Origin of the sequence: Peribacillus sp. NJ11, from assembly GCF_030348405.1 — a bacterium.
GTDB lineage: Bacteria > Bacillota > Bacilli > Bacillales > DSM-1321 > Peribacillus.
The window spans coordinates 576,716-634,386 of sequence record NZ_JAUCFO010000001.1; the positions used below are offsets into that span (position 1 = coordinate 576,716).

General features: G+C 40.8%; 50 protein-coding genes, 2 riboswitches and 1 other annotated feature (2 of these 53 running past the window's edge). Of the genes, 16 read left to right on the forward strand and 34 right to left on the reverse strand.

Features of this window, described 5'->3' with window-relative positions; all coding sequences use genetic code 11:
* From QUF86_RS02920 to QUF86_RS02940, 5 genes are all read left to right on the forward strand, one after another.
* Positions 1-657: the 3' portion of a M20 family metallopeptidase gene (locus QUF86_RS02920; protein WP_289333580.1), read on the forward strand. 408 nt of this gene lie to the left of the window's left edge; the window shows 657 of its 1,065 coding nt (coding positions 409-1,065); its start codon lies beyond the left edge, outside the window; the stop codon is at positions 655-657.
* A gap of 396 nt (positions 658-1,053) precedes the next feature.
* A complete protein-coding gene (locus tag QUF86_RS02925) occupies positions 1,054-1,608 on the forward strand; it encodes a 3D domain-containing protein (RefSeq protein WP_289333581.1) in 555 nt (184 codons plus the stop codon).
* Positions 1,609-1,771: 163 nt separating this feature from the next.
* The gene (locus QUF86_RS02930; protein ID WP_289333582.1) at positions 1,772-2,683 is read left to right on the forward strand and encodes a ketopantoate reductase family protein; all 912 of its coding nucleotides are present in this window, start codon (positions 1,772-1,774) and stop codon (positions 2,681-2,683) included.
* Between the two features lie 231 nt (positions 2,684-2,914).
* Positions 2,915-4,183: a dicarboxylate/amino acid:cation symporter gene (locus QUF86_RS02935; RefSeq protein ID WP_289318126.1), complete on the forward strand. Its 1,269-nt coding sequence runs from the start codon at positions 2,915-2,917 to the stop codon at positions 4,181-4,183.
* Positions 4,184-4,386: 203 nt separating this feature from the next.
* Positions 4,387-5,805, forward strand: a complete 1,419-nt coding sequence (locus QUF86_RS02940; RefSeq protein WP_289333583.1) for an NAD-dependent succinate-semialdehyde dehydrogenase — start codon at positions 4,387-4,389, stop codon at positions 5,803-5,805.
* A gap of 69 nt (positions 5,806-5,874) precedes the next feature.
* On the opposite strand, the gene QUF86_RS02945 is transcribed toward QUF86_RS02940, so the two are convergent.
* The 7 genes from QUF86_RS02945 to QUF86_RS02975 form a co-directional block, all read right to left on the reverse strand.
* A complete protein-coding gene (locus tag QUF86_RS02945; protein ID WP_289318128.1) occupies positions 5,875-6,981 on the reverse strand; it encodes an AI-2E family transporter in 1,107 nt (368 codons plus the stop codon).
* 409 nt (positions 6,982-7,390) lie between these two features.
* Positions 7,391-8,917, reverse strand: coding sequence for a succinyl-CoA:acetate CoA-transferase ScpC (locus tag QUF86_RS02950; protein ID WP_289318129.1), 1,527 nt, complete (start codon positions 8,915-8,917; stop codon positions 7,391-7,393).
* Between the two features lie 130 nt (positions 8,918-9,047).
* Positions 9,048-9,698 (reverse strand): LytTR family DNA-binding domain-containing protein, encoded by a 651-nt coding sequence (locus QUF86_RS02955; RefSeq protein ID WP_289318130.1) that lies wholly within the window; start codon positions 9,696-9,698, stop codon positions 9,048-9,050.
* Positions 9,699-10,310: 612 nt separating this feature from the next.
* Positions 10,311-10,673 (reverse strand): P-II family nitrogen regulator, encoded by a 363-nt coding sequence (locus QUF86_RS02960; protein WP_289333584.1) that lies wholly within the window; start codon positions 10,671-10,673, stop codon positions 10,311-10,313.
* Between the two features lie 15 nt (positions 10,674-10,688).
* The gene (locus QUF86_RS02965) at positions 10,689-11,903 is read right to left on the reverse strand and encodes an ammonium transporter (protein WP_289333585.1); all 1,215 of its coding nucleotides are present in this window, start codon (positions 11,901-11,903) and stop codon (positions 10,689-10,691) included.
* 295 nt (positions 11,904-12,198) lie between these two features.
* Positions 12,199-12,402, reverse strand: a complete 204-nt coding sequence (locus tag QUF86_RS02970) for a YbdD/YjiX family protein (protein ID WP_289323564.1) — start codon at positions 12,400-12,402, stop codon at positions 12,199-12,201.
* Between the two features lie 13 nt (positions 12,403-12,415).
* Positions 12,416-14,473, reverse strand: coding sequence for a carbon starvation CstA family protein (locus QUF86_RS02975; protein ID WP_289318134.1), 2,058 nt, complete (start codon positions 14,471-14,473; stop codon positions 12,416-12,418).
* 197 nt (positions 14,474-14,670) lie between these two features.
* On the opposite strand from QUF86_RS02975, the gene QUF86_RS28570 reads away from it, so the two are divergent.
* On the forward strand, positions 14,671-14,967 hold the full coding sequence (locus QUF86_RS28570; protein ID WP_353957691.1) for a MerR family transcriptional regulator: 297 nt from the start codon (positions 14,671-14,673) through the stop codon (positions 14,965-14,967).
* Between the two features lie 406 nt (positions 14,968-15,373).
* Here the strand turns inward: QUF86_RS28570 and QUF86_RS02980 are convergent, their stop codons facing one another.
* Both QUF86_RS02980 and QUF86_RS02985 read right to left on the reverse strand, forming a co-directional pair.
* The gene (locus QUF86_RS02980) at positions 15,374-17,164 is read right to left on the reverse strand and encodes an ABC transporter ATP-binding protein (RefSeq protein ID WP_289318136.1); all 1,791 of its coding nucleotides are present in this window, start codon (positions 17,162-17,164) and stop codon (positions 15,374-15,376) included.
* Positions 17,139-18,887: an ABC transporter ATP-binding protein gene (locus QUF86_RS02985; protein ID WP_289318137.1), complete on the reverse strand. Its 1,749-nt coding sequence runs from the start codon at positions 18,885-18,887 to the stop codon at positions 17,139-17,141. The genes QUF86_RS02980 and QUF86_RS02985 overlap by 26 nt, the downstream gene beginning before the upstream one ends.
* 455 nt (positions 18,888-19,342) lie before the next feature.
* Here QUF86_RS02985 and QUF86_RS02990 point away from each other — a divergent pair, with 455 nt between their 5' ends.
* Entirely contained in the window at positions 19,343-19,903 is a 561-nt protein-coding gene (locus QUF86_RS02990; protein WP_289318138.1) for a nitroreductase family protein, read from the forward strand.
* Between the two features lie 445 nt (positions 19,904-20,348).
* On the opposite strand, the gene QUF86_RS02995 is transcribed toward QUF86_RS02990, so the two are convergent.
* Both QUF86_RS02995 and queF read right to left on the reverse strand, forming a co-directional pair.
* Positions 20,349-21,695, reverse strand: a complete 1,347-nt coding sequence (locus tag QUF86_RS02995) for an aspartate kinase (protein WP_289318139.1) — start codon at positions 21,693-21,695, stop codon at positions 20,349-20,351.
* Positions 21,696-21,894: 199 nt separating this feature from the next.
* On the reverse strand, positions 21,895-22,392 hold the full coding sequence (gene queF, locus QUF86_RS03000; RefSeq protein WP_289333586.1) for a preQ(1) synthase: 498 nt from the start codon (positions 22,390-22,392) through the stop codon (positions 21,895-21,897).
* A gap of 106 nt (positions 22,393-22,498) precedes the next feature.
* Positions 22,499-22,544: riboswitch (PreQ1 riboswitch) on the reverse strand.
* A gap of 151 nt (positions 22,545-22,695) precedes the next feature.
* Here queF and QUF86_RS03005 point away from each other — a divergent pair.
* Positions 22,696-23,532: a DMT family transporter gene (locus tag QUF86_RS03005; RefSeq protein ID WP_289318141.1), complete on the forward strand. Its 837-nt coding sequence runs from the start codon at positions 22,696-22,698 to the stop codon at positions 23,530-23,532.
* Between the two features lie 227 nt (positions 23,533-23,759).
* A complete protein-coding gene (locus tag QUF86_RS03010) occupies positions 23,760-23,894 on the forward strand; it encodes a BA3454 family stress response protein (protein ID WP_098176965.1) in 135 nt (44 codons plus the stop codon).
* A 639-nt stretch (positions 23,895-24,533) separates the two neighbouring features.
* Here QUF86_RS03010 and QUF86_RS03015 read toward each other — a convergent pair.
* The 8 genes from QUF86_RS03015 to QUF86_RS03050 all read right to left on the reverse strand — a co-directional run bounded on the left by QUF86_RS03015 (position 24,534) and on the right by QUF86_RS03050 (position 32,942).
* Positions 24,534-24,977 (reverse strand): YfmQ family protein, encoded by a 444-nt coding sequence (locus QUF86_RS03015; RefSeq protein ID WP_289333587.1) that lies wholly within the window; start codon positions 24,975-24,977, stop codon positions 24,534-24,536.
* 329 nt (positions 24,978-25,306) lie between these two features.
* Positions 25,307-25,591, reverse strand: coding sequence for a cytochrome aa3 quinol oxidase subunit IV (gene qoxD / locus QUF86_RS03020; RefSeq protein ID WP_289318144.1), 285 nt, complete (start codon positions 25,589-25,591; stop codon positions 25,307-25,309).
* A gap of 1 nt (position 25,592) precedes the next feature.
* The gene (gene qoxC / locus QUF86_RS03025) at positions 25,593-26,189 is read right to left on the reverse strand and encodes a cytochrome aa3 quinol oxidase subunit III (RefSeq protein ID WP_289318145.1); all 597 of its coding nucleotides are present in this window, start codon (positions 26,187-26,189) and stop codon (positions 25,593-25,595) included.
* Positions 26,189-28,135 (reverse strand): cytochrome aa3 quinol oxidase subunit I, encoded by a 1,947-nt coding sequence (gene qoxB / locus QUF86_RS03030; RefSeq protein WP_289333588.1) that lies wholly within the window; start codon positions 28,133-28,135, stop codon positions 26,189-26,191. The genes qoxC and qoxB overlap by 1 nt, the downstream gene beginning before the upstream one ends.
* 73 nt (positions 28,136-28,208) lie before the next feature.
* The gene (gene qoxA / locus QUF86_RS03035; protein ID WP_289318146.1) at positions 28,209-29,141 is read right to left on the reverse strand and encodes a cytochrome aa3 quinol oxidase subunit II; all 933 of its coding nucleotides are present in this window, start codon (positions 29,139-29,141) and stop codon (positions 28,209-28,211) included.
* A 1,085-nt stretch (positions 29,142-30,226) separates the two neighbouring features.
* Entirely contained in the window at positions 30,227-30,541 is a 315-nt protein-coding gene (locus QUF86_RS03040) for a hypothetical protein (RefSeq protein WP_289318147.1), read from the reverse strand.
* 268 nt (positions 30,542-30,809) lie between these two features.
* Positions 30,810-32,045, reverse strand: coding sequence for a S1C family serine protease (locus QUF86_RS03045; protein WP_289333589.1), 1,236 nt, complete (start codon positions 32,043-32,045; stop codon positions 30,810-30,812).
* Positions 32,046-32,231: 186 nt separating this feature from the next.
* Entirely contained in the window at positions 32,232-32,942 is a 711-nt protein-coding gene (locus QUF86_RS03050; RefSeq protein WP_289333590.1) for a hypothetical protein, read from the reverse strand.
* A gap of 195 nt (positions 32,943-33,137) precedes the next feature.
* Here QUF86_RS03050 and QUF86_RS03055 point away from each other — a divergent pair, with 195 nt between their 5' ends.
* Positions 33,138-33,494, forward strand: coding sequence for a hydrolase (locus QUF86_RS03055; protein WP_289333591.1), 357 nt, complete (start codon positions 33,138-33,140; stop codon positions 33,492-33,494).
* 488 nt (positions 33,495-33,982) lie between these two features.
* On the opposite strand, the gene hmpA is transcribed toward QUF86_RS03055, so the two are convergent.
* From hmpA to QUF86_RS03070, 3 genes are all read right to left on the reverse strand, one after another.
* On the reverse strand, positions 33,983-35,203 hold the full coding sequence (hmpA, locus tag QUF86_RS03060) for an NO-inducible flavohemoprotein (protein WP_289333592.1): 1,221 nt from the start codon (positions 35,201-35,203) through the stop codon (positions 33,983-33,985).
* Positions 35,204-35,491: 288 nt separating this feature from the next.
* Positions 35,492-36,475: a ketoacyl-ACP synthase III gene (locus QUF86_RS03065; protein ID WP_289333593.1), complete on the reverse strand. Its 984-nt coding sequence runs from the start codon at positions 36,473-36,475 to the stop codon at positions 35,492-35,494.
* A 343-nt stretch (positions 36,476-36,818) separates the two neighbouring features.
* Complete coding sequence (locus tag QUF86_RS03070; protein WP_289318153.1) at positions 36,819-37,169, reverse strand: winged helix-turn-helix transcriptional regulator; 351 nt, start codon at positions 37,167-37,169, stop codon at positions 36,819-36,821.
* Between the two features lie 124 nt (positions 37,170-37,293).
* Between QUF86_RS03070 and QUF86_RS03075 the strand changes: the two genes are divergently transcribed.
* Positions 37,294-37,917: a nitroreductase family protein gene (locus tag QUF86_RS03075; RefSeq protein ID WP_251431985.1), complete on the forward strand. Its 624-nt coding sequence runs from the start codon at positions 37,294-37,296 to the stop codon at positions 37,915-37,917.
* Positions 37,918-38,094: 177 nt separating this feature from the next.
* Here QUF86_RS03075 and QUF86_RS03080 read toward each other — a convergent pair whose 3' ends face one another.
* The 5 genes from QUF86_RS03080 to QUF86_RS03100 form a co-directional block, all read right to left on the reverse strand.
* Positions 38,095-39,099: an ABC transporter permease gene (locus tag QUF86_RS03080; RefSeq protein WP_289318154.1), complete on the reverse strand. Its 1,005-nt coding sequence runs from the start codon at positions 39,097-39,099 to the stop codon at positions 38,095-38,097.
* Between the two features lies 1 nt (position 39,100).
* Positions 39,101-40,603: a sugar ABC transporter ATP-binding protein gene (locus QUF86_RS03085; RefSeq protein WP_289333594.1), complete on the reverse strand. Its 1,503-nt coding sequence runs from the start codon at positions 40,601-40,603 to the stop codon at positions 39,101-39,103.
* Positions 40,604-40,659: 56 nt separating this feature from the next.
* Positions 40,660-41,772, reverse strand: a complete 1,113-nt coding sequence (locus QUF86_RS03090; RefSeq protein ID WP_289333595.1) for a sugar ABC transporter substrate-binding protein — start codon at positions 41,770-41,772, stop codon at positions 40,660-40,662.
* A gap of 118 nt (positions 41,773-41,890) precedes the next feature.
* Positions 41,891-41,996, reverse strand: a riboswitch (SAM riboswitch).
* A gap of 97 nt (positions 41,997-42,093) precedes the next feature.
* Positions 42,094-44,835, reverse strand: coding sequence for a GTPase domain-containing protein (locus tag QUF86_RS03095; protein ID WP_289333596.1), 2,742 nt, complete (start codon positions 44,833-44,835; stop codon positions 42,094-42,096).
* Positions 44,836-45,335: 500 nt separating this feature from the next.
* A complete protein-coding gene (locus QUF86_RS03100) occupies positions 45,336-45,509 on the reverse strand; it encodes a hypothetical protein (protein ID WP_164468807.1) in 174 nt (57 codons plus the stop codon).
* Between the two features lie 210 nt (positions 45,510-45,719).
* Positions 45,720-45,968 (forward strand) — a binding site (T-box leader).
* Between the two features lie 98 nt (positions 45,969-46,066).
* Here QUF86_RS03100 and brnQ point away from each other — a divergent pair.
* The 5 genes from brnQ to QUF86_RS03125 all read left to right on the forward strand — a co-directional run bounded on the left by brnQ (position 46,067) and on the right by QUF86_RS03125 (position 50,988).
* Positions 46,067-47,398: a branched-chain amino acid transport system II carrier protein gene (gene brnQ, locus QUF86_RS03105; protein WP_289318158.1), complete on the forward strand. Its 1,332-nt coding sequence runs from the start codon at positions 46,067-46,069 to the stop codon at positions 47,396-47,398.
* A gap of 122 nt (positions 47,399-47,520) precedes the next feature.
* Positions 47,521-48,453, forward strand: a complete 933-nt coding sequence (locus QUF86_RS03110) for an aldo/keto reductase (protein WP_289333597.1) — start codon at positions 47,521-47,523, stop codon at positions 48,451-48,453.
* A 171-nt stretch (positions 48,454-48,624) separates the two neighbouring features.
* Complete coding sequence (locus QUF86_RS03115) at positions 48,625-49,524, forward strand: DMT family transporter (protein ID WP_289333598.1); 900 nt, start codon at positions 48,625-48,627, stop codon at positions 49,522-49,524.
* Between the two features lie 115 nt (positions 49,525-49,639).
* Complete coding sequence (rluF, locus tag QUF86_RS03120; protein WP_289333599.1) at positions 49,640-50,347, forward strand: 23S rRNA pseudouridine(2604) synthase RluF; 708 nt, start codon at positions 49,640-49,642, stop codon at positions 50,345-50,347.
* A gap of 200 nt (positions 50,348-50,547) precedes the next feature.
* Entirely contained in the window at positions 50,548-50,988 is a 441-nt protein-coding gene (locus tag QUF86_RS03125) for a hypothetical protein (protein WP_289333600.1), read from the forward strand.
* On the opposite strand, the gene QUF86_RS03130 is transcribed toward QUF86_RS03125, so the two are convergent.
* From QUF86_RS03130 to QUF86_RS03160, 7 genes are all read right to left on the reverse strand, one after another.
* The gene (locus QUF86_RS03130) at positions 50,919-51,887 is read right to left on the reverse strand and encodes a sugar phosphate isomerase/epimerase family protein (protein ID WP_289323538.1); all 969 of its coding nucleotides are present in this window, start codon (positions 51,885-51,887) and stop codon (positions 50,919-50,921) included. The two genes, QUF86_RS03125 and QUF86_RS03130, sit on opposite strands and share 70 nt — an antisense overlap.
* A 21-nt stretch (positions 51,888-51,908) precedes the next feature.
* Positions 51,909-52,949, reverse strand: a complete 1,041-nt coding sequence (locus QUF86_RS03135; protein WP_061461353.1) for a Gfo/Idh/MocA family protein — start codon at positions 52,947-52,949, stop codon at positions 51,909-51,911.
* Positions 52,950-52,966: 17 nt separating this feature from the next.
* Entirely contained in the window at positions 52,967-53,989 is a 1,023-nt protein-coding gene (locus QUF86_RS03140) for a Gfo/Idh/MocA family protein (protein WP_289333601.1), read from the reverse strand.
* An 18-nt stretch (positions 53,990-54,007) separates the two neighbouring features.
* Complete coding sequence (locus tag QUF86_RS03145) at positions 54,008-54,730, reverse strand: ThuA domain-containing protein (protein ID WP_289318166.1); 723 nt, start codon at positions 54,728-54,730, stop codon at positions 54,008-54,010.
* Positions 54,731-54,965: 235 nt separating this feature from the next.
* Positions 54,966-56,000: a LacI family DNA-binding transcriptional regulator gene (locus QUF86_RS03150; protein ID WP_289323535.1), complete on the reverse strand. Its 1,035-nt coding sequence runs from the start codon at positions 55,998-56,000 to the stop codon at positions 54,966-54,968.
* Between the two features lie 57 nt (positions 56,001-56,057).
* Positions 56,058-56,876, reverse strand: a complete 819-nt coding sequence (locus tag QUF86_RS03155) for a carbohydrate ABC transporter permease (protein ID WP_289318168.1) — start codon at positions 56,874-56,876, stop codon at positions 56,058-56,060.
* Positions 56,876-57,671 carry the 3' portion of a carbohydrate ABC transporter permease gene (locus QUF86_RS03160; RefSeq protein WP_289318169.1) on the reverse strand. 65 nt of this gene lie beyond the right edge of the window, so the window shows 796 of its 861 coding nt (coding positions 66-861); its start codon lies off the right edge, out of view; the stop codon is at positions 56,876-56,878. The genes QUF86_RS03155 and QUF86_RS03160 overlap by 1 nt, the downstream gene beginning before the upstream one ends.

The window sequence follows — 57,671 nt, forward strand, 5'->3', positions numbered from 1 at the left end:
AAACATGGTTATAGAGGGGATTTTGTAATCTGTGCTGAACCGACGCAATTGGGAATCGGACTTCAGGCAAAGGGTGCCCTTCGCCTCGATATTGAAGTATCCGGCAAATCCGCACACGGAAGCCGACCATGGGAAGGGGTGAATGCAATCGAAAAGGCATATGATCTCTATCAAAAAATAAAGGAACTTCCCTTCACCCGGGAACATACTCCCCTTTACTCTTCCCCCTCACTTAACCTAGCAAAAATAAAAGGCGGGGATGTCTATAATAAGGTACCGGATGCCTGTTTGCTCAGTCTTGATATCCGCTATCTCCCTACACAAACAATGGAAGATATCATTGCACAGATTGAAAGTGTGACAGGAAAGAATATCCACCTTAATATGTACAGTAAACCTGTAAAAACAGAAGAGTCAGACCCATTCATAACATTGCTTCGTCCGATTATCGAAAAGAACACCAATCGGGATGCAGTCATTTTTGGACAACATGGCTCCGCAGATACCGTATTTTTTGCTGCATATGATATCCCAGCCATTGAATTCGGACCAAAAGGCGAGAACTGGCATGGAGATAGAGAATGCGTTAATCTTGAATCTGTAGCAGTATATCAAAAAATGCTAGTCGATTTCGCTTCTGAATTTGTATTATCGTAATCCATTTCATGAAAAAAGCCGACATTTATGTAATGTCGGCTTTTTTCCTGTTCTAAATATCCTCTCCTACTAAAATATACACGCTTAATTGTCTATTATTGCGTTTGTTTTTTTACAAAATATACAGGACTATGAAACTAAGTATTACATATCCATATTCTTTCTCAATAAACAGGATATGCCATTATATCAACACTTTTTAACAATAAAACGCTTATACTGACATAATAAATAATATTTTTCATTTAACAGATAAGTACTTTTGTCCTAGTTTATATTACATTTATTTTTCAGAGGAAACCGTTTTGTAACACAATTACTATTCCACCGAAACATTATTGTCACATAGACCTGTTATTCTAAGTCTACGATTTAAAACAAAGGAGACTATTCATTTTGAAAAAAATACTACTTCCACTATTCACTGCTTTCTTCCTGGTATTTAGTTTTTCCGGAGTTTCATCGGCTGCTACTACTACATACAAAGTTAAAAGCGGCGACACACTATGGGGTATCGCCAATAAACATAATATAACAGTCAATCAACTCAAAAGTTGGAACAACCTGAAAAAAGATAACATCCATCCAAAACAAGTATTAAAGGTCAAGAAAACATCGACCTCCGCTAAACCTAAAGCTAAAACGACATCATCAAAAAAATATAAAACGATCACGGTGAAGGCAACAGCTTACACAGCGAACTGTAAAGGTTGCAGCGGTATTACAGCATCGGGGCTTAACTTAAAGAAAAACCCTAACGTAAAAGCCATCTCAGTCGACCCTAAGGTCATTCCACTAGGAACGAAAGTTCATGTAGAAGGATACGGGGATGCCATTGCGGCAGATAAAGGCAGCGCAATCAAAGGGAATAAAATTGACGTCTTTTACTCTTCACACTCAAAAGCTATCAATTGGGGCAGAAAGACCGTTAAAGTTAAAATCTATAAATAATGAATGATAAGCACCAGCCTGAAACCTTTCAGGCTGGTCTTTTGTTTTTCCCCTTCTTACACACTCCTAAACATCAAGTTTACTTAAAACGATAACTATTTACTGAAAATTCCGCCAATGTTATGATTAGTATATCTTCTTAATCAAAAGAGAGGTGTGCACTTTGAATATTGTCATTATAGGGGCCGGAGCACTCGGCTCCTACTTTGGAGGCAGATTGCAACAGGCCGGGCAGCATGTCCAATACCTTGTCCGAAAAAACCGTGCCAAACAATTGAAAGAAAACGGGATCAGCATAACCAGCCCACATGGAAACTACCAATTTAACGACCTGCATATCACAGAAAATGTAAATGATATTGAAAAGGTCGACCTGGTGATTCTCGCCGTAAAAGGCCAGCATCTACAGGGCACTCTCACAGATTTAAAGGTCCTTGTCGAAAAGGGCGCAAAGGTCCTTCCGCTTTTGAATGGATTGGAACATATCTCCATTCTACAGGACGAACTGGGTGATGAAGCCGTCATGGGAGGAAGCGCCTTCATCATTGCCACCCTTGATGAAAAAGGTCATGTCATTCACTCCAATGATAACCATGATTTAATCTACGGCCCGCTTCACCCTTCACAGAAAAAGATTTGTGATGATTTCGAACAGGCGGTCGGATCAGCTATCATGGAGGTAAGCAGAACGGAAAAGATATTAATCAGGATGTGGATCAAATACATGTTCATCACCGCTTTCTCTGGTGTAACAACCGCCACCAACCTCCCTATCGGCACGATACGGAGATTCCAGGAAACCAATGGATTGCTAGAAAAGGTCCTTGTTGAAATGAAAGAACTTGCTAACGCTTATGACGTCAGGATTACTGTACAGAATATTGCTCAGGCGTTGGAAAACATGGCAGGTTTACCGGATGAATCAACCTCTTCCATGCATCAGGACCGCCGGAAGGGCCAAATCCTCGAAGTGGAACATTTACAGGGCGGTGCACTGCGCCTTGCTGACAAGGTCGGTTTGGAACTTCCTGTGATTGGAACCCTTTATGCACTCATAAAACCATTTGAAAATTGATCTTTCCCAATACCGGCCTCCACCGGTATTTTTTTGTTGTAGCTTAGGCATAAATTCATTTTGAATCCTAACATTGCTTTTATTTCCTCCTCTACCCATCATTTATTAGAAGTCCCCAAGACCAAAAAGACCAAAAAGAACAATATCACCAAAAGAATATTCTGACTCTTCATTCTGTTACACTATCAATAAGTTAAGAAAGCGCTATCATATGACAAAGGAGAATGCACCTTGAAAATATTAAAAAATCTTACAGTTCAGGTCATCATCGGTATCATTCTGGGTATAACAGTCGGTTTCTTCTTCCCTGCTTTCGGTGAACAACTGAAGATATTAGCTGATTTATTTATTAAAATGATTAAAATGGTCATCGCACCAATTATCTTCTTAACCGTCGTAATCGGAATTGGCGGTATGGGCGATATGAAAAAGGTTGGCCGCATCGGCGGAAAGGCCCTGCTCTATTTTGAAATCGTTACCACATTCGCACTTGCCATCGGAATCATCGTAGTCAATCTGTTGGGACCTGGTAAAGGTTTTAACATCGATTCAGTCGAAGGCGGAGATGTATCACAATATACAACAGCCGCTTCCGAAACGGAACATGGCGCAGTTGCCTTCATTTCGAATATCATTCCTGATAATGCCGTTGCCGCACTGGCTGGCGGAGACTTACTCCCCATTTTATTCTTTGCCGTATTATTCGGATTATCAATGGCAGCAATAGGACCGAAAGTGCAGCCAGTCGTTTCTTTCTTTCAGCATATTGCCGATATTTTCTTCGGCATCGTCGGCATGATCATGAAAGTATCTCCATTGGCGGCATTTGGAGCAATGGCTTATACAATCGGTAAGTTCGGTCTTGGCTCTTTAAGTTCGTTAGGACAATTGATGGGTAGCGTATATATCACAATGGCTCTATTCATCTTTCTTGTCCTTGGTACGATCGCAAAAATCTACGGCTTTAATATTTTTAAATTCATCGCTTATATAAAAGAAGAAATCCTATTAGTATTAGGTACATCTTCATCGGAATCCGCTCTACCAAGCGTAATGAAAAAACTAGAAAAATACGGTTGCTCAAAATCTGTAGTCGGTTTGGTTGTCCCAACTGGTTATTCTTTCAACCTTGATGGCACATCCATCTACTTATCCATGGCAGCGATTTTCATTGCCCAAGCCTATGGTGTCGATCTAAGCATCTGGCAGGAATTGACCCTTCTGGGGATCTTGATGTTAACATCCAAAGGCGCTGCCGGTGTGACGGGGTCCGGTTTCATTACACTTGCTGCCACATTAGCTGCCTTCCCAATGATTCCAGTTGAAGGAATGGCACTACTGCTGGGAGTCGACCGCTTCATGTCTGAAGCACGTGCAATCACTAATCTAATTGGTAACAGTGTTGCTACAGTGGTCATTTCTAAATCCGAAGGTGAATTCAATCCAAATCAAGCCATCTCGGGTGATATGGGTGAAGTAGCCGTCTCATCGGAAAAATAATCGAACCTTGAATGAAGAGGTGTGCAACTTGCACCTCTTTTTTTATTTTTTCCCTCTCTATCCTTCAATGAATCTCCGGGTTTCAAAAAATAGCCAGTCAAATAAATTTCAGAATCACCGAAAAGTGTTTATACTTTTATGTAACAGGTAAAAGTATAAAGTTTAGTAGTTTGATGGATTTAACCAAATTAGGAGGTTTTATCATGAAGGATTACGGATTATTTATTAACGGTGAGTGGTCGGATTATGGATTGGATAAAATTGAAGTGAAAAACCCGGCAACGGATGAAATAGTTGCCACCGTTCCTAAAGGTGGTGCAACTGAAGCAGCAAAGGCGGCAGATGCTGCTTATGATGCCTTCACGGATTGGGCAGCACTCTCAGTTTACGAACGTGCTGAACTAATTTGGAAATGGCATCGATTGATTGATGATAATCAAGAAGAACTAGCCAAAATCATGACTGAAGAACAAGGCAAGCCCTTTAAAGAGGCTCTTGGTGAAATGACATATGCAAATGGCTTTTTATCTTGGTTTGCCGAAGAAGGAAAACGGGTGTACGGAGAAACGATTCCCGCTTCCGTGTCCAATAAGCGGCTTTTCGTGACTAAACAGCCTGTCGGAGTTGTAGCTGTCATTACGCCTTGGAACTTTCCAGCAGCCATGATTACAAGAAAAGTGGCACCAGCCCTTGCCGTCGGCTGTACAGTCGTCATTAAACCTGCAAACCTAACTCCCATAACAGCGTTAAAAATGGCTGAATTAGCGGAAGAAGCTGGCATTCCGAAAGGAGTCATCAATGTTGTGACAGGAAAATCATCAGAAATCGGTGAAACTTGGCTTCAGGATACAAGGATCCGTAAATTGACGTTCACCGGTTCTACAGAAGTCGGTAAAACCCTAATGAGGGGCTCAGCTGACACGGTTAAGAAAATTTCTCTTGAACTCGGAGGTCACGCACCCGCAATCGTTCTTGAAGATGCCGACCTTAATAAAGCGGTTGATGGCATCATCAGTTCAAAATTCCGTAACGCTGGACAAACATGCGTCTGTTCAAATCGCATATATGTCCACGAAGCCATTCAAGAAGCCTTTATCGAAAAGCTCGTAGCCAAGGTCAAAGAACTAAAAGTAGGAAACGGAATGGAAGATGGCGTCGATATCGGTCCGCTTATAGATCAAGATGCAGTGGATAAAGTTCAAAAACAAATTGATGAAGCAATTAGCAGCGGAGCTAAGCTCGAAGCTGGCGGAAAATCGCTCGGCGGCCTTTTTCTTGAACCAACCGTACTGTCCAACATTGACGACAGCATGCTCTGCATGAAGGAAGAAACATTTGGTCCACTAGCTCCAATTGCCTCATTTAAGACTGATGAAGAGGCAATCAAAAGGGCAAATGACTCCATCTTTGGTTTGGCAGCTTACGTCTTCACTGAAAATATCACCAAAGGCATCAAATTCACCGAGGCACTTGAATTCGGTATTGTAGGCTTGAACGACGGGCTTCCTTCCGTGCCACAAGCTCCATTTGGCGGATTCAAGCAAAGCGGACTTGGCCGTGAAGGCGGACACCAAGGCATCGAAGAATTCCTGGAAGTTAAATATATTTCCTTGGGTTTGTAATCTATTTATTTGCTTTCGTTCCATAACTTAAGAAAACGGGCCCGACTCAAATGAGTCGGGCCCGTTTTTTCATTCCAATATATCTTCTTCCAGCTTTTCCTCTTTCCGGATCCTGATGAATTTTACGATATTCAATACAATCGTTTTAACAACGGAATAAGTTGGAACGGCCAAAATCATACCGATGATACCGGCAATGTTTCCCGCGACGAGCAATAGGATGATGATGGTAAGCGGATGTGTGTTCAATTTTTTCCCGATGACTAACGGTGAAATGAAATTACCATCAAGTTGCTGGATGACCGTTACAACAAGAATGACCAATAGCGCTTCGGTCGGTGAATGAATCAATGCCACAATGACCGCAGGAGCCGCTCCGATAAACGGGCCTACATATGGAATGATATTGGTCACAGCACCAATCAGCGCAAATAAGAACGCGTAAGGCAAACCAATGATTAGATATCCGATGAACGTTCCAATCCCGACAAACATGCAAACAAGCATCTGTCCTTGTATGTATGTAGTAAGCGTCCCACCAGTTTCCTGAAGTACTGTCAAAGCTGGTTTTCTATAGCGAACCGGTACGAATTTCATGATGGCGCTCGGTAGCTTATCCCCATCCTTCAACATATAGAATAGGATGAAAGGAACCGTTACGACCACTAATGTAATATTCGTCACTACGCTGAAAACAGAAGATAAACTGTTCGTTATATTACTAGGTAAATCAGTCAAATATTTCTGAAGCGAGTCTCCCACTTCTTTCAAGGGAACATAATCTTGTTCCATGGTCCACAAAAACCATTTTGACTTAGCTGAATCTTCAATGAACTTCCATGCTTGATTGAAATAATCAGGGAGGTTATTGAGTAAATCCGTAACCTGTTTCGAAAGTGACGGGCCAACTAGACCGACCAACAAACTAATCAATCCCAGGAAAAACACATAAAGCAGTAATATCGCCAATCCCCTTGGCACTCTTCTTTTAACCATGAAATCAACAGTGGGGTTGAACAAAAAGTAGAGAAAACCTGAAATTAAGATGGGAAAGAACAATGTAGATGTAAAAATAACTATTGGTTCAAAAAGAAAAGAAATCTTTGTACCAACATAAAAAAGTAAAGACAATAGTAATAACTCTAACGTCCAAAAATGCAGTTTTGTCTTGAACAAATTATCTCCTCCACTATAACCATTCTATTTAACTCCCCATTTCTAAGGAAACAACATCTTAAATACGAAAAATCCTATGTATAATAATCTTTCATTGTTAGCAGTTTACCATATTTCTATAACTTGAATGAATAATTATATACAAAAACAATAGAAAAAACCCTAATGATACAGTTCCCTAACTTTTTGATGGTTAAGCTTCATTTTACACTTTAAATCAGTTATGTGTTGAAGGAAAAAGAACAAATTGGAAACATCATACAAATTACTTAGAAGAATAATCTACTTCCCTTTCAATATTCCATTCGAGTGACGAAAGTATCATTAGTTTCCACCCAGACATCAAAAGGGGCTTAGTGCAAGGCGAACACAAATAAAAAAACCCCGCTGAAGGGCGGGGTTTTGACTCTTATTTTTGATCTTGAAGCACTGTTTCAAGCATCGTACCGTTTTTAGCCAGGTTTGTATGCCATGAGAATGCTTTTTCAAGAATATGTGGAGTTTGATGTCCTCCAGTTTGCGCGACAGCTTCAGTGAAATATGCACGAAGCTGCGGACGGTAGTCAGGATGTGCACAGTTTTCGATGATTAGCTCTACGCGCTCTTTTGGTGCCAAACCACGTAAATCAGCGATCCCTTGCTCTGTCACTAATACATCCACATCATGTTCAGTATGATCCACATGAGAAACGAAAGGAACGATACTGGAAATGTTGCCGCCTTTTGCATATGATTTCGTAACGAAAATGCCTAGGCGTGAATTACGAGCAAAATCTCCTGATCCACCGATTCCATTCATCATTCTTGTCCCAGAAACATGTGTCGAGTTTACGTTACCGTAGATATCGCACTCTAACGCTGTATTGATTGAAATCAAACCAAGACGACGGATGATTTCAGGATGGTTAGATATTTCTTGTGGACGAAGAACTAGTTTATCACGGTATTTATCAAGCTCACCGTATACTTGTTTTCCTTTTTCTTCAGCTAATGTAATCGAACACCCTGAAGCGAATTTAACTTTTCCAGCATCGATTAAATCGAATACAGCATCTTGCAGTACTTCTGAATACACTTCCAATTCTTTAAATTCAGAATCAAGAAAGCCAGCGAATACTGCATTTGCCACGGAACCTACACCTGACTGAAGCGGAGCAAGGCTTTCAGTTAAACGGCCAGCCTTGATTTCTCCACGAAGGAAGTTTATGAGGTGGTTAGCGATCGTTGCAGTTTCTGCATCCGGCGGCACGATTGTAGAAGGTGCATCAAGATCTGTAGAAACGACGATCCCCATTACTTTTTCAGGGTCAACAGGAATTCCGATCGATCCCAGGCGATCGCTTACGCTAGTCATAGGAATCGGTTCGCGTTCCCCTTGTTTAGCTGGTGTATATATATCATGCATCCCTTCCAATCCTTCTGGATGGGACACGTTCATTTCAATAATTACATGTTTAGCTTCTTGAACGAATATGGCTGAGTTACCTACAGAAGTTGTCGGGATGATTAATCCTTCTTCCGTAATCGCCAATGCTTCGATGATAGCAATATCTATAGGTCCGACAATGCCTTGACGAACTTGTTCAGCTGTATGAGATAAATGCTGATCCACATAAGTGACTTCATCAGCATTGATTTTATTGCGAATGCCTTTATCCGCTTGGAACGGCAAACGTTTGTTTATGATACCGGCTTCCGCCATATGTTGGTCGACTTCCGGTCCTAATGAAGCACCAGTATAAACGTCAACTTTGAATTTTTCAGTTTTAGCCCTTTCAACTAGAGCCATCGGAATGACCTTAGCATCACCAGCACGGGTAAATCCACTCATACCGAGTTTCATCCCATCTTTAATCCAGGAAGCTGCTTCTTCCGCTGTAACTACTTTCCCCTTAAATTGTTCATTGCGAATTTTTTTGAAAACGCTTTCGTTCATACAAAAGACCCCCATTTTCGCTTTTCTTACACTTAATTTTACCAATCCTGTGTAATTGTCACATTCATTTTCGAATGAAAAGCCTTAAATAGAGCATAAACCAGCATTTTGTTCACACTAAGGAGAAACACTAAAATCCCAAAGCTCTTCTAAATTGACTTGCATATGTTTGACTGACTTGAATTTTGGAATTGTCCTTCATTATTAGTAAAAATGTAGAATGAAAATCAGGAAGGATCTCTTGTATATAGTTGATATTGACGATGTACGAACGATGTACACGAATGAATAAATCATTAGGTAAAATGAATTCCAATTCACTTAGGTTCATTTTATGAAATCCACTCACGCGTTCGGACTGAATTTTAGTTTTCCTATTTTGAGCTTCCAAATACATAATTTGATCATATGGAAGCGGTATCCAGTGATCATCTATTTTAATGGTCAAGAATGATGTCGGTAAAATTAATGGCTTTGATGGCAAAATGGCTGTTACCGCGCCTAAAGGATTGCCCTCGTCCATGATAGGAACACTCAACCCATAGTAAGGTACACCAAACACATTACTTTCCACTTGCACCCCAATTTTTTTACGAACACTCAACGCTTTATATGTCGCCGTATTTTCACTAATTCGATCACCCGGTTTTATTCTAAGGTCAACTTGTTTGCTCGGTTGATAATAGATGTATTTTTCGGAATCAGCAACAGAAATTGAAGCATCCTTCGGTACAAACTCCCTGATGATATTTAAAACGGATTCGACCGTAAATTGATCCATTTCCCTTCACCTCTTAAAAGAACATATTAATAATTTCCCCATCATCAAACAGGGCAATAGCAAAATAATTCATAGATTTTTGGAGCACTTACATTTTTTTGAATTTAATTTTTCGCAAAATAAAGAAAAAATGAATTAACTAAGCGAAAAGTGTCAAAAAAAGCAATAAAATTGGATTTAAATTTAAATTTATATCCTTATTCATTATAGTTGGAAACACCCCCGATTTCCATGGGGGATTCAAGAAAAAAGTTTCCTTATATAGCAAAATTCATTTTGAAGCTATAATTTTAAAGACCAATACTGAGAGCTTGGCATCAAAAGCATAAAGAAAGCCGTTCTCCTGCAGATAGGATAACGGCTGAAAGGTTATTTTTTTAAACGGGAATTTTGAAACGCGGATTTCATTCGAAGGGATAAAATTTCTTCTAGATTTTTCAGTGGTAATTCCAATAAAAAGGGTCGGTCATCAGGTTGATATAAATCCTCTGAAATGAGCGTATTAACGATCTTCTGTTTTTTTGCATTAACAATTCGGACCAGTCTCCCCATTTCCAGCTCCCTTTCTTTAATCTATTTGCTCCGGCACATTCGGTCGGAGTTATCACTGCATTAGATTTCATTCTTTAACGCGTCATGACCTTCTTTTCCGGTACGGATATTCACAACATTCGCCAATTCATAAATGAAGATTTTACCGTCACCCGGTTTACCGGTGCTTAAGAATTTTCTTGCTACATCCACAACATCCTGAACTGGCACTTCACACACGACGATTTCGATTTTCATCCGGTCATGCAATGACATTTCCCGGTTTCTGCCTCTATATGTTTCCACATAACTTTTCTGAAGACCCGTTCCTTTTACTTCCGATACAGTCATTCCGCTTACCCCTATTTTTGCAAGTTCCGCTTTGAAGTGTTCAAACTTGATAGGACGTGTAATGATTTCTATTTTCGTTAAAACCTCGGACATATGATCAACCCCCTTTTAAATTGATTCATGATAGGCCTTTTCTCCATGAAGTGTAAGATCAAGCCCCATTGACTCATCTTCCTCACTGACACGTAACGGAACGAACAGGTTAATGACTTTAGCAATGAAATAAGTGACCACGGCAACGAAAATATAAGTCGCAACGATTGCTACAAGCTGCTTCCACAATAAGTTGAAATCTCCATAGAATAAACCATTTGCCCCGTTTTCGTTGACGGAAGTGGTCGCGAATAAGCCTGTAGCGATGCCACCCCATGTACCACCGATCCCATGTAATCCGAAAGCATCCAGAGCATCATCGTAACCCAGTTTATTCTTCAGGAAGAATACACCCCAGAAACATACAGCACCGCCGACGACCCCGATGATGATGGAAGAAGCGGTCGTTACGAATCCACAAGCAGGTGTAATCGCAACCAACCCTGAAATAGCTCCTGATACTGCACCAAGCAACGTTGCCTTCTTATTAGCCATATACTCGACGATCAGCCAGCCTATGATACCAGCTGCTGCTGCAACGGCTGTATTAACGAATACATTCATGGCCACTTCATTGATTGTCAGTGCGCTACCGACGTTGAAGCCATACCAACCGAACCAAATTAGTGATCCGCCAAGGAATGTTAAAGGAAGATTATGTGGCGCACTGTCCCCTGACTCTTTCCTTTTACCTAACATGATCGCTAATACCAGACCGGCAACCCCGGAAGATATATGAACAACGTTGCCGCCTGCAAAGTCAAGTGTACCCATCTCCGCTAACCAGCCCCCACCCCATACCCAGTGAGCAACAGGAGCGTATACGAATAAAGACCAAAGGATCGTAAAAATCAAGAATGCAGAAAACTTCATCCGCTCGGCAATGCCACCTGCAATGATCGAGACAGTTAAAACGGCAAAAGTCATTTGGAATAACATGAATAAACTATGAGGAATTGTTTCGCTGTATGGACCAGGTTCGAAGCCTACATCTTTTAAACCAACCCAGTCAAGGCCGCCCAGGAGTGTATTTCCAGGTGAAAACGATAATGAATACCCAATCAGTACCCAAAGAATCGAAATGACTGCCAGCGGCATGTAACTATGCATCGCCGTATTCAGGACATTTTTACTTTTTACCATCCCTCCATAAAACAGGGCAATCCCTGGTGTCATTAGCCAAACCATCATCGTCGCCAAAAACATGAATACCGAATCTGCCATTTGCATATTGTTTTTCCCCCTTGTTTTTTGTATATGTTATGTTTATTAACACTATTATGTTATGTTTTTTATCATATACTTAATTTTCTAATAATTCAACTGATTTTTTATATTTCATTAAAAAATGTAAGGTTATATAACATCTACCATGAATAAAGAACCATAAAATTTCATTTTTTGGTACTTTTCAAGATTTTTTCAGTCCATCACCGTTACATTTCCCCCTCTACTTATGTCCCGTTTCATAAGATTCAACTAAAAAAGGGCCCTCTTATTTGAGGGCCCTTCAAAATATATTCAGTTAACAGCAACGAGACACCTTGCCACCCTTTGCGTTATACCGTTCATCCTGGGCTTCGCAGAAAAATTCTTTCCTGGTTTTTACAGGATCATCAGGATGGTGCACGCTCATATGTGCCACATAGGTATCATAACTTGGAACGCCGACAAGCAAACTGACGAATTGCTTTCTGTAGCTGAGAATCTTAACTAATCTTTTCAACATGGCCATTCCTCCCTTATGATGTCCTTCTTGATACATAAGGCGATTCATGTAAATCTATTTTCTGGTTCTTCAAGACTTTTATCCATAACCTAATGGCAGAAATCAGGACAGTGATCACAACGATCATGAAGATGGCACAAAGGGCTGCATCCACATAATCATTGACGATAACCCGTTTCATCTCGGCTAGATTTGCTGCCGGAGCAAGAACTTCCCCACTATCATAGGCCGCTTTAAATTTATCCTTATGCGCTAAAAAGCCTATCGCCGGGTTTTCGTGGAACAGCTTTTGCCATCCAGCTGTCATGGTCACTATCAATAAGAATGTAGTAGGAACGAGTGTGACCCATGTGTACGCTTTTTTGCCCATTTTGAAAAGGACTGTCGTCCCAAGCAGCAATGCAATGGCGGAAAGCATCTGATTCGCAATTCCAAACAATGGCCAAAGGGTATTGATCCCGCCAAGAGGATCTATGACCCCTTGATAAAGGAAGTATCCCCAACCGATTACACAAATGGCAGTTGCAATAATATTGGGCAGCCATTTATTCGTTTCGGCAAATGGCTTGTAAAAGGTGCCGATAATATCCTGTATCATAAAACGCCCTACCCTTGTTCCCGCATCAATGGTGGTCAATATGAACAATGCCTCGAACAGGATCGCAAAATGATACCAGAACGCCATCAGGGACGCTCCACCAATCACTTGCGAGAAGATATGGGCCATACCGATTGCAAAGGTTGGAGCCCCTCCAGTTCGGGATAGAATGGTCTCTTCCCCAACATCATCCGCAAGGCCGGTAATCATTTCTGGTGTCAAAATGAAACCCCAATCGGATATCGTAGCAGCCACTTGAGCCGGCTCCGTACCTATAACGGCCCCCGGGCTATTAATGGCAAAATAGATCCCTGGCGTCAGTACACAGGCTGCTATCATCGCCATGATGGCTACAAAAGATTCAGTCAACATCGCCCCGTACCCGATTGGGCGTGAATGGGATTCGCGTTCAATCATTTTAGGAGTTGTACCCGATGAAACGAGTGCATGGAATCCAGATACCGCTCCACAAGCGATCGTAATGAATAGGAACGGGAATAAATTTCCGGAAAATACGGGTCCTGTTCCATCAATGAATTGAGTGACGGCAGGCATTTCAAGGCTCGGCATGACTATAAAGATTCCAAGTGCAAGTCCGATGATCGTACCGATTTTCAAGAATGTGCTTAAGTAATCACGCGGTGCCAATAGCATCCATACCGGCAAAACGGAGGCAACGAATCCGTATACAATCAACATGATGGCGATCGTTTCCCCATTGAAAGTGAACATCGGCGCCAACGTAGCGCTTTCGGATACAAAGCGGCCGAAATATAACGCAAGCATCAATAGTACGATTCCAATAATCGATCCTTCACCAACCCGTCCCGGCCTTATATAGCGCATATAGATGCCCATAAGGACTGCAATCGGTATGGTCGAGGCAATCGTGAACATCCCCCATGGACTGCCCACCAGCGCTTTAACGACAACCAGGGCAAGTACCGCTAATAAAATAATCATGATACCCAGGATACCGATCATTGCTATCAAACCTGTAATCGGACCAATTTCCTCTTTGATCATTTCTCCCAATGACTTGCCGTTACGGCGCATCGAACCAAAGAGAATGATGAAATCCTGAACGGCACCAGCTAATACAACTCCGACTACAAGCCAAAGTGTCCCTGGCAAATATCCCATCTGCGCTGCAAGGATGGGGCCTACAAGAGGGCCAGCTCCTGCAATTGCTGCAAAATGGTGGCCAAACAGCACCCATTTATTTGTAGGCACGTAGTCCTTCCCATCATTATTCGCTTCCGATGGAGTCTGGCGATTATCATCTAGCTCAAACACTTTCTGCGCAATGAATTTACTATAAAAGCGATAGGCAATTGAATAAACACAGAGTGCTGCAGTGACAATCCACATGGCATTGATGCTTTCCCCTCGGTTTAGCGCGACGACACCAAAACTCACCGCACCCACTGCTGATATGATCCCCCAAAGAATAACCGACTTAAGCGCTTTCATTTTTTCCATCTCCTCTCTATTAAACTAGTGATTAACTATAAAAAAATCTTCATTTCAAAGGGTGTTAGGGCTATATACCGCCTCGTGACGTTAAATTTAAAGAATTTTATATATATTCTGAATTATATGTTATCATAAGGTTTTTTAGCAATAGTAATTTAGTCAATTTGTAAAGTATTTTCCATTATTTTGTCGATATTTACCTCTTTCCCCACAATGCAAATGGCCGCAGGTATTATACGGAAAAAGACCTGAAAAGGCTCGAGAAAATCTGTCTGCTCAAAAGCCTTTCGGTTTCTTTGGATGATATAAAAACCGTATTGGATAAAAAGTCCTTCAAAGAATTGCTCCTCCATCAACAACAACAGACGATGGCGAGCATAGAGGAAGCGGAAAACACTCTTAATAACGTCCAAACCTTGTTAAACAGCATAGAAGCCGAAGGTAGATTTCAATTGAGCGCTGCTTCTGGCGCTCATCAAAAGAAAATATAATCGTGATCGATACTTCAGCCAAGAAGAAATGAAAACACTGGACAAACTGCCTAAGATGAAAAAAACGACATTCAAACGAAACAATGGATCAACCTTGCCAAACGCATTGAGTTAACCATGAGAAAAGGGATTCTTGCTAATTCGGAGGAAGGAAGGCTGATCGCAAAAGATTGCCTGCATTTGTCCGAGTTGATTTTCGGAGGAAAAAACGAACTAGAAGAAAAATTCTGGGAGATTCGTTAATCCCCGGTTGATTCATCTTCGGCAGGTTTGTACCCGATAAAGGCATAACTCCTCACATTTTTAGAAGGTGCATCATTCAATGAGACGGAATGCAATCCCCAAGTTTAAGTTCGTGTTTTACAGGACAACACAAAAAATGTGCGCCTGACGGCACACATTTTTTTCATCCGGTCTGATTTTCCTTTAATGAACTGCGATAGAGATCGTAATAAAAACCCCTTTGCTTCAACAATTCATCATGTGATCCCTTTTCAATGACCTTTCCTTCATCAAGCACCAGGATTTGATCACTTTGCTGAATCGTATTCAATCGATGGGCAATGACAAAACTTGTCCTCCCCTCCATCAAACGGTGTAATGCTTCCTGGATTTTAAGCTCGGTAATCGTATCTATGCTACTTGTCGCTTCATCCAAAATCAATAGAACGGGATCGGCTAAAATAGCCCTGGCAATCGATAAAAGCTGGCGCTGTCCCTGACTGATTCCACCGCCATCCTGATTCAAGATGGTATCATATCGTTCTGGCAATTTCATGATAAAGGAATGGGCATTGGCAAGCTTGGCTGCATCCACCACTTCTTCATCTCCCGCCTCCAGTCGACCGTAGCGGATATTTTCACGAATCGTACCCTGAAATAAAAAGGAATCCTGTAAAACAAAACCCATATGCTTGCGGAGACTTGATCTCGTCACCTGCTGGATATTCTGGCCATCAATCAAGATCCGGCCGTTGTTGGGCTCGTAAAAACGGGCAAGAAGATTAATGATCGTTGTCTTACCTGCCCCAGTGGGACCTACAAGCGCGATAGTCTCCCCTTTTTCCGCATGAAAACTAACATCATATATCGTTTGGTCCTCATCATTGTATGAAAATGTAACACCCTCAAAGTCCACCTCACCACAGACATCCCGAAGTTCAGAGGCCTGTTTCTCATCCACTTCTTCTTCTTTTTCATCAAGTATGGTGAAAACCCGCTCAGCACCAGCAACAGCTGAGAGGAGTGTATTGAATTGATTAGCCAGGTCATTGAGCGGACGGGTGAATTGCCTTGAATACTCGGTGAAAATGACAATGACCCCGATGGAAACCGTGCCTATGCCACTCAACGCCAAAAACCCGCCTACTGCGGCAATTACCGTAAAACTTAAGTTGTTGAGTAAATTCATCAGTTTTGGAATCAGCCCGGAGTATGATTGTGATAGAAATCCGGCTTTCTTTAAGTTTTCACTCCGGGTGATAAAATCACGGATCACTTTATCTTCCTGTGAAAAAGCCTTTACGATCCGTTGTCCCGAAATCGTTTCTTCTATAAACCCATTCAGTTCTCCAAGGTTCTTCTGCTGTTCTTTAAAAAGCTTTCCCGTCCGGTTCGTTATCCACCTCAGCCCGAAGAACATAAGAGGAACGATGAATAAGGTTAAAACAGTCAATAGAGGGCTTAAATACAGCATCACTCCAATCGTCCCGACCAGTGTCAGCACACTTGAAAAAATCTGGATCACGGAACTATTCAAAGTGGAACTGACATTTTCTATATCATTCGTGACCCTACTCATCAATTCCCCATGCTGACGCCGGTCAAAAAAGGGAATGGATAACTGGTGAAGCTTCTTGAACAATTGATTGCGCATCGCATAAACCGTATCCTGCGCGATTCCGATCATCCAATAATTCTGAAGCCACATGGATAGGGAATAGAATAGATAGACTCCGAGAAGCCCGATAAGAAGGCTGAACAGCCCCTCGCTATCCTTTGTGACAATATAATCATCTATCGCCATCCCAACAAGAAAGGGGCCGAGCAATCCCAAAACGGAGCTTACCAGTACCATGAAAAGGACACAAAATAGCAGGCTTTTATTCGTTGCTAAGTAGGGGATGATCCTTTTTATCGTATTCCATGAATTGACCGGTTTTGACTTTGCCTTAACGGGAGATATTCTTGGACTCAAGAGAAACTCCCTCCTCCCCAAACTGCGAGTGAACGATTTTTCGATAAAGATCACTTGATTGAATCAAATCCTGATGTTTCCCTAGTGCAAGCACTTGACCATTTTCCAGTAACAAGATTTTGTCCGCCTCCATGGCTGTGCTGATTTTTTGTGTAATGATGAGCGTTGTGCATGTATAGGCCTTTAAAGCGATGAGTAATCTACTTTCCGTTTTCAAATCCAGCGCACTCGTACTATCATCCAGAAGGAGAATCTTCGGTTTGCGCACCAATGCTCTCGCAATCGATAACCGCTGTTTTTGCCCTCCGGACAGATTCACTCCTTTTTGCCCTAACTGCGTTTCATATTGTTTCGGGAGTTTCATTATGGTTTCATGAACCTGGGCATGCATGGCCGCAGCCTTGATTTCCTCCATCGATGCCCCTTCTTTTCCCCAGGCAACATTACTTTTTATGGTTCCTGAAAAAAGAAGGGCTTCCTGCGGTACATAGCCGATCCTTTTCCGCAGCGAATTCAAGGGAATATCTTTCACATCCTGGCCATCTATTTGAATGGAGCCGCTTTCAACTTCGTATAATCTCGGAATCAGCTGGAACAAGGATGTTTTCCCTGATCCCGTCGCTCCTATGATGGCAAGCGATTCTCCCGGATCGATAGAAAAGTTCAAGTTTTTCAATACCGGTGCATCGGTTCCAGGGTAGCGGAAAGATACATCCAGAAACTTTATGCCTCCCCCATTGACGGCCTCACTCTTGCTTTCCATCTTACCCTCATCAATATCTATCGGGGTTTCAAATATTTCCGTCACACGTTCCGCGGAAGCCTTTGCACGGGAAATGACCATGATCAGCCATGAAAAAACGGAAAGTGATGCCGCAATCCTTGTGGCATAGTTTACAATCGCCACAACTTCCCCTACCTGTATATCTCCCGTTGTAATAAATTCGCTTCCAAGCCAGAGAATGATCAGTATCGCCACATTCATGACCAGCATCAGTACAGGCATGGTCGTTTCAATTAAACGAAGGGAAGACACAGTCTTTCTTTTCAACTCGTCATTCGCATCGTCAAACCGTCCAATTTCATGCTCCTTACGAAGAAAGGCTTTGATCAAGCGCATGCCTATCAGGTTTTCCCTCATTACACCGTTGACATTATCGAGCTTTTTCTGTACGAGCTTAAATAGAATAGCCGCTCGTTTCATAACCCAGCCAAGGAAAAAAACAAGAACCGGAATCGAAATGACCAAAACAAGGGAGAGTTTAAAATCTACCGCAATGGCCATTATCGCCCCGCCGATTACGATCAATGGCGCCCTTGCCATGATACGCAGGCCCATAAAAACCGTATTTTGAAGTTGGGTCACATCATTCGTCATCCTTGTGATCAACGAGGAAGTCGGGATATTATTCAAATTCGCAAAAGAAAACGCCTGTATCTTACCAAAAAGGCTTTTCCTGACATCATGTCCAAAACTCTGACTTACATGTGATGCCGTAAAGGAATTAACGATCCCGCCAATAAATGAAAAAATGGAAAGTCCAACCATGACACTTCCCCATTTAATCACCACCGATAAATCTTTCTGTAAAATGCCATCATCAATTATTTTTGCTATAAATAGAGGTTGTAACAGTTCTACACCGAGCTCGACAATCATTAAGATTAAAGCAAGAATGATCAAGAGCCAGTACGGCTTAAGAAATGAGGCCAGTTTTTTCATCTATGACACCCTTCGATTCTTCATATGTAGATAGCATCTTTTCATCCTTTCATTATACATTTTTATACAGATTTTTTAAAAGATTTTAACTGATTCAAAGGATTAGTAAATAACTTGATTTTTTTTTAATAAATACTCTTGACAAATAACAGGAAATAAGCGAAAATTCTAATTGATAATGATTTTCAATTTCATTATTGATCTCTGAAATTTGATAAGCAATTACGATAATCTCTTATCGTACCCTTTTGATATTGTACATAGATACAATGTCGCCCCGGCTTCTCTGTGCCTAGTAAAAATTATATGCTCATTAGCGAATGCAAGTCACTGGAATATTGCCCCCTCTTTATTCAAGTAATTTATTCACGTTGGAAGCATATTAGGCAGCCGGGGATTATTTTTTTTAAAAAAACTAATGAACTTACATATATGATTAAAGGAGCAGGATGATCATGAAACTTGAAGATATCATTAAAGAACGGCGCAGCATTAAGCGATTTAAGGACATTCCTGTTCCTATTGATACCATCCAATCATTATTGGAAACGTCGACATGGGCACCGAACCATAAAATGACCCAGCCTTGGCGCTTCGTCGTGGTACATGGCGAAAGCCGTTTAAAACTCGCAGAAGCAACCCGTGCTTTTATGGCAGGAAAAGAGAAGGACCCTGAAAAGAAAAACGCAGCCGGACAGCGAGGATATAATAAACTTATAGGTGTCCCGATGTTCATCGCAGTGATCATGGAAGAGAATCCGAATCCAATGACACGTGAAGAAGATTATGCAGCTACAAGTGCCTTGATCCAAAATTTCAGCCTGCTTGCCTGGGAACAAGGAATCGGGATGATATGGGAAACATATGGCATGATACACAGCATGGAGTTTCGTGAAGCTTTAGGCGTTAAACCTGGCGAGAAAATCGTAGGCAGCCTTCATGTTGGCTATCCCGACATGATCCCTTCCCCACGCCCCAGGAAAGAGATCGATCAACTCCTGACAATTATGGACTAACATAAAAGGAAAGCCTCCAATCTTGGAGGCTTTCCTTTTATATTTAGGGAATGAGGGCAAACGTTCAATCCATCTATCATAATCACTGAAAGATCCCTCCGGTACATTTAATGAGGCATCCCGGCAACTACCCCTTTTTTCACCTTTAATCAATAAATTCGCTTCTTCTTCAAACCCAGCTATCAATCCATTCATCTATTCCTTTACTCTGCCCCCTCATCATGTTCGATCCGACACGTGCTTGAGGAAATCATGGCGCTGGCCGCGGCCCCTTAAAGGTTTCATTGATTTGCATCCGTTCTTCTTCCATTTGCTCATGCTGATTCTTCAGCATCAAGAAACTTCTCCCTTATTGCGCCCACCATTTCTATCCCAATGAACAAAAGGGAATATCCCCGATAACCAAAAAACCTCCCTTTTCAAGGAGGTCTCTAATCTCTCATTCTCAAAAGAACTCGTGATATAATGCCTGAATTGCCGTCTCTTCGTTGTGCCCTTTCACACCGAACATCATGCTAACCTCCGAAGAGCCCTGATTGATCATTTCAATATTCACCTTTGCTTCGGCCAACGCTTTTGACGCTCTAGCCGTTGTACCTACATTATGACGCATTCCTTCACCTACAACCATGATTAAGGCAAGATCATGCTCCACATTCACTTCATCGGCATGAAGCTCTTTCTTGATTCGTGAAATGATTTTCTTCTCGGCTTCACCCTTCAACTGGTCCTGCCTTAGAATAAGCGTCACATCATCAATGCCTGATGGAATATGCTCATATGAAACTCCGTAATCTTCAAGGATATGCAGCAGTTTCCGGCCAAAACCAACTTCCCGGTTCATCAAATATTTGCTAATGTAAATACTGCAAAACCCTTTATCACTTGCAATCCCAATAACCGGACCATTCGTATTATCCCGCGTGTTCACAATGCGGGTCCCTTGTGCCGTCGGATTGTTCGTATTTTGGATATGGACAGGTATTCCCGCACGGAATGCAGGAATCAGCGCTTCATCATGAAATACCGAAAAACCGGCATAAGAAAGCTCCCTCATTTCACGATAGGTTAACTCCCGGATTCCCTTCGGATTGGAAACTACATTTGGATTCACCGCATAAACGGCATCCACGTCCGTAAAGTTCTCATACAAATCGGCTTTGACCCCATTTGCAAGAATCGAACCCGTAATATCGGAACCGCTTCTTGAGAAGGTTAAAACATCACCATCTAACGTATATCCGAAGAACCCTGGAAATACTACGATTCCAGGCTCTTCACGCAGATCATACAACCGATCATATGACTCTGGCTGAACCTGGGTAAATCCATCTACATCCGTAACGATCAAGCCAGCCTTCTTTGGATTTATATACTTTGCCTCTACCCCACGGCTTTGAAAATAACCTGCGACCAGCTTCGCATTATTATCTTCGCCACTGGCCTTTAAAGCATCCAAATAGCGCTTCTGGTTAGATTGGTCAGCATGCAACAGTGCTTTTAAATTTTCATGAATCCCTGTGATGACCTCCTCGGATATATCCAGCTCTTCAGCAATGCTCGCATAGCGGGATACCACGTCTTCGATCAAATGCTCCCCGTTATCGCCGCGCAGCTGCTGTTCCGCAGCCTCAATCAATAAATCCGTCACCTTTATATCATCGGAATTGCGTTTCCCTGGAGCCGAAACGACTACAAACTTCCTCTCTGGATCAGCAACCACAATTTCGAATACCTTTCTCAACTGTTCACCTGACGCAAGTGAACTTCCGCCAAACTTCGCAACTTTCATCTCGACATCCCCTATTTTAAATAATATTCTGTCAAAATCAACTCTCCCTATTATTACGTTTTTTCTCGAAACAATCAAGTAAAAATTCCACTATAGGAGGACATTTGTATTTTTAAAAAGGACAAAACAATGTGATTATTGAAAGGGAATAATAAAAGGCAAAAAAAGACAACGGCATAAGCCAGTTGTCTCTCCAATCTTAGCGATTATCCACAGTTTCAGGGTATAAATCATGATTCATCAAGCGGTAATCCGCCATTTCCTCATACTTCGTCCCTGGTTTCCCGTAGTTTGTGTATGGATCAATGGAAATCCCGCCCCTAGGCGTGAACTTGCCCCATACTTCAATATATTTCGGATCCATCAACTCGATTAAATCGTTCATGATGATATTCATGCAGTCTTCATGGAAATCACCATGATTACGGAAGCTGAATAAATAAAGTTTCAAAGACTTGCTTTCGACCATCTTCACACTGGGAATATAGCTGATGTAAATGGTTGCAAAGTCTGGCTGGCCGGTTATCGGACATAAGCTAGTGAATTCCGGGCAATTGAATTTGACGAAATAATCACGGTTAGGATGTTTGTTATCGAATGACTCAAGAATTTCAGGCGCATAGTCGAATGTATATTTTGTCCCTTGATTCCCAAGCAGTGTAATTTCATTTAATTCTTCTTCTTTTCTTCCAGACATAAAAAGTCCTCCTCATCCACGTTTGTCAGGGGAGATTCATAAAATGGGCCTCTATATAACAAAAACCATATCTCATCAAAGATATGGTTGATTCGCGAAAAAAATCAAAGCCATAGTTTTTTTAAGAGGGTGATGCTATGAACCTCTCCCGTTTATCGGGAAATATTTTAAAATTGTCATAGTAAATATAGAAAAAAAAATCTAATCTGTCAATCATACTTTTTAATTTTAGTTTGATTCCCACATGTATTCGGCTTAAAATGTAGAAGAAGTTTATCCTACATGAAGGAAGAGATTTAAACAATGTGGATTTTTGCAGCACTCATCACCAGTTTATGTTTCGGAATCAATAACAGCATTTTTAAATGGAGTAGCGGAAAGGGTTACTCAAAGGTACATATTCAATTTTTCTTTTATTTTGTAGCTTTCATTTTGTCCATATTTTATGGAGTACTTATGGATGGTTTGAACCTGAACTTGCTGTCTATCATGCTTGGTGCAGCAATTGGTGTCCTGAACGCTAATGGTAATATCCAGATGGCAAGTGCCTTTGAAAAAGGGCCGGCAAGTTTAACATCACCATTAATCGCAGCGAATGCAATATTTCCCATCCTATGTGCTGCATTAATTTTTCATGAGCATATTTCTTCGCTGCAGTGGAGCGGAATCATCTGCATGCTGCTTGCAACCCTTGTCATTCAGTATACACCTAACGCCAAGGGCAACCACCAATATTTACCTTGGATGATGCACACATTATTTTCCATATTATCTTTTGGTGTACTCGGCATTCTGATGACGACATCAACACGGCTTCATTTAAACTCCCTCGACATCCTTGTATCAATGTATGGGGGCGGAACTCTTTATCTACTTTCAGTTCTATCCTTTAAGAAAGAAAAAATCAAGCTACAGGAAGTCAAAATTGGTTCCATCGTAGGTTTTTTAAGCATCATAGCCTATGGATGTTATTTCTATGCGTTGAATACCGGCATCGCAAGCATCATCTTCCCTGTCGTCAGCCTAAATTGTTTAGTTGTCGTTTTCGCAGGATGTTATTTATTCAAAGAAAAACTAAAATCCTATCAAATTGCCGGCGTTCTTGCAGCATTAATCGGTATTATCTTAACCAAAATATGAATATAGTTAATTTTTAAAAACAACCTGGCTGTAATAATTACACATGCCAGGTCGTCTTTATTTAGCAGTTCAAAAAAAAGTATTGACATCTCTCAATAAATATCAGATAATTTTGAATATTAAATCTCGACTTTTGCTACTTCCACAATGTTTGAAAAATCTCCTCCCACGGGTATAAAAGAAGTAGTACAACCATCCCATTTAATACTAGAAAGGAACGATGCATAATGGTAAAAGTTACAGTAACAGTTGATTTCCAAGGAAAATCTTATCAAACTAACGTCCTTACTAAACCGGGTACTAATCAAGAAGAAATTTTACAACAAGCCCTTCATCAAGTGGAAAAACAATGGAAAGCATAAAAAAGCAGGCATCGATTTAGATACCTGCTTTTTTTATTACCTTTTTAGATATAACTCACCAAAATCACTATGCACTTTGTTTTTATATTAATTAACAATTAAAACCCTTTTCAATCCTGATTTCTGTATTTCATTTGTATTATTCTCTAAAGAACCCTCGATAGCGATTTTCCCATATAATCCACATAATTGTTTTTTCTTGTGACAATAATTTTAAGACGTTTTTAACGTTACAACAATCAACTTGAATAACAAGTAATTTAGAAATTAATATGATCTTTTTAAAGACCGCCTCAGTTTGTCGACAAAATGGGATACGGAATGGCCTAATCCCATATCCCTATCGCGATTACCGAGGGAATCATTACGATATTTTTAAAACAGACAGGGTATACTCCAGGATACTTTTCTCTTTAATATGGGATGAAACCTCACTGGATTAAAGAAATTTCACGACACTCCTGCCGAAAAACCAGCTTACCGAGTCACCAAAGACGCATGCAGCGAGGTGGCTTTGCAGACAGTCGGCGGAAAGGGAGCGTCTGAAAACAAAAAAACTGCAGGCAAACTCGCTTTTCTTTCGAGTTTGCCTACAGTCTGAGATGTTCTTTTTTAAAGATTGCCATTTTTAATGTTCTTTTAATTTAAACTTAATGACATAGAGCGTTCTTGGAGGCTATCGGAAAGCAGACTATACGAAACTAATTTCTTCCTGTACTGCTTAACTACATCCACACGGTCGTTGTACATGTACACAAATAACCTAACATCTTTTTTACCTCTTTTAGTATCAATGACTAATGGAGTCCCACTGTTCTCTGGATGTAAAAACAATTGCTCATTACCAGGGAATATATGATTCTTTTTCAAAAATTTAGCCTTATTAAAATAATTAATAACTTTTATTTTATCTTCACTTTCCAAACGTCTTCCGTCAAAGGTTACGATTGCATTCTCGTCACTAAGTTCTGAATGTATTTTAAATTTGCTGATAATCCAATTCACTGCATCGGTTGGAAGGCAGGTAACTAATAATTTAAGCAAACTTAATAGAATTGTCAAAATCAAAACCGGCAATGTCATATTTCATCATCTCCGCTACGTCATATATTAATTTCTTATATAGATTATTATATCAAAGGATCAGATAGTTTTTCTTAGAAAATGTGTCTGTTATATTAACGTTTCACTTTAGTAAAACATTGCACTTAAACGCAGGGGGGCGCTTCAAAAAGAGTAAATTTTGCTCTTATAAATATAATGTTCCGAAATGGTTATACTAAACAAAATGGTTTCATCCACACCCTACTTAACAAATTTCTATGAACGAAGTGGTTAGAGTGGTATATGAATTTCTACTTATTAAATACAAAAAAACTGGGCGTCATCAAGACGCCCAGCTTTTCAATCGATTATTGATATCCCCAAATCATTGTTAGCATTGTACCGAAAATTGTAACCAATGCAACGAACAATCCGTAATAAACGTTTGTGTAAATCGATGCTTTATCTTCAGACTCACCTGCGTGCATGAACATAACCAATTGCAGTGCAGCTTGCATGAAAGCTGTAACAAGCAGGATGATCACACCCATTTTAAGTGAGAGATCAAACACAATAACTGATAGTGCGACCAAAGTCAGGACTAGTGAAAAGGCAAATCCCATAACTTGGCCCCGTGGGAATAATTCTTTCATATTACATCATTCCTTTCAGGTAGACGAAACTGAAGATGAAGATCCAGACAACGTCCAAGAAATGCCAGTAAAGTGAAAAGATGAAAGCCTTGTTTGTTGTTTCTGGAGTCATACCGCGCTTTTTAATCTGCATGACGATGAAGGTTCCCCAGAATAAACCAAGTGTAACGTGAGCTCCATGCGTACCTAGTAATGTAAACAAACTAGATAAGAAAGCACTTGTTTGAATGGTTGCTCCTTCATGTACATACTCCACGAATTCATAAATTTCGACTCCCAAGAAGCCTAAACCAAGAATAAGGGTGATAATGAAGAAACCAATCGTTGCTTTCTGCCTGCCAAGTCTCATTGCATTGATTCCAAGACCTATGGTAAAACTACTAGTTAAAAGAAAGATTGTTTGAAACATTAAGGTTGGGACTTTAAAAAGATGTTCCCCTGTTGGACCATTTCCAGTTCCATCAACTAATACAAAATAAGTGGCGAACAGTGTAGCGAAAAGAGCTATTTCTGCCCCAAGGAAAATCCAGAATCCAAAAATCTTTAAGCGATTTTCTTCCGTGCTATATTCTAGTGGCAGCGAGTTATCTATTTTCATTACTTAGCACCTCGCAATTTATTTTCAGTTTCTTCGATCTCTTCAACAGAGATATAACGTCCGTGATCTTTTTCGAATGAACGGTGAATCATACAAGCAAAGATACCGATCGTTGCAATGATTGCAATGATCCACATGCTGAATACCATTGCAAAGCCCCAAACGAAGAAGATACAGCTCATGATAAACGGCACGCCACTGTTATTTGGCATATGAATCTTTTCTACTTTACCACCAAATAATTTAAAGCCCTTTTTCTTAGAATCCCAGAATGCTTCTGTAGAATCAACTGTAGGCACAATTGCAAAGTTATATTCTGGAATTGGTGTATGGGTAGCCCACTCTAGAGAACGTGCATCCCATGGATCGTTTGAAATATTTCTTGATGCATAACGAGTGCTCCAATAAATATTGTACACAATAAGTGCAAAACCTATTGCTAAGCCAATTGCTCCAACGAAAGAAAGCATATTCAATGGACCATAGCCTGTTGATTCAGAGTACGTATACATACGACGTGCCTGCCCATCTAAACCAGTGATGAACATCGGGAAGAATGTTACATTAAAGCCGATTGTAATGAACCAGAACGACCATTTCCCAATTTTTTCGCTCAACATGAAGCCAAACATTTTTGGCCACCAGTACGTAAAACCAGCAAGTACGGCAAATACAGTACCAGGGATTAAAACGTAATGGAAGTGAGCTACTAAGAACATTGTATTGTGGTATTGGTAGTCAGCACTCGCCATTGCAAGCATAACCCCAGTTACCCCACCGAGAGTGAAAATCGGAATGAAAGCTAACGAGTATAACATTGGGACGGTAAAAACGATTTTACCTTTCCAAAGTGTGAACAACCAGTTGAAAATCTTAACACCGGTCGGAACGGCAATTGCCATTGTGGTAATCGAGAAGATACCATTAACCATTGCACCGTGACCCATTGTATAGAAATGGTGAGCCCATACAATGAAAGATAGAGTAGAAATAGCTACCATGGAGATAACCATCGAATTATATCCGTACAGGTTACGACGTGCAAATGTCGAAATGATTTCACTGTAAATACCGAAAGCTGGAAGTATTACTATATAAACTTCAGGATGTCCCCAAACCCAGAACAAGTTCGCCCAAAGCATATCGCTACCGCCATTGGCCATCGTAAAGAATTGAGTTCCGAATAGACGATCCATTGTCATCAACGCAAGTGCCACTGTCAATACAGGGAAAGCGAAAACGATAATGAAGTTTGTGATCAAGATAGACCATGTGAACATTGGCATTTTCATTAAGTTCATGCCAGGTGCTCTCATTTTCAAGATTGTTACGATAAAGTTGATACCAGTCAGTAATGTACCGATACCAGCTATTTGAATTGCAATCGCGTAATAGTTCGAACCAACTGATTCACTGAAATCATTACTTGCCAGCGGGAAGTAAGATGTCCAACCTGCATCAGGAGAACCACCAACTACGAAAGAGATGTTAAATAGCATTGCCCCCATGAAGAATAACCAGAAGCTTACTGCGTTTAGACGTGGGAATGCTACGTCACGCGCTCCAATTTGTAATGGTGTGACAATGTTCATTAACCCAATGATAAATGGCATAGCCATGAACAGGATCATGACAACCCCATGTGTTGTAAATACCTCATTATAATGCTGCCCATCCAAAAGACCGTTATCTGGAATAGCCGTTTGAGCACGCATCATGAGGGCATCAACGCCACCACGGAAGAGCATAAGCAGTGCTGCCAAGATGTACATGATACCAATACGTTTATGGTCAACCGTTGTTAACCACTCACGCCATAAGTAACCCCATTTTTTAAAATAGGTAATTCCGGCAATAACCGCAATCATGGTTAAGCCAATGGCAACCATGGATGCATAAATCGCAGGACTTGGATGAGGTACGGCAAATCGATCAAAGTAATCCATACTTTTGTGACTCCTTTCAGGAAAATATTCCTTATCTTGTAAACCTAGATGTTTTATCGAACGAAATTAATTCTTAGTGATCATGATTCATGTTGCTGTGTTCTGAATGTTCCTCGTGTGAATCCTTGGAATCACTTTCTTCAGTATCAGAAGATCCGTGGTTACCATGACCAGCATGTTCCCCTTCAGGAGCTGGAGAAAACTCTAAGTGAGTTCCAGTGTAAGTGGATTGTCCCACATGACCAGGTTCTAATAATTCATTGAATTTTTTCTCAGTAATCGGTTCAGCAGTAGCTTTAATTTCATCTACCCATTTATCGTATTCTTTTGCAGACAGTACATTAACGTTAAACGTTTGCTGAGCAAAACCTGAACCACTGAAGTTTGAATTTCGACCCATATACTCTCCTGGTACATCAGCTGCTAAGTGCAACGTATTAACCATGTTCGACATCGCGTATTTTTGTCCTCCAAGTTGTGGAATCCAGAAACTCGAGATTGGACCATATGAATAAAGTTTAAATTCAATTGGTCGGTTAGTCGGTAAAAACAGATAGTTAACTGTTTCGATATCTTCTTCCGGATAACTAAAATGCCACTTCCAGTTGGAAGATGAAGCGTAAATAATTAAAGGTTCTTGATCTCCGTATCCTTTAGGTGTTGCCTCAACTTCATTTGTTGTTTTAACAGTAACAACGGATAGGAAAGCGACGATTAAAATTGGGATCGCTACCCAAATTATTTCAAGAACCTTACTTCCTTCAATATGAGGTGGTTCATAATCATCACGCTGTTTGGAAGCACGATATTTCATTATCATGAAGATATACAGTACCATAACGACAAGGACGACAAAGGCCATTGTCCATATCGAAATCATAATAACATCTGCTTGTGTTGCAGCTACTGGCCCTTTAGGGTCCAAGACCATTAATGGGTTATCGCAACCGGTTAGCACAGTGGCAATTGTAAAAAGTATAGTTAATAGAGCCCATTTTATTTTCATAGTACTACCCCTTTCTTACATAATAAAATTCCTATTGGTAATTATTCGGACAAAGTGTTACCATGTTCACAAATCCCGACATACCAATATTAATCCCAAGTTTAAAAAAAGACAATATAAAGTGACATCTGTCACATAAAGTTCATTAAAGAGCAGTAAGAAGATGGTAAATGAACTGAAATGTTCGAAAATCTTCAGCAAATGAAATATAATAAATGTTTAATAACTTACCTACAGAAACTTCACTTATCAGTACAGGATTGCAGATAGAACTGATCCACTTTCCGTTTAATATTACTCTAATATAATGAAATAAAATTTTCACATTATATTCACCGCGTTTATTGCCTCAAGACTTATAAAGATTATGAATTATATTACCTATCCTGTTAATTAGGTATCTATCTTTGGAAAACATGATTTAAAGCGGATTTTTTTCACTCGGCCATGGAAGTTTTTAAATGGTAGCCGCATTGTACACAATCTTGCATCCATGCTTCAATACCCTAATGATCCAACACAGGTCAATACTATATATATATAAGGAAACAACGAGTGTGAAATGTAATTGGGTTCTTTCTCCTCGCAATACTTATTTTATTGCCCTGTCAGTATTCCTAAACAGCCGTTTAGCAGTAGTCGTGGGGTGAAGTAATTCAGGGGTCAATCAACCTGTTGCAACTGTTCAAGTTTATCAGTCAGAGGACAGGCCAAAAACCATTTTTTAAAAAGTACATTTGGTGTTCAATCAACTCCACCTTTTGGAAACCCTTTACTCAATACCCCCATATTGATACGTGCTTCCCTTTTGTATCTTCAGGTAAAAACACATAAAAAAATCCACGAAAAAAGGACTTTTTAAAAGTGTCCTTTTCTCGTGGATATAGTTTAAAATTGAAGGTGAGAACTTCCTGGCGTGCAGGCAGTTTGGTTTGGATGTACAAGCAACACACGGAATGAAAGCGCATTCAATACTTGGGGTTAAATTGGCTAAGATTCTGCAAGCCAACGAACAACTCGTTTTGTTCATCCATACAAGTGAATCTGATGATAGAAAGCCAGTTTATTACGCTATATTCCTCGTTTTAGTTACTGAATTCTGTACTTCTTTTTGTTTGAGTTTTAGCCTTTGATTTCATTTTTATGATTTTAGTCGTTTCCGATTCAATTCTTTGGCCTTTATGTGTATTCATTACCATTTCTTCTGTCAGGACAAAAAATATACCAACTAGAAAAATGGCAGCTGCGCTTAGTGTGATGGCGATTCCAACAGCGGTAAATATATAATCCTTATTGTAATCGCTTACAAAAAAACTTAAAGCAAAAATAATAATTCCGATTACGCAACCTGTGCCCGATACCCATTTCACTGCATCCAACATCTTCTGATTAGCTTCCATAATTTCATCCCCTTTCTTTCTATTTTATGACATTTCACAAATTTGTCAAATCTTTTCTATTTTTTAACATATCTATAATGTAAACCTTGACAAATAGAAGACGCCGCTATTCACTTTTAGGTATTCGAGACTATATGAAAAATCTGATAAACAGTATAAATACACTATCATTTTTTCCGATATCAACACTTTCAATACTATTAAAAACTTTTTAACTACATTTTCAAATAAAAGACCCCTGATGATCAATCAGAGGCCTTCCTTCTATCTATGAGTTTTGCAAGGTTATCGTTACCGTTTTCTCTTCAGTCCCCCGATAGACTTTAACCTTTACTTTATCGCCGATTTTCTTATCTGTGTATAAAATTTTCCTTAATTCTGCTGTCGTTTTTATTTTCGTTCCATCAATCTCCACAATGATATCCTGCTGCTTAAGCCCTCCATTCGCCGCTGACGACCCCGCTTCTATACTCGTAACCATGACACCCGACTTTGCAGCTTCAGGAACATTTTGAATATAATACTGTGGCAGTTCTTCTATGCTGGCCAAGCTTACTCCTAAATACGGTCGCGTGATTTTTCCGTTTTCAATCAGTTCCGTAACAATCGGAATCACATCATTACTTGGTATGGCAAACCCTAAGCCTTCCACACCGCTTTCGGAAATCTTCAAGCTGTTTATGCCGATCACTTCCCCAGCGGTGTTGATCAATGCGCCGCCGCTATTGCCAGGGTTGATCGCTGCATCTGTTTGAAGGACATCAAGTTCCCACTCCCCCTCCGATGTATCGACTGAAATGGAGCGTCCGGTAGCACTGACGATCCCTTGTGTAACGGAACGTGAAAAATCAAGTCCAAGAGGGTTACCGATCGCCAATACTTCTTCACCTGGACGCATGCTATCAGAATTCCCGAATTTAATTCCCTCAGGTGCTTTCGAGGCATCAATTGTCAAAACCGCTAGGTCCGTCAATGCATCAGCCCCGACAACCACTGCCGTTGCCTTTTTCCCATCATACAATGAAATTTCGACTTCCTTAGCTCCTTCAATAACGTGATTGTTCGTGATGATATAGGCCTTCCCATTAGCTTTTTTATAAATGACCCCTGAACCAGTGCCGCTCTCAACCGTTTCGCTCCCCGTGCTTTGCTGCTGGTATGGGTACCGGTTTTGAATCTCCTGTAAATTCACGACCCCTACTATCGATTTGGATGCTGATTCAACCATCTCTGCCCTATCATTAGAATCCGTACTAGTCGATAACTTTTCTGCCGTGACACTCCCATCCTTTTCACCGCTTTCCGTTTGCTCTACACCTGCCGTTTGACTTGACTCATTCACTGAACTTTTCCCTTGATCTATAAAGTCCCCGCCAAATAAAAATACAGTTGATGTAACCATAGAAGCAACCGTTCCGGAAACAAGGCCAGTTAGCCAAATAGACTTGCCCTTTTTCCGTTCTGTCTTCACTCTGACTTGCTCATCGCCATTATTATTCTCCATCATTATCCCTCCTATGATTGTCCTTTACTTGGCTCAATCATAAACAGTAAATATTAAAAAATTCTTAAGAAATAAAGAATAAGGCCACTTTTCACAAAAAATTATCGAATCCAGCTATATGATATTTGCAGTACGGCAAAATAAAAAGGCCTCCACAGGGGACCCTTTCAATTCGACATTATAGCCTTACATGACTTCATACACTTCTTTTGTCTTCTTATTCACACCATACCAGCCCCAAGTAGCTTTGTGGCCATTTTTCTGACTGCCTGCATCCACTTCGAACACTTGAAAAATGTAATCTCCCTTTTCGGCATCATGATCATATTCGATTTGCAAATGTGGAAAGTTTTTCATGTCCACGTAATCCTTCACTAGCTTCTCCGCCTGAGATTTACTTAAGGGACTAGCCGAATCCTTACTCCCTTCTTTGCTTTTTACCGTTTCTACTTTTCCTTTTGAATCCGTTGCCGCCTTATCATCTACTTTGGATCCAATGGTCCCGTCCTCACTTGCTTCCTCCACCGGTTCCACTTCGTCATTTCCCTCTACTGTTTCTAACGTGGCGGAGTCTGATACCGGGTGCATTTCCACCGCCTTTAAAACCATTAGTTTCCCTTCCCGATATTTTGCTTTATATGCGGTTGCTTCTTTAAAATCTCTTTTGGCCGAATCAAAATCCTGTTCGTCGTATTTCTTCATTCCACTCGCCAGAAAACCTGAAAGATCCATTAACTCTCTTGCTTCCGGTGTTTCTGCTTCTTTATAAGCTAATTCAAATGCCTCGTGGGCTTCTAAATAATTTTCCTCATTCAACTGACTTTTCCCTAAATCCATATTGGAATCATAATTCCTTGTTACGCAGCCTGAAGCAATCAACACCATAAACATAACCATGATTGACCTCTTCACAATATCACTCCTCAAAGTTACTCTTCCATATCATTCTATAAATCCATCTTATACCATTTGATATGAAATTCGATACCTCTATTTCCTATCATTTTCATTAAGGAAATGTTTACTTTTATGATTAACTTTTTACAAATAGTGGTACAGAATAGATAAACGCTTGAAAGGATGATGAGCAGAATGATGCAGGAAAAACAGACCTATCATGTTGATTTGGTCAGCGGCGATGTACTCGGACAAAAACTTGAAGAGAACCCGAGCTTCACTGTACACGCAACTGATGAGGAACTTGCAGAATTGAAACAATGCTTGGAGGAACACCGGACTGATGACCTGGAGGCATATGCCCGTTCACATGTGCCATACCTTCTCTATCATCATGACCGGGCAAATGATAAATATGATGCAGACATGAAAAAGCTTTATGCCCTCATTTATAAATTTGGCGATGAAACGGCGCGAAACCATATTGAAGAAATCGGCATATTGAAAGACAACAAATTCGAGGGAAATGAAGAAGTGCAAAAGTTCAAATAGAAAATGAACAGAACCTAAAATTCAAAGGTACTGTTTCTTTATGATAAGACTCCTAAAGGAGATATCGGGCTATACCTCTGGCATTGAAACTAAGTTTGCTCAAAAGATTTCCCTCTCCCAATATAAGGAAAAATAAAAAGAATCCATTTTGAAAAAAGATGGATTCTTTTTTTGTGATTTAATGTACAGTTTTTATAAAATGATCAATCTCTTTCCTCTGGTATCCCTAAAGTTTGTAAGGGCATTTCCTTTAAAAGAAATTACAATTATTGCTATTTTAGGTGGGTAAGGAAAAAACATAAATCTATTGTACAAGAAAGAAAGCATTTCAAACAAGCACTAGAAGAACATATCAAGGTAAAATTAAAAGGCATGAGCCCGGTAGATTTCCGGGTTCATGCCCTCAAGGCTGCCTAAGTAAATAAAGTGTCTAACTTTTTGGGTTCACTTCAATGAAAGATCCTTTTTTATCCACAAATATAGTTTACTTATTTTTCTCCTAAAATAGCGAGTGGACTAAATACTTCATAATGAATACGGTCTTTCGATACACTCCATTTATTTAGGGCCTCATTGATTGCTTCCATAAAAGGAATAGGTCCGCAGAAATAAAAATTAGCTTCTTTTGATGGAACGATAGATTGCAGGAAGTCTAAACCAACGTATCCTTCTTTATCAAAATGCCCAGAGGTTCGATCGGCTTCTGTTGGTGCACCATAGACTACAAATGATTTTATATGTTGATGTTCATTCACTATTTGTGGCAGATGATCTTTAAAAGCATGTGTTTGACTATTGCTTGTTGCATGGATGAACGTAACCTGACGTTGTGGTTGCTTTTCTATAATGGTATTTAACATGCTAAGCAAAGGTGTAATGCCAATACCGCCACTAATTAGAACAACGGGTAAATCGGTGTTATCCAGTTCGAAGTCACCTGCTGGAGCAGAAAATTGCAGCGTATCTCCAACTTGCAGCTGTCTATGTAAATAGTTAGATACAATTCCAGCTGGAGCATCTCCATGGGCATCTTCACGTTTAACACTAATTCGGTAGTAATCCTTTCCAGGTGAATCCGAAAGACTGTAATGGCGTATGTGCGTATATTTCTCGCCAGGAATTTTAGCCTTAAGTGTTAGGTATTGCCCAGCATGGTAGGAGGCAATGGGTTTTCCGTCTGTAGGTTTTAGATAAAAGGAGGTTACCACATCACTTTCTTTTATCTTTTTATCGATATTGAAGCTTCGATATCCTTCCCATCCACCAGGCTGATGTTCTGTTTCCTCATAAAGGTTTTTTTCAATATCAATAAAGGCATCTGCAATATAGCCATAGGCCTTTCCCCATGCCTCTATGATTTCATCTGTGGCTGCGTCACCCAACACATCTTTAACTGCTTGAAGCAACGTTTCACCTACAACCGGATACTGTTCAGGCTTGACCCCTATGGCACGATGTTTCTCAGTAACTCTTTTAATTACAGGTTTTATCGCTTCAAGGTTCGTAATATGTTCACCTGCAGCATAGACAGCATATCCCAAGGCCTCTTGTTGAATTCCTCTTTTTTGGTTCGTTTGGTTAAAAAGGTTATACAAATCAGGAGCTTTTGAAAATAGTAATTCATAAAATCTCTTTCCTATTGGTTTACTATGTTCCTTGAGAACAGGTGCTGTTGACTGAACGATTTCTATGGTCTTAGCATCAAGCATGTTAAAATTTCCTCCTCAAATTTCAGGGATATATACTGTAAATAGCATTCCCACTAAATATTGGAGTAAACATGATATTTTGGCCCTGTTCACTTATCACTAACCAACCCAAACTTCTTACTAAAGGCGGGCTTCCGCCCATTTGGAGATTTTGAACTCCCTTAAGATAATTCAAAGACACCATACCTATTGGTACGGTGTCTTTTGTTATTTTATTATCCTTGTTAACTTAAACTGGCCCTTTAGATCAATAAGAACAAAGCTGCTGATCAGTAGTAGAAAAAAGTGTTATAGGGTCCAATTGATAAGCAATCCTGCTTGTGCTAACCCACCACCGAAACCATATAATAAAATCTTCTCACCATTATTGAGCTTCCCTTCTCTTATTCCTATATCTAAAGCTAATGGTATTGTTGCTGAAGAAGTATTTCCATACTCCACTAAGCTATATAAAGTACGCTCAATTGGAAAGCCACTTCTATCACATATTGACTCAATCATTCTTAAATTTGCACTATGCGGTACAAACCAATCAACATCATTCAAATGAAATTCAGTATTTTTCATCACAGTTTGCATTCCTTTTGGAACAGTAGTAACAGCCCATTTATAAACCTCACGTCCATTTTGAACAAGGTTACCACTATTATTCAAGTCTTCACCATTTATACGTGTCGATAGGTTTGTACTATATAAATTTTTTCCGCCTTCTCCTTCCGAATATAAATGTGAAGAAATAAAACTTGGCTGTTTTTCATCATATTCTACAAGAACTGCTCCTCCACCATCTCCAAATAAAATACAAGTGGCTCGATCTTCATAGTCCATAATTTTAGATAAAGTATCAGCTCCAATAACAAGAACTTTCTTATTTAAACCAGATGTTACTAATCCATTAGCTACATGCAACCCATAAGTAAATCCTGCACAAGCAGCGTTTAAATCAATAGCTCCAGTATTCTTAATACCTAGCTTTGCTTGGACTAAAGAAGCTACACTTGGCGTGTTGAAATCAGGTGTAAAGGTACAGACAATAATCATATCAACATCTTCGACAGATTTATCATACCGTTCCATTAAATCCTTTACAGCTTTATAACTTATATCACTAGTAAACTCTTCTTCATGTGCAATTCTTCGCTCTTTAATACCAGTACGTTTAACAATCCATTCATCATTGGTTTCAACCATCTTTTCTAAGTCCTTATTCGTTAACCTTTTTTCTGGAACATAAGAACCTATCGCAGTAATACGTGCTTTGGATTTGAACATAAAATAACCACCTCGTGTTTATGAATTGCATCATTTTTATAACTGATATTAATACCTGGTACTAATTATAAAGTAAAAAAAATCTTATGCAACTACCTGTTCCTTTAAAACCATAAGAAAAAGAGCTCGGCAAAACAACTACTTTAAAGTAAAGCACCTGTTAGTTTAATACAATCTCTAGAGAGACTGCCAAAAAGTTCATCTTCAAGACATTTCCTCTAATAACGTATTTCTTACAATTATATTGAAAGCTTGAATAAATCCTGCTTCCCATCACTGATCTTGTCAAAAAAAAGCCATACTCCTAGTTGAAGTAAGGCAACACACATCATGCAGTTCTTACTTATTTATGATGACGGCAGATTTGTTCTTGTCTTTCGAGGTTTTGTTCGACTGCATATGTATTGCCCCATTCACACATTGTATTTAATACAGGTACAAAGGATTGACCTAACTCAGTTAAACTGTATTCTACCTTTGGTGGTACTACTTTATATACTTCTCTTCGGACAAGCCCATCTCTTTCCAACTGCTTTAATTGGTCGGTTAAGACTTTCTGGGTAATGGCCGGTATTAGAATATAAAACTCTTTCGTCCTCATTGGTTTTTGACTCAGAAAGAAGAGGATTAAACATTTCCACTTTCCTCCTACAGTATTCATGAAAATATTTATTCCAGTATTTAGACTCTTCATTACTCATTCCTCCTGAATAGGCACATAAAGGTGGCTATGCCACTTTATTGTGCGTTATTTTCTACCACATCATGGTCCATTATACTCTGATTATGAAGCAAATATAACATTGGGAGTGAACACGATGAGTGTAAGAGAGATTATAGAAAAAAGACGTTCAGTAAGGCAGTATGATCCCCATTATAAAATTAGTCCAGAAACGTTGGCGACATTTATTGAAGGAGCCAGTAAATCGCCTAACGGTAACAATATTCAAGCAACACGATACCTGGTTATAGATGAACCATATTTAAAGAATTTGTTACTGCCCATTGCTTTTAATCAGCAACAGGTAATTGAAGCATCAGTACTGATTGTTATACTAGGTGATTATCAAGCATTTGAAAAAGAAAATATCATAATGATACATGAGGATGAGTTTCAAAAAGGTTATTTTGACGCATCAGTAAGAGATTATCTAACAAACGCGGCAATCAATTATTATCTAAATAAGTCAAAAGAAGATTTAAAGGTTGAATTAATAAGAGACGCAAGCCTGGCGTCAATGTCGTTAGTTTTATTAGCGAACGAGGCAGGTCTTGAAACCATTACAATGTCCGGGTATGATTCCGAACAATTAAAGTCAGCCTTAAAAATTTCTGATAGGTATTTAGATGTTATGCTTATTGCCATGGGGAAAGGAATTAAAGAAGGTCACAAAACAGTAAGACACGATGTTAACAAAGTCATTTATAAAAACAAAATATAGTGAGTGTAATTACTTTTTAAAAATTTGGATATTGGAAATTAGTGTGGAAAGAGGGTTAAAAAGAACCCTCTTTCCCTATCTTCTTATTCTTTCGTTAAAACTCACCACGAGTTACCAGTCTCTTATATCATCCACATGCAACTTATCATATAGTCATATTAACGTGACGGATTCACTTTAGTGTTTTTGTTTGTAATAGGTTACCGCGAGCGCAAGGGCCAGCACTGTTCCTTTGACGATATCCATCGCATAATACGGAACTGACATCATGATCAGCCCATTTTGAAGGATTCCGATCAGGACTGCACCGACGAAGGTTCCAAAGGCATTCGGTTTTCCCGCTCCTAAAACGGAGGAACCAATGAAGGCTGCTGCAACGGCATCCATTAAATAAGGGGACCCTGAATTGATTTCCGATGTCATGACCCTTGAAGCAAGGACAATCCCCCCAATTGCAGCTAATAGAGCCGAAAGCAGATAGGCAAGAACTTTGTATTTATTAACCGATATCCCGGAAAGTCTTGCCGCTTCCTTATTTCCGCCAATAATGTACATATAACGACCATGCTTCGTATAAGTCAAAAAGATATGGGTCGCTATCACAATGGTTGCCATGATCAGGATTATCCAGGGTACCTGGCCAATTTTGGCGAAAAGCGGGCTGATCAGACCTGTTGCGAAGGTTCCATCGGGCATGACCATATTTTGCGAAACCGTGGCCCCTTTTGTATAGGTAAGGGCAATTCCCTGGATAATGAACATGGTGGCCAATGTCATCAGCATGTCGGGAATTCTCAATTTAACGATCATGAACGAATTTAAAGCCCCTACGACAAGTGAGGCACCGATCGCAGCTAATATGGCGATAAATGTATCCTGCGAAAACCAGACAAACATTGATATGACGATGGCATTGGCCAATGATGCGACGGAACCGACGGAAAGGTCGAAGCCATCCACCGTGAGGGATATCGTAATGCCGATCGCAATGATGGTCACGATTGAAATGGAACGCAGGATGTTGATCAGATTAGTAGTTTGAATGAAAGATGGATTGGACACGGCAAAAATTCCAATCAGAATGATAATCGTCAATATTGTGCCGTATTTATAGAAAAAGTCGAATAGTTCCACCTTTTTCTTTGCTTTCGCTGTCTGTGTAACAGGAATGGGTACGCTCATCCTATTTTCCTCCTGTTGAATAGAATAGTAGTTCTTCTTCATTCGTTTTGTTCGTTTCGAATTCGATGACAGTGCTCCCGTCATATAACACATATGTCCGGTTGGTAATGCCAATGATTTCGGAAAGCTCGGATGAGGCATAAATGATCGCTTTTCCATTCCTCGCAAGCTTTGCAATCAATTCGAAAATATCCTTCTTGGCTCCAACATCGACCCCTTTCGTCGGTTCATCGAATATGTAAACATCCGCATCGGCAATAAGCCATTTTCCAATGGCAACCTTTTGCTGGTTACCGCCTGAAAGGTTTTCGACCTTCACTTCCCCGGAAGGAGTTTTAATTCCGATACTGGCGATCATTTCTTTCGCCTTTTCCTTTTCCGCCTTAAGATCCACGAAACCGAATGTTCTGCAGAATTTGCCGATACTGGCTGCAGTCAAGTTCGCCGCGACCGATTCCTGAACAAGGATCCCTTCTTTCCTGCGTTCCTCAGGTACAAGTGCCATGCCGCTTTTTACTGCATGGTGCGGTGATTTCAAAGAAAGCTTTCGGCCATTCAGGATGACCTCACCCGCTGTGATCGAAGTATGACCGAAAAGGGTTTTACACAGCTCCGTTTTCCCAGCCCCGACCAACCCTGCCAAGCCGATTATCTCTCCTGCTTTAATATGGAGACTAACATTTTTAACTTTCTCTGCATCTGACAATCCCTTCACTTCAAGAATAACGTCGCCAATCGAAGAATTCACTTCAGGGAACTGTTCCTCCATGGTTTTCCCGAGCATATTCTCTACCACTTCGTTACGGGTGATGTCTTCCATTTTTCGACAAGTGACACGCTCCCCATTCCTCATGACCGTAATTTCCTCACATATTTCAAAAATCTCGGGCAGACGATGTGAAATGAAAATGATTCCCACGCCTTTTTGCTTCAATTCATTTACAATTCGAAAAAGCTCTGTCGTCTCCGTATGACTTAACGGAGCAGTTGGTTCGTCGAGAATCAGGAATTTGCATTCTGTCGAAACGGCTCTTGCTATCAGGACCATCTGTTTTTCAGCCAAGGTAAGGTCTCTTACCAGCTTTTTCGAAGGGACACGAATTTTCATATCTTCAAGAATACAAGAAGCTTTATTGTGCAGCTCTTTCCATTGGACCATCTGTTTTTTTCCCATGTTTTGGACCATATCATTCAACATCACATTTTCCCCAACGGTTAAATAAGGGATGAGGGCCGTATCCACTTCCTGATAAACAATTTGAATGCCTTGTTCCTGCGCCTCTTTTGGTGAGCGGATATCCTGCTTCACCCCATCAATGACTATGTCACCTGAATAATGAACATGGGCTCCCGATAAAACTTTCATTAACGTCGATTTCCCTGCTCCATTAGCACCGACCAATGCGTGGGCTTTCCCTGATTGTACAGAAAAATCAACTTCACTAAGCGCCTTCACCCCCGGAAATTCAATCGAGATTTTCTTCATTTCTAGTTGCGTGCCCATGTCCATTCCCCCTTATTGAACAGACACTCCCTTCACTGGAAAGAGAGTGTCCCCTTTTACTTTTTGTAATGACCTTTCAAAACTTTCATCCAATCTTCTTCAAATTCCGCTGATACACCCCATCCTTCGACAATACCAGACAGATTTGCCATATTTACAGCTTCTTTTGAAGCCTGGATTTCCTTTTGTGAAATAAGTGAAGCCTCTAAGTCATAGGTTTGCGGCGTTTCTTCTCCCGCTAATTTTTTCGCCAATATCCTCATATTCACTGCACCGATCAACTTGGGATCGACTGCTGCCGTGTAGGACCATGAGCTGCCAGCTGATTGAATTTCCTGAAGGTCTGCATTCGACACATCAATTCCGTATATCTTCACTTCATCGCGTCCCGCTTCTTTAATTGCCCGGGCGGCACCGATAGCGAAGGCATCCCATGTTGCGAAAATGGCATCCAATTTACCTTTAGGGTATTTATTCAGCATTGCGGCTACAGCATTTTGTGTTTGAACCGAAGTATCTGCAGACGCCACTCCGAATCTTTCGACTTCTTTAATTCCAGGGTTTTCTTTTAATTTTTCCTGATAAACTGCATTTCTTCTTACCATTGGAGGGAAACCATCCACCCAAAGATACGCAATTGCCGCTTCACCTTTCTGTTCTTCTATCAGTTTATCAAGAGCCAGTGTTGCCAACGCTTCATCATCCTGTGATGTTAATGTTACGCCTTCTATTTTAGTTAGATCGCTTATTGAATCGAATGTAACAACGCTTTTGCCTGCATCAACCAACTTTTGAACGTCATTCACTGTTGCTGCATCATCACCATGGGAGATGATATAGCCGTCATAATCTTCCTGCAAAGCCTGTGCGATCGCATCATGAAATTTAGCCGTATCACCATTGGCTGTATATGTATCCACTTGAAACCCCAGTGCTTCTCCTTCTTCCTTCGCTCCTGCTAAGTATTGGGCCGTATGATCATCACCGCCAATTTTACGGATCACTTTGATTTTGGCTCCTTCCCCATTAGCAAATCTTTCCGGGACATTTTCAAATGATACTTTTTCTTCTTTCTTCGATTCTGTGGAACTCTGCCCTGTAGAGCAACCCGTTAAAAGCAAAGCCGAAGCCATGGCTGAAATGAATATCCCTTTAATAGACCTTCTCATCTTGTTCCCCTCCATATTTTCTTATTAGTCTTATCAGTTAAGTTGGTGTAAATCCCAAAATAAAAACCTCTCTATTAATATAGAGAGGTTTAATCAGCTGTTTTGCAGACTTATCCCTCTCTTATCTGTCAAAACATTTCTGTTTTGCAGGATTTAGCACCAATTCCTAATGGAACGGTTGCTGGGCATCTTAGGGCCAGTCCCTCCGCCACTCTTGATAAGAGAATATATTGTGTTACGTTTTTCGTAATTATCACTTTATAGGGATATAGTCGTAAAGTCAATAGTTTTTCGAATATTTGAAATGTTCCCCGTTATTTTTCATTTTCTTTGCAACTGGGCTAGACGCTTTTTCTCGATTTTTTCAAGTCTCTCCAACTGACGTAATTTCACTTCGAACAAAGTGATCGGGTCACGGTAAACTTCCGGATTTTCTTTCATATGCTCCAATGCAGCCTGGTAGTCTTTGATTTCTGTCTGCGTTTGCTCTATCGTTTTTTGAAGTAAGGCAAAGGAACTGCGATAGAAAAGTGAGATGTCCCGATCCAAAGATTTTTCAAACAATCCAAATTGGGTAAGGAAACGTTCCGTGATCATTTCGGCAACATCCAGGTAATCTTCACTTTCCAGGTATTTCTTATAACGATTATACATATTGGCTTTATTTTGCGGTATCGCCCCAAACAGCTTCCCTGCTCCTTTAAGCAGCAATTGCGATGGAGTTCTGCGCAAAAGGATATTAACGTTTTCGATGCGGATACTGCTTGTCATCCGGTCGGCATCACGGCGCCAGTCATCCAATACCCTAAAGTCGCCTGCCAGCGTGATCCGTTCTTCTTTGTATAATTCATTGAAACCGGCACTCATTTCATCCATAAACTGCTGGCTTTGTGAGAACTCCATTTGGGAACTGGCAATCCAATCCTGAAGAGAACGGTAATATTGAGGCATGATCTTGTCAGAAATGAATGCTTGAATCCGCTCATTCATTTCCTGGTTTAACTGTACATGGACCTGACTGAAATCACTGCTTTCCGTTAACGATTTAGAGCAATCCCTCAGCAATTCAGGAATTTTAGAAGAAAGCTGATTTTTCACTTCATCCTTAAGCGAACGATAAGACCTTATGATATTTTCACTTTTTTCTTTTTCCAAATCCGCCAGTTGATTGACCGCACCATTCAGTTTGACCTCCATCTGTTCATTCCAAGAGATGGAATGCTCGCATTTCCGTTCATTGGCTGCCCGCTTTTCTAACAGATAAGATAAAGTTTTACGAATGAACGCTAGGATTTTTTCAGATCTTCTTTCTTTCCAATTATCATCTTGATAATTCGATTGAAGGAATGCTGAAAGGTCCTTCAACTGCTGCTTGCTGTCATAAAGTTTGGAGAAAGCGAATACTTTCGCATTCGGGAAATATGCATTCACTTTATCCCATGTTTCGTCTTCCATCCGGACTGCGACTTGATCACTATATATCGTATCCATTTTATTCAATAAGAAATGGATAGGCAGTTTCGGAGCCATCATTTGAATTTCCAATAATAGATCCCGTTCACTGCCGGTGAAAGGCGCCCTGGCATCAAGAACGAACATCAGGCCATCACTGCCATGTAAGTAGCCTTGGAAATCGGATTCCACGCTTTTCTCCCCATTGAACCCCGGTGTATCCAATAATCGCAGACCATTATTTCTAAGGTAGTCACTGATAATCGTCACATCGACAATAGTCCCGCGCTGACGGCGTGTTTCATCCAATTCAGCCAGCTCCATGACCACTTTGCTATCTGTATCTGTAATCTCTAGGATTTCCAAATCATCCCCGTCTTTGACACTGACTAGGGATGAATGATCTTCGGCAGCAATGCTCTCGCCAACAATTGACTGAATGAAGGATGTCTTGCCATTTCCTGTACTTCCCACAAGAAGAAGATTGAAATTATTAGTATCCTTAAGCCCTTCGACCATCCACTTAAGCTTATTGCCAACCCTTAAATCATTCTCTTCAGCCCATTGGATAATGGAATTGAACAGTTTCTCTCCCGCTTCCAGTCCGCCTCCCAATTTAGGCGATTTTGCCAACAGGCTTTCTGCATCCTGAATGACAAGCGCATTAATCGTATCTGGGAAGATTTCATTCCAGGACAACGCGGATGCCGCTGCAAACAGCGAAAGCTCCCCATCTGCGATTTTCAGCCAATTTTCCAGCAACCTTGGCACGACGGGGCTTAAATCTTTGATTAGGTGCGTTCCTTCTAATAGACCTGCATATGCATCCCTGTAATAGACGGAAAGCTCATCCCATACATCCCCTTGGTTTAATTCGATGGTATCTATCAAGTTATTAATCACTCTTAGCCATTCAAAATAAGAATCCGTATATTTATAATTTTTCCAAAGTGCAACCGTCACTTTTTCGAAGCGATCCTGGTCCAGTGTGTATAGCGAACCAAGGACAGTTGAAAAATAATCCGGATCCATCGATTGGGCAACACCCTGCTGGATATACGTTTTAAGCACATCGAACCAGCCCATTGATTCTGTCCGGATACTTTCATTTGCCGCTAATACCACTGCACTGTTCCAATCCTTTTGTTCTTCAAAAAAGGCGCGTGCTATTTCCGTGACATTCGGGTAGTCAGGTTGAAACTCGACTGCTTCTTTCACGACTTTGGAAGCCAAATCATTTCTAGATTCCACTATGTACAGGGAAAACAGTTGCAATAGAACCTCCGTTTTCAAAACTGCTTCATTCGTATCGACGGATTTATAAATATCCTCCGCGGTTGAATACATTTCCAGTTCAAAATAAGCATCGGCGATGTTTTTCTTCGCCCATGAACCAAGTTCACCTTCTATGTTTTCCCATTTGAAAATGGCTGCCTCATAGTCATGGTGCTGAAAGTATACTTCACCTTGAGCAAAGCGAATTGCGGTTAAATCCGCCCTTTCCTTTTTTTGTTCCACGAGAAACATTTCACCCAAAGCTTGAATGGGATGCTTCCTTGTATCCTCAATCATCGTTTCATAATATTTTTTCCCGATCAGCCGTTCGTCCATCTTTATTCCCCCGATATATTTCATATTTTCAATTAAAGGATAATCACCGATTTGATAAGCCTTCCAGAAGACCTTCCATGCAATTTTATAGGTTCCTTTAGTTAAAAAATTATTTACAAAACCTTAAAATATTATTTTAACAAAACAATATGGTAACAACATGTCACCACTCTTACAATTTTAAAACAGAAACAAGTGGAACTGTAATGATTTTAATAAACAGATACAGAGATGTCATTCCCATATTCGAGAAAAAATGTTTTTTTAGCCTTACCGACTTTTGAAAAAGTGGGCGAAGCATTCTTTTTACCACTGAATTACCAGGAGTCCAACCTTCCAACTACCTAATAAATGGTAAATATACGAAGTCACACTAGAACCTTTCACTCATTACTAAAATCCCATTTGAACGTTCATATAAAAAAGCAGTACCTTCATTCATGAAAGGTAACTGCTCTCTGATAAGCTCCGAACAGTCGTTGTCCTTTGACAAATTAGGATTATACCCCTGTACGCTTACGTTGGTTATTCGGCTTTTTGGTCAACTGGCTTTTAAGCTGTTTCGTTTTCTTCACAACGCCGGTTTCCAGTTTATCTTTACTTGAACCTGCTTGCTTTTGAGCCAGTTTTTGTTTGACTGCATCCGCCAGGCTTAACTTTTTATTTTCAGACATAATGTTGTCTCCTTTAGTGTTCTGCTTCTATTATAATATAGTTGCGGTTAGAAAGATAATAGGGAGTTATATCCGATTCTTTTTGCAAAAAACACCTCTGAATAAAGGAAGTTTCGCCAACGAGGGACTAATTTCCTGCTCCTTAAATAACGAAATGATGATAAATTATATTGACTTCATAATCAGAATTTGCTAAATTATCTTTATATTATAAAATCTATGAAGAGAAAGAGTAAGATGAGAACCCTGTTCCACAGAGAGTCGACATGTGGTGGAAGTCGATGTCCAAGGCCTATCCGAAAATCATCTCTGAGGTGCAAAGCTGAAAATGCAGTAGGCTTTGACGGGTTTCCGCCGTTACAATGGATCACGTATGAATTCGTACGTTGACTGAGTGCCGCAGCTTCTTAATGAAGTGCGGAATATGGGTGGTAACGCGAGCACAAACTCGTCCCTGATTTTCAGGGGCGAGTTTTTTTATTTGCACAAAACACTTAAAACAGCCTTTATCAGGCCAGTCGGCGGAAGTCATCATTTTAAAAAAAGGAGAAATCACCATGAAAAAAACAGACACATTATTTATCGGCCTTATGCTTTTCTCAATGTTCTTCGGAGCGGGGAATCTTATATTCCCCCCATTTTTAGGTGCATCTTCGGGAACTTCTTTCTGGCCAGCCATTGCCGGCTTTGTCGTTACCGGAGTCGGACTGCCAATATTGGTGCTTCTGGCCGTCTCACTTGTTAAAGGCGGGGCACAAACTATCGGGGCACGTGTACATCCTCTATTCAGCACGTTGTTCATGGTAGTCATTTATTTAAGCATCGGGCCTTTTCTAGCCATTCCACGGAATGCGAATGTTGCCTATGAAATGGGCTTCAAGCCATATCTTGGCGACTCAATGAATCAATCACTATTCCTATTCATATTCACAACCCTATTTTTCATCATCGTTTATGCCATTTCATTGAATCCAGAAAAAATGGAAACCTTCATGGGCCGCTGGATTACACCTGTTCTACTTTTGTCCATGGTCGTTCTCTGTGTAGTCGGGTTCGTAAAGCTTGATGCTCCATTCCAAGCCCCAACAGAAGCATATGCAGCAGGAGCATTTTCGAAAGGGTTCATTGAAGGCTACAACACGATGGATGCTCTAGCTGCCCTGGCTTTTGGGATCGTCATCCTTACTTCAATCCAACAAAGAGGGATTTCCGAACGAAAACAATTGACGAGATATACAGTAAAAGCGGGACTCATCGCCGGTGTATTGCTTTCTTTAGTCTATATCTCCTTAGGTGTAATGGGAGCACGCATGGCAGCGGATGGATCATTCGAAAACGGAACGGATATCCTTACTGTCGCATCCACCCTTTTACTTGGAACTGGCGGGAAGGTCCTTCTTGGCATCATTTTCACTTTAGCATGTTTCACCACCGTCGTCGGATTGACGACTGCTTGCGGACAGTATTTCTCGAAACTTTTTCCCAAGCTGAACTACAAAACCGTCATCCTGATCGTAACAATCGTCGGTTTCATCCTTTCTAACATGGGTCTGAATCAAATTTTGAAAGTATCGGTACCATTCCTTGTGATGGCTTATCCGTTAACGATCGTCCTGATTGCCCTGACATTCTTCAGCCGTCATTTCAAAAACCCTAAGAAAGTATATCGTAGTGCAATGACCTTCACAGGAGTTTTCGCCTTGATAGATGGACTGAATGCATTCGGATTACAATTAGGACCCGTGCAAACATTGAGTGATGTCCTTCCCCTTTCTGCCTACGGTATGGAATGGATCATCCCTGCTCTCGCCGGTACTGCCCTTGGCCTTCTGCTCAGTCAAACCGGACAGACAGCTCCAGCTGAGGAGTTGGAAATCGAAACATTATAATAATGAAGGAAGCAGATGATTTTACAGATCATCTGCTTATTTTTGGGACGCCCTGCATTGCATTATTTTGGAAACCGACATCCACTTTTTGTTATGATGGGATAAAGGAGATGATAAGTAATATGTCTAAACAAACCCGTATTGGTAAAACAGATCTGTATGTAAATCCGATTGGCCTTGGCACGAATGCCATTGGCGGACATAACCTATTCCCTAATCTAAGCGAGGATACAGGAAGGGATGTTTTGAGAACGGCATTGGAAGAGGGAATTAACTTTTGGGATACAGCTTACATTTACGGTCCTGAGCGTTCAGAAGAACTTATCGGTGAAATCCTTAAAGAGACCCGCAAACGCGAGGATATAGTCCTTGCCACTAAGGGGGCACATAAATTTGTCGATGGCAACATCGTCTTTGATAACTCCCCGGCTTTTCTGAAAAATGCCGTGGACTCGAGTCTAAAAAGGCTCCAAACAGATTACATCGACTTATACTATATCCATTTCCCTGATGAAGCTACTCCTAAAGATGAAGCAGTAGGTGCCTTAAAGGAATTGAAGGACGCAGGCAAAATCAAGTCCATCGGTGTCTCGAACTTTTCATTCGAACAATTGAAAGAAGCGAATAAAGACGGCTATGTCGATGTCCTGCAATCCGAGTACAATCTATTCAAACGGGAGGCGGAACAAGACTTACTGCCCTATACGGCCGAGAATAATATCTCCTTCATTCCTTATTTCCCCCTTGCTTCCGGTCTACTAGGCGGCAAATATAATCAGGAATCAACATTCGAGGACGGCCGGGCAAAAAGTCCGCTTTTCCAAGGACAAGCCTTTGTAAGCAATCTGCATAAAGTGGAAGAAGTACGGGCGATCGCCAACAGGAAGCATGCCGATGTCGCCGATGTGGTACTAGCTTGGTATTTAACTCGCCACTCGATAGATGTCCTGATTCCCGGAGCGAAAAAGCCAGAACAGGTCTCACGCAACTTACAAGCATTGGATGTCAGTCTAACCATGGATGAAATCGCCGAAATCAGTGCCATTTTCGCTTAATAAAAATAAGAAAAGGCTGTTCAGCTCAAGTTGAACGGCCTTTCTTCATTTTTCCTGCTCCTGTGGTCCATCCTTGTACAAAAATTGACTACTAGGCTCTCTATATTGCTTAGGTACTTCTGTTTTGTTATATTTTATGAATATTCCATCAATTGGGGAAGAGGCAGTCTGATGAAAAAATCTATTGTTATTTTATTTCTTATCTTGGCAAATTTGTTTTGGGCCGGTAATTACATTTTCGGAAAATACGTTGTGACCGAACTTTCCCCGATCCAACTAACATTTACACGATGGCTAATAGCCGTTTTCTTTTTGTTTCCTTTAGCCCAATGGATTGAAAAGCCAAACTGGAAGAGTGTATGGAAAGCCTGGAAATTACTATTAGTCATGGGTGTGCTCGGAATCATCAGTTATAATTTTTTCCTTTATTGGGCTCTGACCTATACAACTTCCATGAATGCAGCTATTGTCAATTCAATTAACCCTGCCATAATTGTTCTTTTTTCGGCTTTGCTGTTGAAGGAGAAAATTTCATCCCACCATGCACTCGGACTTATCATATCTTTATTCGGCGTTTTATTGGTCTTGACAAAAGGACACCTTCTCGATATTTTCCAGCTCAATTACAATAAAGGCGACTTATTGATGATCTTAGCGATTCTCGTTTGGACCTTCTATTCAATAATCGGTAAAAAACTGAAAAACATACCGATCATCTCAGCCACTGCCGTTTCCGTATTTCTCGGATTGATTCTCGTCGCTCCACTCGCCATTGGCTCGGGAATGAACCTTGATTTAAGCAGTAAAGCCATCACGGGTCTCTTATATATTGGAATCTTCCCGTCTGTCGGTTCCTTTATTTTCTGGAATATTTCCCTTCGCCATATCAATGTCAGCCAGGCTGGAGTTTATTTAAATCTGATTGCTGTTTTTACCGCCATTCTTAGCCTGATTTTAGGGCAACCGATTACTATCGTCCAACTCCTGGGTGGTCTCCTTGTCTTCATAGGTGTCTACCTGACAAGTAAAAAGAAAAAGGAATATCCGGCCGCTGTCACAAGGCACATGTAAAAAATGTCCAGAAATCCAAATCAAAGAACGCTTTCTTGTCTTTTCCCCTTGTCTACGCAGCATGATTTACGTTATCCTTTAAAGAAGAAAATCTGAATGTAAAGGTGTGCTTTAGTTGAGGATCAATAAATATATCAGTGAATCCGGAATTACCTCGAGACGAGGCGCAGATAAATGGATAGCCGAGGGCCGCGTGACGATTAATGGCACTGTTGCTGAGCTTGGCAGTCAAGCTGAACCCGGCGATGATGTTCGTGTAGATGGCAAGCCCATTAAAGTGGAACAGCAAAATGTCTATATTGCACTGAATAAACCGATAGGGATTACAAGTACGACGGAAAAACACATTAAAGGAAATATTGTTGATTTTGTAAATCATCCGCTTCGCATTTTTCATATCGGACGGCTGGACAAAGACTCAAGCGGTCTGATCCTGCTTACAAATGACGGAGACATTGTAAACGAAATCCTTCGTGCAGAAAACAAACATGAAAAAGAATATATCGTAACCGTGGATAAACCTCTTACCGCTTCCTTCATTCAAGATATGTCATCCGGAGTGGAGATTTTGGATACGAAAACACTTCCATGCAAGGTTGAACAGTTGACCAAATATACATTTAACATCACTTTGATGCAAGGACTGAACAGACAAATCCGCCGTATGTGCTCCGCACTAGGCTATGAAGTCCGTGATTTGCATCGAGTCCGAATCATGAACATCCATTTGGACGGACTGGCGCTAGGACAATGGCGCGACCTGACCGAGGATGAATTGACAGAACTATTTAAGGAATTGGATTATACTCCAAGGCAGAGATGATAATTGAGATGCCCCCAGAATTCCGGGGGCATCATTTTTTTATTTTAGAAGAGTTTTCAGCAATAATTTGCTTTTTTTTCGTAGTTTTGCACTTTACTCGTGAATTTTGCTGTTACTCGTGAGTTTCACGCTTTTTCTCGTGAATTCCACGCTATTACTCATGAATTCCGCGCTTTTTCTCGTGAATTTTGCTGTTACTCGTGAGTTTCACGCTTTTACTCGTGAATTCCACGCTTTTACTCGTGAGTTTCACACCTTTACTCGTGAATTCCACGCTTTTACTCGTGAGTTTCACGCTTTTACTCGTGAGTTTCACGCTTTTACTCGTGAGTTTCACGCTTTTACTCGTGAATTCCACGCTGTTACTCGTGAGTTTCACGCTTTTACTCGTGAATTCCACGCTTTTACTCGTGAGTTTCACGCTTTTACTCGTGAGTTTCACGCTTTTACTCGTGAATTCCACGCTTTTACTCGTGAGTTTCACGCTTTTTCTCGTGAAATTGCACTTTTTCACGAGTAAGGGTCAAAATAAAAAGCAACCTGCTATAGGCTGCTCGTTATCGGCTATAAATTATATCCACCATAAATCAGTCGGGCTTTCATTGATTAGAACAGTTTTAAGGTTGGATACCGCCCGTTGAAATCCTTCTTCTACAGACATCAGCGGATCTTCGTGTTCGATGCTGACGACGTAATCGTAACCGTATGTGCGAAGGGCGCTCATGATGTCGGACCACTCTTGCAGGCTGTGACCGCATCCTACAGAGCGAAAGTTCCAGGCACGGCTTTGGACATTACCATATGGCTGCATGTCGGTTAATCCATACATATTGATGTTATCCTGATCCAAGTATGTGTCTTTTGCATGGAAGTGGTAGATTGCTCCCGCTTTTCCTAGGATTTTGATGGCACCGACTGGCTCGATGCCCTGCCACCAAAGATGGCTTGGATCAAGGTTGGCGCCTATTGCATCCGATGTAGCTTCCCGCAGTTTTAACAAGGTGTAGGGGGTGTGAACGAGGAAGCCCCCATGCAGTTCAAGTCCGATTTTTATATTGTGTTCATCAGCAATGGCGGCTACTTTTTTCCAATAGGGGATCAATTTTTCTTCCCATTGCCATTTCAGCACATCTGTATATTCATTTGGCCATGGGGCGACAGGCCAGTTTGGATATTTAGCTCCTTCGTGATCACCGGCTGTACCAGAAAAGGTATTGACGACCGGGACGTTCAGTAAGGATGCAAGCTTGATTGTTTTAATCAGTGTTTCATCACTTTCTTTAGCGAATGCTTCATCTGGAGAGATTGGATTGCCGTGGCAGCTGAATGCACTGATCGTCAATCCTCTTGTTTGAACGGATTCCAAGTATTTTTGGCGCTTTTCTTCACTTTCCAGCAGTTCATCAAGTGGACAGTGGATATTGCCTGGATACCCGCCTGTACCGATTTCAACTGTTTTTAAACCGGAATCTGCCACATAATCAAGCATATCCTCGAATGATTTTTGAGCAAATAACACTGTAAAAATCCCTAATTTCACAAGCCCCACCTCACCTTTTCTTTAATTTATGCTCATGACCTTCCCACTTGCCGAGCTTTGATAAATAGCTTCGATTATTTTCGAAACTTTCATGGCTTCCGATGGTTTTACCAATGGTTCCACCAACCCTAGGCAGCTATCAATAAAGTTTTCTGCCTGCTGCAGGTCTGGTGTATCCTCCCCTGGCATCCATACTGCCTCACTATTCAAAAGCATGCCGTGCTTAGCCTGATTCAAGACTAGCGGGAACACATCAAGTCCGCCCTGCGTTCCGGATAAACTCAGAACAGTTGCTTCTTCACGGATATTCGCAGCCCAAGATGTTTCGAATAATAAAGATGCTCCGTTGGCAAATTTGATATATGCCGTGGCATGATCATCCACTTCAAATACCGAGGCATCGAAGTTCCCCCATAGATTGACCTGATCGACACCCTTACTGACATAATTATATGTCGAACCTACGATTTCAATCGGTTCTGGGTCATCCATCAGCCATAAAGCCAAATCAAGCAAATGGCAGCCGTAGTCGATTACGCTTCCCCCGCCTTGCAATTCCTTGCTTGTAAACACTCCCCAGCCAGGAACTTTGCGGCGTCTGATTGCCTGTACACGCGCTACATAAGGCTCACCGATTTCACCGGCCTGAATCATTTTCTTTGCAGCCTGGGCTTCCTTCATGAAGCGGTAATGATAGGCAGTCGATAACACTTTACCCGATATGTTTGCAGCCTCGGTTATTGCCTTACATTCCTCAGTAGTGATTGCCATTGGCTTTTCGCATAACACATGCACACCCGCTTGCAGAGCGGCAATGGAAATCTCCGCATGGAACTTGTTTGGCGTTGCAATCGTTACAGCATCCACTTCAGCAAACATTTCTTCATAATTGGTGAAAACTTTCTCGATATGAAATTCACGTGCAACTTCTCGCGCCTTCATTTCATCTATATCATGAATGGCGTATAAAACTACTTTATCTTGAAATTTTTGAAAAGCTGGGATATGCCTTTTTTGGGCAATTCCGCCAGCACCGATAATACCCATTTTTAATTTGTACATGATGACTATTAACCCCTTTATAAGCGGATGATTTTTCGGGATGCATTTGATTCCATCGCGCCAAGAATGACTTTTAATGATTTTAATCCTTCTACTCCTGTGACAAGAGGCTCCTCATTGTCCACCACACATTTTACAAAGTGGCTGATTACTTCGGAATCATGCTGTCCTTCAGAGTCATTTGTCTGGATGCTTCCCAATTGGATGGTTTCTGTCTTTCCATTATCATGATGGATGATCAGTGAGTATTTCGGATCGTCTTCAAGACGCAATACGGCTTTTTCCGCATAAATGACCGTCGCATTGTCTTCTTTTGCATAAGACCAGCTGGCGGTAAGAGTACCGATGATACCGCTCTCCGTCCGTAGGATACAGGCAGCACTGTCATCAACGTCTGTGTTTTTCTTGGCAGTCGTTTCCACAAAGGCTCCCACTTCAACAAATTCTTCTCCAAGGATATACCTTAATAAATCAGCTTTATGAACGCCTAAATCACCCATTGCACCAATGACTGCCTGATCCTTTTTAAAAAACCAGCTTTCCCGTCCGTCCACGCTCCATGTTTCTGGCCCGGAATGTCCAAAAGCCGTCCGGAAGCTATAGACCTTTCCAAGTTCACCACTCTCAATAAGCTGTTTCGCTTTTTGATGTGAGGGAACAAAACGCTGATTATGACCAATCATTAGTATTTTGCCGCTTTTAACTGCTGCTTCATTCATTTCTTCAGCGTCATTTAAAGAAGTGGCCATCGGTTTTTCACAAAGGACATGCTTACCTGCTTCCAAGGCCGCAACTGTGATGCGTGCATGCAGGTAATTCGGTGTACATACACTGATCGCTTCTATCTCCTCATTCTTCAAAAGTTCTATATAATCAGTATATGCTTGCGCGCCATACCTTTGTGCTGCTGCATTCGCCCGGTCTGGCACAATATCACAAACGGCAATGATTTCAGTTTCCTGATGTGCATCATACTCCGGAAAATGCCTATTTTTTGCGATACTCCCGCATCCAATGACCCCTACCTTCACTTTACCCATTCTGTTCTCTCCTTCACTTCAGCTCTTTGTCGAGATGGATTCCAACGGTTCGGCTTTCCCATAGTTCGTTACCATTCCAAATTCCGGCTTGACCCAATCAACGGCATTCTTAATTACCCGTTGAATCTCTGGATTATGGTAGGTCGGATATGTTTCATGACCTGGTCGGAAATAGAAAATCTTCCCTTTTCCCCGCTGATACGTGCAACCGCTTCTGAATATCTCCCCGCCTTCAAACCAACTGACGAATATTAATTGATCTGGTGCAGGAATATCAAAATGTTCCCCGTACATCTCTTCCTTCTCAAGCTCTATATATTCTCCGATTCCATCAACGATAGGATGACTGGGATCGACAACCCAAAGCCGTTCCCTTTCATCAGCCACCCGCCATTTCAAATCGCAAGTCGTGCCCATTAATCGTTTGAAGATTTTTGAGAAATGACCGGAATGGAGGACGATGAGACCCATTCCCTCGAGTACTCGCTTGTGAACCCTCGCAATGATTTCATCCTGGACTTCATCATGTGCAACATGCCCCCACCATAGAAGTACATCGGTTCGTTTCAGTGCTTCTTCGGTTAATCCATGCTCTTCTTCATCGAGAGTAGCCGTTCTCACCTCGACCTGCTCACTTTGCAAAAAGCCGGCAATTGCCCCGTGGATTCCATCTGGATATACTTCGGCTACTTCAGGCTTTGTTTTCTCGTGGCGAAACTCATTCCATACTAGGACTCTCAAACAATCTCCTCCATTCCATATTAATTTGTCGGCAACTTACTCTGCATGTTTAACTATTACCTCTTTATTCTTAACGCAAACGTTTGCGTTGGGCATGATCAAATCTCAGCCGGTTATAAGAACATACTTAATGACTCAAGAAAGTATGAATTTTCAAAAATAATAGTGATAATCTATATTGTAAATTTATGTTAGCAAAAATCAAGCTTTAATTGGTAAAACATTTCTACATTTTTCATTTAATTTCCTTTTCAGCTACAAAATGCGACTCCCGCTTTATGATTTTCGTAGGAATCCTAATGCTCTTTTCCATCATTTCGGGATTTGCAATAAGATCGAATACGCATTTTGCCGCCTCATACCCTAACTGATACGTATGGATATCAACCGTTGTCAGTGGAGTGCTTAAAAATTCTATGAATTCTGAATGGTTAAAACAGACGACGCTAATTTGCTCTGGTACTTTCAAGTTCTTTTCAGCTAGCACTCCTAGCAAAAGAACACCCAATAAAAGATCCATAACCAAAAAAGCGGTTGGAGCCTCCCTCAATTCCAGCAATTCGTCAATAGCCTTTATTCCATCCGTTCGATTTAAAGGGATCAATTTGATATATTCCTGTGGCACATCCAACCCGGCCTGTTCCATCGCTTGTTGAAACCCTGCCATGCGGGCTTGAATCACCTCAAACTCTGGACTGCCTCCTAAAAAGGCGATTCGCTCATGCCCAAGACTGATTACAAACTCCGATACTTCCCTGGCCGCTTGAACATTATCATTATCAATGAATGTAATGCCGCTCATGTTCGTACTTGGCTTCCCTATCAAAACAAACGGGAAGCCCTGCTTTAATAAATATGGCACGACTTTATCGTCCTTTTTAGAGTATAAAACAATCATGCCATCAACTCTTCTGCCCTGAACCATTTTCACAACATCCTCAAAGATGGCATCCTCCGTCTCGCCGGTTGTCAGAGAAAGACTGTACCCCTCTTTATTACAGAAATCCCCAATGCCCCGAATCACTTCTGGAAAAAAGGGATTATAAAGTGATTCCCTTGCGGAACTTTTCATGACGATCCCAATGGCCTTAGTGGACTTCGTGACTAAGTTCCGGGCATTTTCATTCATATGATAGCCCATTTCCTTTAATACCTTGCGTACTTTACGCTTTGTCTTTTCACTGATTGTCGGGCTGTTATGGATTACACGCGATACCGTTGATGGAGCGACATTAGCCTTTTTGGCAACGTCCTTTATTGTAACAGACATATTCATCACCACTTCCCGTTCACCGCACATGGTTTAATATTCCCTATATTTAAATAGTTATTTAACGGCTCCATCTGCAATTCCTTTGATAATTTGCCTCTGAGCAAAAAAATACGCAATGATGACTGGAATGATGGATAAAGTAAGTCCAGCCAAGGCTAGATGCCATTGTTTCGTATATTGTCCGAAAAAGAAGAATAATTTAAGTGGGATGGTCTCAGATCCTGCGCCACCAATAACAAGGGATGGCAACAAATAGTCATTCCATATCCAAATGACATTTAAGATCCCAACTGTAATGGACATCGGTTTTAATAATGGAAATATGATATGCCAAAATATTTGAAACCGGTTTGCACCATCAATTTTTGCAGCCTCATCAAGTGAGATGGGAATCCCTTTTAAAGTACCATGATATAGGAATATGGAAAGGCTGCAGCCAAAACCTAAATACATGAAAATCAGTCCTGCCTTGTTCAACATCCCAAACTGTCCGAATTGGGCAACAAGCGGTATCATCACAGACTGAAACGGAATCAACATGGCTGCTACAAACACAAAGAAAAGCAAGGAACTTATTTTACTTTTGTTACGGGAAAGCGCATATGCCGCCATCGCAGAAAAGATGATGATGATGACTACACTGACGCCCGATATCAATAAAGAATTGAATAAAGTCCGGAGGAAATCCAATTGTTCGAATGCTTGATAGAAGTTTTCGAATGTCCAGGTTTCAGGCAGTCCCAGTGTATCGGCAAATATATCCCGCTTCATTTTAAAAGCATTGACAATCATTAAATAAAACGGAGTGAGCCATAATATGGCCAAAATGAATCCGACGAATCCAATCAGCCACAATTTCCATTTTTCCCTCATTACAGCTCAACCTCCCGTTTTTTATTGATATAGACTTGTGTCAGTGAAACTACCGCCACAATTACGAAGAAGATAACGGCCTTTGCCTGTGCATATGCCATATCATTTTCAGTGAAAGCGGATTTTACGATGTTCATCGCGACCATTTCGGTTGAATTATAGGGAGCCCCGTTCGTCAAAGAAAGATTTTGATCATAGATCTTGAACGAGTGGGACAAAGTCAAAAACAAGCTGACGGTAAAAGCAGGTGCCACAAGCGGAAAGGTAATATGGCGAAAACGCTGGAAGCTGTTAGCCCCATCAATTTTTGCCGCTTCGATCAAGTCTTCAGGAACAGCCTGCAGATATGCAATATAAATGATCATGATATATCCGGCCATTTGCCAAGACGTTAAAATGATTAATCCCCAAAAGCCTGTATCTGTTGTTGATAACCATCCATTAAATGCTTCGATCCCAGTCAGATCACCAATCGCACCGAAGACTTTAATGAAAATGAACTGCCAAATAAAACCGAGAATCAAGCCGCCAATTAAATTGGGCATGAAGAAAACTGTCCGCAGGATGTTGCTTGATTTAATTTTCGATGTCACGATTAGAGCCAAACTTAATCCGATGATATTGATTACCACGATTGCAGCTACGGAAAATTTAATGGTGAACCAAAATGTATCAAGGAACCCTTTATCAGTAAACAAGTCCATATAATTCTTTAGACCGATGAAATCTGGTGTCCCTAGACCGTTCCAATTCGTAAAGGAATAATAAAATCCGTAGATGAGTGGCACGATCACC

Bases quoted from the DNA above. Each gene is read 5' to 3' on its own strand.
- QUF86_RS02940 (WP_289333583.1), top strand. From the start codon at position 4,387: ATGAAGGATTACGGATTATTTATTAACGGTGAGTGGTCGGATTATGGA.
- QUF86_RS02950 (WP_289318129.1), bottom strand. From the start codon at position 8,917: ATGAACGAAAGCGTTTTCAAAAAAATTCGCAATGAACAATTTAAGGGG.
- QUF86_RS02955 (WP_289318130.1), bottom strand. From the start codon at position 9,698: ATGGATCAATTTACGGTCGAATCCGTTTTAAATATCATCAGGGAGTTT.
- QUF86_RS02960 (WP_289333584.1), bottom strand. From the start codon at position 10,673: ATGTCCGAGGTTTTAACGAAAATAGAAATCATTACACGTCCTATCAAG.
- QUF86_RS02965 (WP_289333585.1), bottom strand. From the start codon at position 11,903: ATGCAAATGGCAGATTCGGTATTCATGTTTTTGGCGACGATGATGGTT.
- QUF86_RS02970 (WP_289323564.1), bottom strand. From the start codon at position 12,402: ATGTTGAAAAGATTAGTTAAGATTCTCAGCTACAGAAAGCAATTCGTC.
- QUF86_RS02975 (WP_289318134.1), bottom strand. From the start codon at position 14,473: ATGAAAGCGCTTAAGTCGGTTATTCTTTGGGGGATCATATCAGCAGTG.
- QUF86_RS02985 (WP_289318137.1), bottom strand. From the start codon at position 18,887: ATGAAAAAACTGGCCTCATTTCTTAAGCCGTACTGGCTCTTGATCATT.
- QUF86_RS02990 (WP_289318138.1), top strand. From the start codon at position 19,343: ATGAAACTTGAAGATATCATTAAAGAACGGCGCAGCATTAAGCGATTT.
- QUF86_RS02995 (WP_289318139.1), bottom strand. From the start codon at position 21,695: ATGAAAGTTGCGAAGTTTGGCGGAAGTTCACTTGCGTCAGGTGAACAG.
- queF (WP_289333586.1), bottom strand. From the start codon at position 22,392: ATGTCTGGAAGAAAAGAAGAAGAATTAAATGAAATTACACTGCTTGGG.
- QUF86_RS03005 (WP_289318141.1), top strand. From the start codon at position 22,696: ATGTGGATTTTTGCAGCACTCATCACCAGTTTATGTTTCGGAATCAAT.
- QUF86_RS03010 (WP_098176965.1), top strand. From the start codon at position 23,760: ATGGTAAAAGTTACAGTAACAGTTGATTTCCAAGGAAAATCTTATCAA.
- QUF86_RS03015 (WP_289333587.1), bottom strand. From the start codon at position 24,977: ATGACATTGCCGGTTTTGATTTTGACAATTCTATTAAGTTTGCTTAAA.
- qoxD (WP_289318144.1), bottom strand. From the start codon at position 25,591: ATGAAAGAATTATTCCCACGGGGCCAAGTTATGGGATTTGCCTTTTCA.
- qoxC (WP_289318145.1), bottom strand. From the start codon at position 26,189: ATGAAAATAGATAACTCGCTGCCACTAGAATATAGCACGGAAGAAAAT.
- qoxB (WP_289333588.1), bottom strand. From the start codon at position 28,135: ATGGATTACTTTGATCGATTTGCCGTACCTCATCCAAGTCCTGCGATT.
- qoxA (WP_289318146.1), bottom strand. From the start codon at position 29,141: ATGAAAATAAAATGGGCTCTATTAACTATACTTTTTACAATTGCCACT.
- QUF86_RS03040 (WP_289318147.1), bottom strand. From the start codon at position 30,541: ATGGAAGCTAATCAGAAGATGTTGGATGCAGTGAAATGGGTATCGGGC.
- QUF86_RS03045 (WP_289333589.1), bottom strand. From the start codon at position 32,045: ATGGAGAATAATAATGGCGATGAGCAAGTCAGAGTGAAGACAGAACGG.
- QUF86_RS03050 (WP_289333590.1), bottom strand. From the start codon at position 32,942: ATGGTTATGTTTATGGTGTTGATTGCTTCAGGCTGCGTAACAAGGAAT.
- QUF86_RS03055 (WP_289333591.1), top strand. From the start codon at position 33,138: ATGATGCAGGAAAAACAGACCTATCATGTTGATTTGGTCAGCGGCGAT.
- hmpA (WP_289333592.1), bottom strand. From the start codon at position 35,203: ATGCTTGATGCTAAGACCATAGAAATCGTTCAGTCAACAGCACCTGTT.
- QUF86_RS03065 (WP_289333593.1), bottom strand. From the start codon at position 36,475: ATGTTCAAATCCAAAGCACGTATTACTGCGATAGGTTCTTATGTTCCA.
- QUF86_RS03070 (WP_289318153.1), bottom strand. From the start codon at position 37,169: ATGAAGAGTCTAAATACTGGAATAAATATTTTCATGAATACTGTAGGA.
- QUF86_RS03075 (WP_251431985.1), top strand. From the start codon at position 37,294: ATGAGTGTAAGAGAGATTATAGAAAAAAGACGTTCAGTAAGGCAGTAT.
- QUF86_RS03080 (WP_289318154.1), bottom strand. From the start codon at position 39,099: ATGAGCGTACCCATTCCTGTTACACAGACAGCGAAAGCAAAGAAAAAG.
- QUF86_RS03085 (WP_289333594.1), bottom strand. From the start codon at position 40,603: ATGGGCACGCAACTAGAAATGAAGAAAATCTCGATTGAATTTCCGGGG.
- QUF86_RS03090 (WP_289333595.1), bottom strand. From the start codon at position 41,772: ATGAGAAGGTCTATTAAAGGGATATTCATTTCAGCCATGGCTTCGGCT.
- QUF86_RS03095 (WP_289333596.1), bottom strand. From the start codon at position 44,835: ATGGACGAACGGCTGATCGGGAAAAAATATTATGAAACGATGATTGAG.
- QUF86_RS03100 (WP_164468807.1), bottom strand. From the start codon at position 45,509: ATGTCTGAAAATAAAAAGTTAAGCCTGGCGGATGCAGTCAAACAAAAA.
- brnQ (WP_289318158.1), top strand. From the start codon at position 46,067: ATGAAAAAAACAGACACATTATTTATCGGCCTTATGCTTTTCTCAATG.
- QUF86_RS03110 (WP_289333597.1), top strand. From the start codon at position 47,521: ATGTCTAAACAAACCCGTATTGGTAAAACAGATCTGTATGTAAATCCG.
- QUF86_RS03115 (WP_289333598.1), top strand. From the start codon at position 48,625: ATGAAAAAATCTATTGTTATTTTATTTCTTATCTTGGCAAATTTGTTT.
- QUF86_RS03135 (WP_061461353.1), bottom strand. From the start codon at position 52,949: ATGTACAAATTAAAAATGGGTATTATCGGTGCTGGCGGAATTGCCCAA.
- QUF86_RS03140 (WP_289333601.1), bottom strand. From the start codon at position 53,989: ATGGGTAAAGTGAAGGTAGGGGTCATTGGATGCGGGAGTATCGCAAAA.
- QUF86_RS03150 (WP_289323535.1), bottom strand. From the start codon at position 56,000: ATGTCTGTTACAATAAAGGACGTTGCCAAAAAGGCTAATGTCGCTCCA.
- QUF86_RS03155 (WP_289318168.1), bottom strand. From the start codon at position 56,876: ATGAGGGAAAAATGGAAATTGTGGCTGATTGGATTCGTCGGATTCATT.